Genomic DNA, 57,671 nt, shown 5'->3' with positions numbered 1-57,671 from the left:
AAAAGATATTATTCGCAATACCTTTGTTTGCAATGCTGCTGGTGGCTTGCGATCCGATAGTGGATGAAATCAGTCCGGATCCCAATGTCACACCGGAAAATCTTACTTTTGAACTTGTGGCCAAGAACCAGGGAAACAACAACATTCAGATTGTTCCTACTCCGTCACGTTATGTGAAGGTTTATGATGCTACGTCTGATATCAAGTTGGCAGAAGGTACGGCTCCGTCGGTTCAAGTAGCTCCTCCTAATAAAGAATTGCAAGTATATGTAACAACCATTAATTCGGACGGCTCCATAACAAAATCGGCTTCCAAATCAATAGCAGTAACGGAGTATACAGATCTTCCCGCTATTTATGCTGATGTATTCGGCACAACTCCGGACGGTGGTTATGGAACAACCACTTGGGTCTGGAATACAGAAGCTGCAGACGGTTGTTGGGGTAATGGAGGTTATCTCGGCAATACCGGCCCCGGTTGGTGGATTTGTGATGCTGTGGGAGATGTCGGAAACGGTAGAGGGCAAATTGATGAACAAGCTGTAGGAAAAGGATTGCCTGATGATGGATTAAATGGTTGGTTCTCACTTAGTTTGACTGGTGTTCAGACAAGTCGTGGTGAAAGTGGTTCTGTCAAGGTGTCAGAAGATGTGGTGCAATCCGGTTGGGATGTAGGTACTATGGAGTTCTCTGGTACTATTCCATTGTTAGGTATACAGCCGAATCAAGGAAATGCACGTCAGTATGAGTATCATATTTTGAAGATTACAGAAGATGAACTTCGTCTTTGTGCTCCTGAACCCGGTGCTGGCGCTTGGGGTACGGCATGGTTCTGGAACTTCAAGAAAAAATAGTTAATATTGAAAGGTACGGGTGGGTAACGACCACTCGTATACTTTTATTACTAATAAAAAAATGCAACAATGAAACGAACTTTCTTTTTGATATTACTGTTCTTCTGTGCTCTTTTTGTTAAAGCGGATGTTTTGGGACCGTATACAATGGATAGTAATGTACCTCCCACACCAACCGGATATGCTCGGGTTGTACTTCCGATAGGAGGTGCTGACGCTTCGGTAGCCGTAAGCATAACTGTTTGTGACGAAAGTGGTCAACAGTATGTTTTGAGAACTACTACCCCAAATGCTGCTCCATATTGTTATTTCTTGGCTTATGGCGTTTACCGCGTGGTCGCTTTAGAGGATTGTACAGCACAATCTAATTGGGGCGCACTTACGGTTGGTACAATTTTCGAAGTGACAGGAGGTGGCTATATTTCTTTAAATTATATAGGAACAATCTCTACTCCAAGTATTGTTCAAGCATCGGGTACTGATGATAATGTTCCTCCTTCCAAAGTAGGTTACAATATAATGAAAGTGTATGGAATAGAGACAAACGGCGGTGGGGTGTTGGTTGATTCTGACAAAAAAGAATATGGTATCTTTAATTATACCGGACATATAGGCGGTGCTCATTACTTTTACATTAAGCCAGGCACATACACTATAAAATCTTTGAGTGCTACCAATGGAAATTATATTTATTTGGAGTATGGAAATGTTAGACAACCGCTTTCTGCTGGTAGGACTTTCACAGTTCCTGCGTCATTCTTCTCCATTGTGTTTTCTAAAAAGGCACTTTAAGAATAATCTATAAATGAATTATTCAACTCAAAGCAGTTGTCGTTACCCCCCGACTTTATTAGTCGCCCGTAACATCGGATAATTGTAAATGCATTAACCGAATAGTACAATTGTTTAATGGTTAAATCAGGAAAAGGCGAGTCGTGAGATTCGCCTTTTCGCATTCATTCTCTATTGCCTTTCCGGATGCAATTCACATTCCTTTTTGTATTACCCCTGATTTCAGGGCGCAGAATGTTTCTTTTTATCCCTGCATCTCCTTCACCTCCTTCTCCCATCCTCCTGTTCATTGGCTTTCCCGGTGAAACCGCTTTCCACCCTCATCGCCCCGCCTTTGCATCGCGCGACACGCCGTAGTATCCCGGCATGGCCCGGTAGATGGGTTGCGTGGGCTTCCCCACATTCTTCAGCTTGCCCTCTTGCTGCAACCGTTTCAGGTGGACGTTCGCGGTGGTGCGCGCCATGCCGCAGAGCGCTTGGAAGTCACTGCGAATCAGCACGTCGTGGTCGGCAAAGTATTCTTTCAGCTTCATGTCTATCTCCACTTCCGAAAGCTTCAGGGAGTGGCGGGTGTATTTACTGCGGATGGCATTGACTCCCGTCATCGCTTGTTTCAGCCTGACGTCGGGACGGAAGCTGATGCTTTTCAGCCGGAGTTTCAGGTGCTTGTTCGGGGTGCTGCGGGTCACTTTCTGTGTGGCTTCCAGGGTGGGGGCGAAGTAGCCCAGCCCTTCGATGTGCACCTCGTGGCCGTCGCGCAGTTCTTCGCCGCAAATTTGCGCCAGGCAGTCTATCGCGTTCATCACGTCGCCCACCGTGAGCGAGCTGCGGGCATGCACGCGGTTGTAGAGCTGCCGCATGGTTACTTTCCCGTTGAGCAACGGGCGGGGATGGAGGCCTCTCTCTTCAGGGGCTTCCTCATTAGTGCCCGGATTCTCGTACCAGTCATATAGTATTGCCATATCAATAGGTTTTAGTGCGTTCAACATACTTGTTTCTTCCCTCGGAAGTGTCTTCCTGTAAGTGAACGACTCCGGTCGGCCGAACGAATAACCCGGGTCGTTCGATTGAACGACCTAAGTCAGTCGATTGGACGACCCGGGGCGTTCACTTATAAAGAACCGTGCAAAGGTACTGAAAATAAAGGGTTCCGAAGCATAAATAAGTATGTTTGTCGGCAGGAATGATTTTTGAAGAATAAGCGGAGAATGGTTTGCAAAACGCCCTCGGCAGGCAGTAACTTTGGCGAAGAGGCGAGAGGAAAGAAAGGATGATTCCCTTCCTCGAAACCTCCCAATAATCATTTTAATAAAAAATATTTATGAAGAAAAAACTGATGACTTTGCAGCAACACCGGCTCTTGAAGGAAGCGGGACAACTGATAGCCTTTTCCGAAAGGCTGAAACACGCACAAAAAGAAACGACCGACCGAAACTGGAAGGAGCGGGAAGAGCAGCGCCGCCGGAGCGCGAAAGCCGCAAGCACCGTGACTGCACTGAGCGGCGACATCGAGGAGTTCCTCACTTCGCGCTACGACTTTCGCTATAATCTGCTGACGGATGAAACCGAGTTCCGCCCCGCCGGACAACGCTCTGCCGCCTTCACCCCCGTGGGCAAGCGCGAGTTGAACACTTTCTGCATCGAAGCCCATGCCGAAGGTATTCCTTGCTGGGACAAGGACTTGAACCGATACGTCTATTCCACTTACATCCCTGCCTACCATCCCTTCCTGCTCTACATGGACGAACTGCCCGATTGGGACGGCAAGGACCGGCTGACTGCGCTTGCCTGCCGCGTCTCTTCTCGGCCTCACTGGGTGCGGGGATTCCATACCTGGATGCTGGGACTTGCCTCGCAATGGATGGGCGTGTCCGGACTGCATGCCAACAGCGTGGCTCCCGTTCTCGTCAGCCGCGAGCAGGGACGACGGAAATCCAGCTTTTGTCGCGCCTTGATGCCTGACGTGCTGACGCGTTACTACGCCGACAACCTGAAACTGACCTCGCAGGGACAAGCTGAGAGAATGCTGGCGGAAATGGGGCTGCTCAATATGGACGAGTTCGACAAGTATGCCGACAACAAAATGCCCTTACTGAAAAATCTGATGCAGATGTCGGTGCTCAACATCCGCAAGGCCTATCAGCAGAACTTCAGGCAACTGCCCCGTATCGCCTCGTTCATCGGCACCAGCAACCGGTTCGACCTGCTGACCGACCCCACCGGGAGCCGGCGCTTCCTCTGCATCGAGGTGAAGCACAATATTGACTGCATAGGCATAGAGCACGACCAGATTTTTGCCCAACTGAAAGCGGAACTCATTGCCGGGCGGCGCAACTGGTTCACCAAGCCGGAGGAGGAGGAACTGCAATGGCATAACGAGGCTTTCTATCGTGTCAGCCTTGTGGAGGAGGCAGTTCACAGCTTGTTTCGTGCCCCGCTTCCGGCAGAGAAGAGCTTCGATCTGACTGCCGCCGACATCTTTGATGAGTTACAAAAAACGCATCCCGCCCTGATGCGTGGCAGCAATCCCGTGCAGTTCGGCTCGGTGCTGTTGCGGGCGGGACTGAAACGCCGGCATACGAAGTACGGCAACGTATACGAGGTGGTGAGAAGGAAAAAAGAAGTTTCACCGGAAAGGGTTGAACGATAGGGAAATAATGCGAAAGGTGAAGGGGTGAAGGAAGAGAAAGCCGGTTTATAGTCTCATTACGGATTGACATAGATTCCTATTAATTCAGGTTGTAGATGCCGATGGGATAAATATTTTCGCTCATAATAACTGTATATTTTATAGATTTCTATAAAAGTAACTTTTTTATAAGAACAAAACAAGCGAAAGTTGCGATTTTCACTACTTCTTGTCGGATAAAAAACTTATCTTTGCGATTGAAACAATCTCTTGTTAATGATATGAAATACACATCATATTCTTATCCTTCAGGCAGGGCGGAAGTGGCTGCATTTGTTGTGACCGGCGGAGTGACGGAATACCATGTGATGATACATGCCACTGACCCGAAACAGACCTATCGTGAACAGATGAATGTCGTGTTGGATGCGTATGCCGCTTTACTGAAAAAAGAACTGTCCGGAGCCGTGGCGGTTTTTAAAAGATACTTCCTGAGTGATGCCGCCAACCAAGCGGAACTGTTGCTTGCCGCTACGGCAGAAAGCTCCGATTGCGCGCTGTCTGTGGTGGAACAGCCTCCGCTGGATGGTACCAAGATTGCTTTGTGGGCCTATCTGCAGACCGATGTGCAGACACGAGTGCTGCCGAACGGACTGTATGAAGTGAAACACGGTGTTTACCGCCAGCTCTGGATGGGAGGCAGCTTCAACCGTGCCGCCAATTCGGAATACCAGATGCGTCTTTTGCTCAACGACTATGCCATGCAACTGATGGAGGAAGGGTGTACTCTGGCCGACAATTGCCTGCGTACCTGGATATTTGTGCAGAATGTGGATTGCAATTATGCCGGTGTAGTCAAGGCACGTAATGAGATGTTCGTCACCCAGAACCTGACGGAGAACACGCACTATATTGCCAGTACCGGTATCGGTGGGCGTCATGCCGACCCGAAGGCATTGGTGATGCTTGACGCTTTTGCCGTAGCGGGATTAAAGCCCGGACAAATCAAATATCTCTATGCCCGCACACACTTGAATCCCACTTATGAGTATGGAGTCAGTTTCGAACGGGGAACGGCGGTGGATTACGACGACCGCCGACAAGTGCTCATTTCCGGTACGGCGAGTATCAACAACCGTGGGGAAGTGATGTATGCCGGAGATGTCCGTCGTCAGACGGAACGGATGTGGGAGAATGTGGAAGCTCTGCTGAAAGAGGCTGACTGCGGCTTTGGAGATGTGGGGCATATCATTGTCTATCTGCGTGATATTGCGGACTATGCTGTAGTGAAAGAGATGTTTGACAAGCGTTTTCCCGATATTCCGAGAGTTGTCACGTTGGCTCCCGTCTGTCGTCCGGGGTGGCTGGTGGAAATGGAGTGTATGGCGGTGAAGAAAATCTCTGATTAAAAATATTATCTTTGGTTAATTGAATATTAGGCTGACAGTTGGTAAACGCCTACCTTTGTTGAAATTCTAATGTATAAGGATGAAAACACGTATCTTGCTTTTCTGTATCAGTTGCCTTCTTTGGGCAAGTTGTGAAAATTCCAGACAGAATTATGTGATTGAAGGAACGTTGCCGTCGGTGAAATACGACGGGGAATGGATATACCTCGTGCCGATGGAGAATGCGCCGGGGCGGGTGGATTCTGTAAAGATAACCAATGCCTCTTTTTCTTTTTCCGGACAAGGGGAGGAGATGAGGGTGTTGCGTCTGCGCCATCTGCTGCGTATCTACATCCAGGAACTGCTGGTGGTGACGGAGCCGGGAACCATACATGTGAAGGCCGACTCTGTCGGCTCGGTAACGGGCACTTCGCAAAATGATGCCCTTCAGAAATGGAAAGAGGGGAGGGAAAAGATGCAAGAGGCTTACCATTTCATCCGGACGGGACTACGGAATGCCACCGGAAAAGATTCACTGCATCTGACACAGATACGTGACAGTCTGAGGATGCAGGAGCAGGAAACGAACTTTCTTTTCCTGAAAGAGCAGGGAAACAATACGTTGGGAACATTCATGCGGAAGATGGTGCGTGGCTCCTTGACGGAAGAACAACAAAAACTGTTGGATGAAAGCTTGCAGAAGGAAATACATTGAATGGGGAGCGGCAGGAATCGGCGCTTTGGCGTTGTTTCTTTTTTTCTTCCGGATATTGCCCTATCATCTGTTCCATCGGGAGCAGACACAGCTCTTTTTGCTTGCCACCGAACCATTGGCCGGGTATCTGCGGCATCCGGCGGCTCTGGCACGTCTGTCAGGAGATTTCCTCACTCAATTCTTTTATTACGAAGGGGGTGGTCCGGCCATAATGGCTGTCGTGCTGTTGCTTTGGGGAGTGGTGGTGTTTCGTTTGTTGGTTCCGTACATGGGACGTTGGGCGTGGGTTCCTACGGTGTTGGCGGTGGCTTGGGAGGCAGGAAGGCAATGCGGATTGAGTTATCCGCTTTCCGGCACAATCGCTTTAACCGGTATCGGAGGTGTTTTGTTGTTGTGTCGTAGCTGCATGCGACGTTCGTGGAAGTCGGGCTTACCGGTAAGCATATTGGCGGTATTGTCCGGCTATTGGCTGTTTGGCTGTGGCGATTGGTCGTCACGATGGTACAATATGCCCGATTTAGGGCGGGAATATCTTTTGGCGTTGGATTCGGAAATGTATTTCGGCCGTTCGGAAAAAGTACGGAAACTGTTGGTGGAGGGTGAATACCGCTCTCCGTTCACTGCCTATTATTATAATTTGCTGAATGCACAGCAGAACCGGCTTCCCGACCGGCTGATGGATGGTTATCAACCGGCTTCGCAAGGGCTGTTTCTGCCCGTGGCTCCCCATTCTACCTACCTCACTATTTATGCAGCCAATGAAGTCTGGTTTGCGTTGGGAGATATGACGATGGCTGAACATGCTGCCATTCTGGGAATGATTTTTTCTCCGCATCATACCGGAGCAAGAGCTGTCAAGCGTTTGGCGGAAATCAACCTGGTGAACGGTGATGAGGCGGCGGCTATGAAATATCTTCGTCTCCTGCAAAAGACAATGTGTTACCGTGATTGGGCAGAACGACGTATTCCCGGAAAACAGACGGCCGAAGTCTGCCAATGGCTGGAACGGAAGCGGTTGTTGTTGCCTGCAACGGATACTTTGCGTTCTTCTGCCGACATTCCGCTTTCACTTCGTCATCTGTTACGTAATAATCCTGATAATACGTTGGCATGCGATTACCTTCTCTGCTTTGATTTGCTGAATAAGGATATTGGGGCTTTCGCCGGAGATTATCGGGAGTTTGCTGCAAAGAAGTTTCCTTCCAGATTGTATGCCGAAGGTTTACTTATCTATCTTGCCGGGAAAAAGGCTTCGTTGGATGAAGTGGAAAAATGGAATATACCGCCTCAAGTATTGGATGAATTCAGTGAATATACCCGGCTGTACGAGGCGAATGGTGGTAATGGTGCCCCTTTGCAAGCCAAATACGGAAAAACATATTGGTTTTATTTCCACTATGCTACGATGAAAAAGGGGAAGTGATTTATGATGAACATAGATATGAAATATATACAAGTTGTTGTGGGGCTGTTACTGTGCTACTGCCTATATGCTTGCAGTCCCCGTCCGGAGTCTGTACAGCCTGCAGACCGGTTATTGGTGCTCTATCCGGAATATCAGGATGTAACCATTCCCTACAATGTGGCTCCTTTGAATTTCCTTGTGCGGAATGAAGGGGTGGATGCGGTATGCGTGAGTGTAAAGGGAGCATCGGACAGCTTGGAGATAAATGCGCGCGGGAACAAGGCGATATTCCCCTTGAAAGCTTGGCGTGCATTGCTTGAAGCGGAGAAGGAACATACTTTGGAAGTAACTGTTACTGCCCGTACCGACGGCCGCTGGCTGCGCTATCCTTCCTTTGCATGGCAGGTAGTGGCGGACAAGCTTGACGCCTATGTCAGTTACCGTCTGATAGAGCCCGGTTATGAGGTATGGAATACCTTGCAGATACGTGAACGTTGTATTGAGAATTTCGAAGAGCGTATTTTGGCGGATAACAGTCAGACAGACGGCAAGTGCATGAACTGTCATGTGCACGGAGGAAATAGTGGCAACCTTTCGATGTTCCATCTTCGGGGTGAGGGAGGGGGGACTGTCCTGAACCGTGACGGCAAGCTCCGTAAGCTTGCCTTGAAGAATGAACAGATGATATCTGCGGCTGTCTACGGGGATTTCCATCCTGACGGGCGGTATGGTGTGTTCTCGTCTAATGTGATTATTCCCATGTTCCATACGGAAAGTAACCGCCGTCTGGAAGTTTACGATACCGTCTCCGATTTGGCTGTCGCCGATTTTGACGGAAACCGGATGATTCTATCTCCGCTTACGGCGGATTCCACCGTATTGGAAACTTTTCCCACATTCTCTGCCGATGGGAAATGGATATATTACTGCTCAGCTCCGACTGTGCCATTGCCGGACAGCGTACAGCAATTACGCTATTCGCTTTGCCGCATTGCGTTCGATGCCAATCACGGCGCATGGGGTGACCGCGTGGATACCCTTTGGAATGCCCGGCTGGAGAAAGGCTCCGTGTGTCATCCGAAAGCCTCACCGGACGGACGCTACCTGCTTTATACCGTTGCTGATTATGGAACATTCCCCATTTGGCACCGGGAGACGGAATTGCAGCTGATGGATTTGCAGACGGGCGCCATCGACTCCCTGCCAATGGTCAACTCCAGCCGTTCGGACACTTATCACAGTTGGTCGTCAGGCAGCCGTTGGTTTGCCTTTGCCAGCAAGCGGGGTGACGGGCAGTACGGGCGGGTTTATTTTGCCTATCTGGATGCTGAAGGGAAGGCGCATAAGCCTTTTGTGCTACCCCAGTCGGACCCTGAAAAAGACGATTTGACATTGAAATCCTACAATATTCCCGATTTGTCGGCTACTCCCGTTCCTTTTGATGCTTCTTCCATCAAGCGGATAAACCGGCAACTGAAGGCTGAGGAATTCAAATGACAAGACATACAGAGAGTACCAAATTGTAAATAATAAATTGTAAATAGTAAATGTTCTTATTTCTGAAAAAGACTTGGAAGATAGGGTTGTCGATACTTTTTGGCGTAGCGGTGCTTCTCTTTTGGGGAAGCGTATATCCGGCCCATATTTCCTATCAGGAGCAGTTCCAGCTTTTCTTGTTCGATGCCGACTACTGGTGGGAACGGATAGTGGTTCCCGGTGGGTTGGCCGATTATATCGCTGAGTATCTGACGCAGTTCTATTATCACGTGTGGGCGGGAGCTTGTATTCTGGCTTTTTTGTACGTGTTGTTGCAACGGTTGGTTTGGAAACTGGCGAAGGAGCAGGGTGCGGCTGATGTGTATTATCCGCTGAGTTTTCTGCCCATCATTGTCTTGTGGCATTTCATGGGTGATGAAAATGCGATGCTGTCATTGGTGGTGGCTCTGCTGTTAGCATTGTCTGCATCCTGCTGGTATGCGGATTTGAAAGGGAAGTGGCAGCGTGTGGCATACATTCTGATAGTCCTTCCGCTGCTTTACTGGACAGCGGGTGCGGCACACTTCATCTTTATGGGCTGGGTGATTGTACGCGAGTTCCGGTTGAATCTTAAAGGTAAGAATTTCTGGGGTGGTGTCGGAGTGTTCTGGGGTGTAGGATTGTGGGGTATCGGTTGTCCGCTATTGGCAAGCATGTGGGTACAATTCCCCATTTACCGTCTGATGGGTGGTATAGGATATTACCGTTTCCCGGCAGTGATTCCCTGGATAGAGATAGGGCTTGCCGTATTACTGGTTGTTCTCCCCTTCCTGCTGTCCGCTTTGCCCGCTTTGAAGAAGAAGCCGGTATTTTATGGAGTTCTGCAAGTGGTGGCGGTAACATTGTTCGGCTATTACTACGTGGCGGCCGGTTGCGATATGGATAAAGAGGAAGCGATGGAGTATGACCAGCTGGTACGTAATAAACAATGGCAGGAGATTATAGAAAAGGCAGAAGAGAAGTCACCGGTTTCACCTTTCGGCGTGACCTGCCTGAATCTTGCTTTGGGAAAGACGGGACAGATGGGCGACCGTATGTTCGAGTTTTACCAGAACGGGACGGAAGGGCTGCTGCCGGAGTTTCAGCGTGATTTTACTTCTCCGTTGCCCACCAGTGAGGCATACTATCATTTGGGTATGGTCAATACGGCACAGCGTTTCACTTTTGAGGCGATGGAGGCCATACCTAACTTCAACAAGAGTGGCCGTTGCTTCAAGCGTCTGGCAGAGACGAACCTGATAAACGGGCAATACGAAGTGGCAGCCAAGTACCTGCGTTTGTTGAGGAAGACAATCTTCTACAGGGATTGGGCAGAGGATGCCATGACCTATCTGTATAATGAGGAAAAAATCAATGCCCACAAGGAGTGGGGTTGGTTAAGGCAGATACGCTATACGGAAGACTTCTTGTTCAGCAGCCAGGAAACGGACATCATGCTGGGGCTGCTTTACCAGCACAACCACCGGAACTGGATGGCATTTGAGTATATGCTGGCCTATGTCCTGCAGCAACGTGATTTGGAACGTTTCATGAAGTACTATCCGCTGGGTAAGCATGCCGGCTACGACCATATTCCCCGCAGCTATCAAGAGGCGTTGATATATGTATGGACACAGACGCACAAGAACTTCCAGGGTATGCCGTGGAGCATTTCGCCCCAAGTGGTGCGGGATGTAACGGAATTTGCGCGGATATATACCTCGCAGCAGAATGCCCGGCAGATGTTGGAGGCGCGTTTCGGCAGTACATACTGGAATTATTTGCTACTAAGAAAGTAAAATGAAAAAGATGAAGAATATAGCTGTTTGCATAATGGCTGCATGGTGGTTTGCCGCTTGCGGCAATCCGGTGACTTCCCCGGAAAGGGTGGATGAATGGCCGGATATCTATCCCGACTATATCGGTGTGACTATTCCTGCAACCATTGCTCCTATGAATTTCAATTGTATTGGTGGAGCGTACGAACGTGTGGATGTGACCGTGACCGGAGGAAAGTCCGGAGAGATGCACGTAAATGATAAAATAGTATCATTTCCGCAAGATGCATGGCAAGAGCTTTTGGAGGAGAACAAGGGTGATAGCCTTCTGTTTACGGTATGTATCCGGAAAGACGGCGAGTGGAAACAGTACCGCTCTTTTCCCATGTATGTCAGTCCGTATCCTATAGATTATGGGGTGGTATACCGCAAGCTGGCTCCCGGATATGAAGTTTATAGCAAGATGGGCATTTATGAGCGTGACCTTGCTTCGTTCGAGGAGCGTCCCTTGCTGGAGAATACCATGGTGCCGGGCATGTGCCTGAATTGTCATGCTTTCAACAAAACAAATCCGGACCATCTGAGCCTGCATATCCGTGGAAAGAACGGAGGGACCTTGATGCAGATAGACGGGAAGCGCGAAATGCTGGATACGAAAACGGATTCCACTCTCTCTGCGGGGGTGTACCCTTATTGGCATCCAAACGGCAAATATATTGCCTATTCTGTCAACAATACGCGCCAGTCTTTCCATGCGGTGAAGGATGAGCGTGTGGAAGTGCTCGACTTGGAATCGGATGTACTGGTCTATCATCCCGAGACACATGAATTACTGCTCTCTCCCTTGCTTCAGAAGAAGGAAGTCTTCGAAACCTTTCCAGTATTTTCACCGGACGGACGCAAACTGTATTTCTGTACTGCGGAGGCCAAGCCGATACCGGCGGAATATAAGGAAATACGTTATAGCTTGTGTAGTATAGATTTCAATCCGGAAGACGGGACATTTGGCGAAAAGATAGATACGCTGGTCAATGCGGCAGCTATGAAGAAAAGCATCTCCTTCCCGAGGCCCTCGTACGACGGCGAGTATATCATGTTTACTTTGTCGGATTACGGGAATTTCTCAATTTGGCATAAAGAAGCCGATTTATGGCTGTTGGATTTGAAGGATGGCGGTATGCGTCCCATAAAGGAGGTGAACAGCGATGATACGGAAAGTTTCCATAACTGGAGCAGTAACTCCCGATGGTTTGTGTTCAGTAGCCGCAGGGGAGATGGGCTTTATACCCGTCTGTATCTGGCAAGTATGGATGAGAATGGGGTGGTGGGCAAGCCTTTCCTGCTTCCTCAGGAAAATCCTTGGGAGTATTACGACCGTCTGGTCTACTCGTACAATGTTCCCGATTTTACAAGCGAACCGGTGAAGCTGGAACGCCGGAAAGTGGAACGGGGAATTGTCTCGCGGAAGCGCGTTCCGGTGAAAGTTAGATGATACGTTTTTTATATTCTGCTTTTTAATACAGTAAAGGGATAAAATTGTATCATTTTCTCTTGGTGCAATCCGCTATCTTTGTGCCAGGAATTAGTGTTACCAATAACAATACCAGATTGAAAAACATGGATATGAGAAAAGTAAAATTTGCTATGATGATTCTGGCGGCAAGTCTGTTGACCGCCTGCGGTTCTTCCAAGAAAGAACAGAGTGTGAATGAAGAGACGGCTGCTGCACGTACGCAGGAAACGGAGAACTTACTGGCTAACTTGAAAAAAATCCCTTCCAAAGGTATCATGCTCGGCCATCATGACGATACGGTATATGGTATCGGCTGGGAAGGTGAGGAAGGCCGTTCGGATGTGAAAAGCGTGTGTGGCGACTATCCGGCTGTTATCAGCTTTGATTTGGGAGAGCTGGAACTTGGGAATGCCGCCAATCTGGATAAGGTTCCCTTCGATAAAATCAGGAAAGAGATAATCAATCAGTATCAGCGGGGCGGCATGGTTTCGCTCAGTTGGCATGCGCGCAATCCCAAGACGGGCGGTGATGCCTGGGATGTATCAGATACGACGGTGGTGAAGTCCATCCTGCCCGGTGGCGAGAATCATCAGAAGTTTGCCGGCTGGTTGGGAGGAGTGGCCGATTTCCTTCATTCGTTGAAGACGGCGGACGGCGTGAAGATACCCGTACTTTTCCGTCCCTGGCACGAACACAGCGGCAGCTGGTTCTGGTGGGGCGAAAAACTGTGTACCCCTGAAGAGTATAAGGCATTGTGGCACATGACAGTGGATACTCTGCAGGCCAAAGGAGTGGACAATGCACTTTATGCTTACTCTCCGGGCACGGAACCCAAGGACACGACGGAATATTTGAAGAAGTATCCGGGCGATGAGTTGATAGACGTTATCGGTTTCGATACCTATCAGTTCGATCGGGATGCCTATCTTGCCGGGATGGATAGGGCACTTTCCATTATCGACAGTGTAGGGAAAGCACACAATAAGGTGATTGCTGTGACCGAAACCGGTTACGAAGGAATTCCCGATGCCAAATGGTGGACTGGTACTCTGCTGCCTGCGTTGGAGAAATATCCGCTTGCCTATGTGCTGGTGTGGCGCAATGCCCGTGAAAAGGTGACCCATTACTATGCCCCCTATCCGGGACAGACATCTGCGGAGGATTTTGTGGAGTTTTATAACAATCCCAAGACGCTGTTTGCAGCTGATGTAAATCTGTATCAATAAACAAACAATCAATATAACAGACATGGAAGCTTTTAAAGAAAAGGTAGAGAGGCTCTTTCAGAGACACGAAGAGTTGATTACGAGAAAGAATGTGGCCGTGGAAGACGGCAATGGCATATTCACCCGCTATAAATATCCGGTAGTGACGGCTGCTCATACACCTGTATTCTGGCGGTATGATTTGGATGAGAAGTCCAACCCGTACCTGATGGAACGTATCGGTATGAATGCGACCATGAATTCGGGGGCCATTAAGTGGAATGGCAAGTATCTGATGGTGGTACGTGTAGAGGGCGCTGACCGTAAGTCGTTCTTTGCCGTAGCCGAGAGTCCCAACGGCATTGATAATTTCCGGTTCTGGGATTACCCCATCAGCATGCCCGAAGACACGATTCCGGCAACGAATGTATACGACATGCGACTCACGGCTCATGAGGACGGCTGGATTTACGGTATCTTCTGCGCCGAACGCCACGACGACAATGCGCCTGCCGGTGATTTGTCCTCGGCTACGGCTACAGCTGCCATTGCCCGCACCAAGGATTTAAAGAACTGGGAACGCCTGCCCGACCTGAAGACCAAGAGCCAGCAACGCAACGTAGTGCTGCACCCGGAGTTTGTAGATGGCAAGTATGCCCTCTATACCCGTCCGCAGGATGGCTTTATTGATGCCGGCAGCGGTGGTGGTATCGGCTGGGCGCTGGTGGACGACATAACCCATGCCGAGGTGAAGGAAGAGAAGATTATCGACCAGCGCTACTATCACACCATCAAGGAGGTGAAGAATGGTGAAGGTCCGCATCCCATCAAGACTCCGAAAGGATGGTTGCATCTGGCTCATGGTGTCCGCGGTTGTGCCGCCGGATTGCGTTATGTGCTTTATATGTACATGACTTCCCTGGAAGACCCGACGAAACTGATTGCCACTCCCGGTGGGGCCTTTATGGTACCCGAGGGTGAGGAGCGTATAGGTGACGTAAGCAATGTACTTTTCACCAACGGCTGGATTGCCGACGAAGACGGAACAGTATTCATCTACTACGCTTCTTCCGACACGCGGATGCATGTGGCTACCTCTACCATTGATAAGCTGGTGGACTATTGCATGAATACGCCTGCTGACGGCTTGTCTTCATCAGCTTCGGTAGAAACGTTGAAGAAGCTGATAGACAAGAATTTGCAGATAATGAAATAATAAAAATACAACATACTATGGCAACACTAAAAGAGAAAATCGGTTATGGTTTCGGGGATATGTCTTCCTCTATGTTCTGGAAAATATTCTCCTATTACTTACCGTTCTTCTATTCGAATATTTTTGGCTTGAGCTTGGCTGATGCAGGATTGCTGATGCTGGTGACACGTATTTGGGATGCAGTGTCCGATCCGATGATGGGAGTCATTGCAGACCGTACTCATACGCGTTGGGGTAAATACCGTCCTTATTTGTTGTGGATTGCAGCTCCTTTTGCCATTGCCGGGATTTTACTTTTTACAACGCCCGACATGGGGACAACGGGTAAGCTGGTATGGGCTTATGTCACTTACATCTTGATGATGACGGTATATACGGCAATCAATGTACCATACGGGGCTATGTTGGGAGTAATGACTGATGATTCGAACACAAAAACGGTTTTCTCTTCTTACCGTATGTTTTTTGCATACGGAGGTAGTTTTATCGCTTTGGGAGCATGGGAGCCATTGTGTAATTGGTTTAAATCAATGGACTATAGCAATGCTTCCAGTTGGCAATATGCCATGGTATGCATTGCCACGCTCTGCTTTTTGGGTTTTCTGTTTTGCTTTAGCATGACGCGCGAGCATGTCAAGAGTGTGGCGTCCGAATCCATCGGTAAGGATGTGAAGTCACTGGTGCGCAATTCGCCTTGGTGGATATTGAATGGTGCGGCGTTGTTGTCGAATTTCTTCAATACGGTACGCGGAGCTACTGCCGCCTACTTCTTCAAGGACTATATCAGTGCCAATGCATTCCTCGATTTCGGGGTGTTCAATCTGGTATTGTATGCCGGCTTGTTCTTGATGGTGGGTGAAGTGTGTAATATGATTGGTGTGGCGCTGGCTGTGCCTCTGTCCATGAAGTTTGGAAAGAAGTCCACTTATATCATTTCGCTCGTGTGCCTGGTAGTGTTCAGTGTGCTCTTCTTCTTTGTGCCGAATGACGGGCTGGGATGGTGGCTGATGATGATTTTCCAGGTGCTTATCTCCATCTGCACCGGTATCGTATCTCCGTTGATTTGGAGCATGTATGCGGATGTGGCGGACTATGCCGAGCAAAAGGATGGCACATCCTCTACAGGGCTGATATTCTCTTCCGGTTCTATGGCGCAGAAGTTTGGCGGTGCATTTGCAGGCTGGGCAGTAATGGCACTGTTGGCATTCTTCGGTTACAATACCGCAGAGAATGCCGTGCAGACTCCCGAGGCGCTGGATGGCTTGAAGTATCTGATGAGCTTTATTCCTGCTGCGATAGCCGCACTTTCCATCGTTGTCGTATTCATCTATCCATTGAATAAGACGCGTATGGCAGCCATCAATGCAGACCTGAAAGAGCGCCGTGAGAACCTTCAGCAGAATAACTCATAACTTATAACTCATAACTCAAAAACTTGTGGATATCAAGAAGATGAAACAGGAGATGGAGGAGGAGTTGGTCTCCAATATCCTCCCCTTCTGGATAAACAGAATGACGGATGAAGTGAACGGCGGCTTCTACGGCCGTATCACGGGTCGAGAGGAGGTGAAGCCCGAAGCTGAAAAGGGGGCCATCCTGAACGCCCGCATCTTGTGGACCTTTTCGGCTGCATACCGCTTGCTGAGGAGGCCGGAGTATCTGGAAACGGCTACGCGTGCCAAACGCACTCTTATCGACCGTTTCTACGACAATGAATTTGGCGGAGTTTACTGGTCTCTCGACTATAAAGGCAATCCGCTCGATACCAAGAAGCAGATTTACGCTTTGGGTTTCGCCATCTACGGGCTGAGTGAATATGCTCGTGCCACGGGCGATGATGAAGCGCTGGCATATGCCATCCGTTTGTTCGAGACTATCGAAGAGCATAGCTTCGACCCCGTGAAGAACGGTTATTGTGAAGCCTTGACCCGCGAATGGGGAGAGATAGCCGACATGCGCCTCAGCGCCAAGGATGAGAACGAGCGCAAGACGATGAATACCCATCTGCATATTCTGGAACCTTATACCAATCTTTTCCGCATGTGGAAGGATACCCGTCTGGAGAGGCAACTGCGCAATTTGATAGGCCTTTTCACGGAACGGATTCTGAATATCAAGACCGGTCATCTGGAATTGTTCTTCAATGATGATTGGGTTAGTAAATACCGCATTGTCTCCTATGGGCACGACATCGAAGCCTCCTGGTTGATACACGAGGCTGCCCTTGTTCTGGGCGATAAGGACCTCCTGGAGAAAGTGGAACCACTTGTAGAATACATCGCTGCCGCTGCCGATGAAGGATTGACGCCCGACGGCAGCATGATATACGAGACTTTTCTGGATAAAGGAAAGACCGATACTGACCGCCACTGGTGGGTGCAGGCCGAGAACGTAGTGGGACATGCCAACCTCTACCAGCACTTTGATGACGAAGTGGCCATGCAGAAGGCTCTCCGATGTTGGGACTTCATCAAGCAGCATCTGGTAGACTACAAGTACGGAGAATGGCATTGGAGCGTGCGTGCCGACGGCACGGTGAACACCGATGATGACAAGGCGGGATTCTGGAAATGTCCGTATCACAACGGACGTATGTGCATGGAAATTATTGAACGTTTTTCATAGGTTTTCTATCATAAGAAGATGAATAGATTGATGGTTTTGGGGATTCTTGTCTGGATGGGGATTGCGCTGCATGCGCAATCTCTTTATCCGGACTTCAGCAAGCTGAGCTTCGGGTGCGACGGAAACAGCATTACCGCAGGCGAACAATGGTCTAAGACTGTAGTGGATAAACTCGGATTCGCTACACATCACAACGTGGCGGTCGGTTCTGCCACATGGGCATGCCATCCCGATACTCAGGATTATGGCAGCGAAGCTTTTGCCGGCATCTCCGGCGGTTGGCAGGTTACGGAGGATAAGCATGAGTTACAGATGCGGCACAACAACGTGTCAAAGGTGCATATCCAGAAGTTCATAGCCGAAGTGGAAAGTGGCGCTTACCCTGCGCCCGATGTCTTTGTGTTCTCTATGGGAACGAATGACCGTAACTTGGGTAGTGCCGAAGAGGCCCTTAAAGGGAAGACGCTCGATGAAGTAGATGTCAACACCATGGCGGGCGGTGCCCGTTGGTCCATTCAGACCATTCTGGAGCATTATCCCCAATGCCGCGTATTCGTGTGCACGCCGATTCAGACCGGCAACCCCGAACACAATGCACTGAATCTGCAGAAGATTGCCATCTTGCGTGAGTTGTGCCGGGCGCTTTCCGTGCAGCTGATAGACTGTTACTCCAACTGTGGTATCACCGAAAAGTTTGAGCAGCCTTCCGGTAGCGGGCGCTATCTGCGCGACGGGTTGCATCCCGACAAACCGGGGCAGGAGCTGATGGGCCGTTACATCGCGAAGGAGATACGGAACCATTTCTTTTAGTTCCGTTCTGCATATTCCGGTTGGAATAACTTATCATTTAGGGCTTGTAAAGCCCTTTTTTTGTCTGTATTCTTAATGACGAATGCCACGTCATTATTGCTGCTGCCATATGAAATCATCCGTAGGGGGATGTCCTTTAGCGCCTCCATAATCTTTGCCTCAAACCCGGCATATTCCCATTGCATGTTGCCCACCACGGAGACGATGGTCATGCGGTCTTCTACCAATACATGGGCATATTGGCGTAGTTCGGAGATGATGTTCGATAAACGAGTGCAGTCGTCTATAGCCACAGATACGTCCAGATTGGAAGATACCAGCAGGCAGAGGGGGGTACGGTACTTGGCAAAAATGTCGAAAATCTTGCTGATGAACAGATAGGGACACAGATTATGGTTCGATTCGAACTTTATGTATATGATGTGGTCCTTGGCGGCTATGGCCTTGATGATATTGTCGTCCTGCAGGTTGGAAATCAACGTGCCTTCTGCCGACGGTTCCATAGAGTTAAGCAGCCGGACGGGAATATTCCTTAGGCGTGCCGGGGCGATACAGAAGGGATGCAGTATCTTGGCACCATAGAAGGCCAGTTGTTCGGCTTCGTTGAAGCTGAGGCGTTTCACGGGGCGGGTACCTGACACCTCGCGCAGATCATTGTTGTGCATGCCATCTATGTCCGTCCATATTTGTATCTCGTCTGCTTGGAGGGCGGTGCCAATGAGGGAAGCAGTGTAATCACTGCCGCCGCGTTTCAGGTTATCTGTTTCGTTATAGGCATTCTTGCAGATGAAACCCTGAGTGATGAAGAGATTGATGCCGGGATGGCAGGCAAGCTGTTCTCGGAGTTTCTGTTCTATATATTCCAAGTCGGGTTCGTTGTCGGGGCCGATACGCATGAAGTCGAATGCACAAAGCAGTACATTGGGAACTTTCAGCTCGCGCAGGTAGAAGTGCATTAGGGCGGTACTGATAAGTTCGCCTTGTGCCAGCACTTCCTTCTCTTCGACAGAGGTGAAGGAATCTTTGGTAAATTTCCAAAGTTGCTGGAAGCGGTCGAGGATATAATCTATTGCTTCCCGTTTCTGTTTCTCGTCGGTCAGCAACCCATTGGCAAATTCGATGAATTGGAATTCCAGCCGGGTGATACGGTCGTGAGCTTGTTCTATTTCACGGTTGAACAAGTTGGCGGCAATCTCCTCCAGATGGTTGGTGGTGCCTGCAGTGGCAGACAGTACCACAATCTTGGGTGTTGCATCTTTAATGAGTGTTGCTACATGTTTCATTCTCTCTACGGTGCCGACGGAAGTTCCGCCGAATTTACAAACTTTCATTTCTTGTTTCTTTTTTAACAGTTTCATAATTGCATTCATCCGGATGTTCTTCCTTCCGGCTTTTCATTTCAGGTGGCCTCTTTCCAAAATGGAAGGGGGAGGCATGAGGGGCTTTCACTGGGACTAGGCCTGCATAATGCCGCTGTGGCATTGCTGTGGTGGGATATTCATATCCCGGTTGGTGGCAGGCTCTTGCCCCTTCACCTATAAAAGTTCAAAAGATATGCCGTTGGTATTTGGGAAAAGCTTATATTTGCACACCCTGTTTTTTACCGTTATCAGTTTAAAAACTTATCGAATAGATATGAGTAAGATTCTAATCATTGATGATGAGGTACAAATCCGTACCCTTCTGACACGGATGATGGAGTTGGAGGGATATGACGTCTGTCAGGCTGGTGATTGCAGGGCTGCCCTGAAGCAACTGGAACTCCAAAATCCCGATGTAGTTTTGTGTGATGTGTTTCTGCCCGATGGAAATGGGGTAGACCTGGTGTTGGCTATCAAGAAGGCGGCACCCAATGTGGAAGTTATTCTGCTGACAGCGCACGGCAATATTCCCGATGGGGTGCAGGCCATCAAGAACGGTGCTTTCGACTACATCACCAAGGGAGACGATAATAACAAGATTATTCCTCTGATAAGCCGTGCTGTAGAGAAAGCGCGTATGAATGTGCGGTTGGAAAAACTGGAGAAGAAGGTGGGACAGACGTACTCTTTTGATTCTATCCTGGGAGAATCCAAAGTCCTGAAGGATGCTGTTTCATTAGCTCAGAAGGTGTCAGGGACTGATGTTCCTGTTCTGTTGACTGGAGAAACGGGCACGGGTAAGGAGGTATTTGCCCAGGCCATCCATTACAGTAGTAAGCGTGCACGGCAGAATTTTGTAGCGGTTAACTGTTCTTCGTTCAGCAAGGAGTTGCTGGAAAGTGAAATGTTCGGTCATAAAGCCGGTTCGTTTACCGGCGCATTGAAGGATAAGAAGGGACTGTTCGAGGAAGCGAATAATGGGACTATTTTTTTGGATGAAATCGGTGAGATGGCGTTTGAACTGCAAGCCAAGTTGCTGCGTATTCTTGAAACCGGTGAGTATATTAAGATAGGTGATACGAAACCTACCCGTGTCAATGTCCGCATCATTGCCGCTACGAACCGCAACTTGTCCCAGGAGATTGTTGCCGGACGTTTCCGCGAGGATTTGTTTTATAGATTAAGCGTATTTCAGATACATCTGCCGCCATTGCGCGAACGTGCAGGTGATATCCGGCTGTTGGCGAAGGCTTTTATAAAGAGTTTTGCGGAACAGCTGGCGCGTCCGGTGGTTGAAATAGCTCCCGCATTTCTTGAAGCATTGGACTCCCAACCGTGGAAGGGAAATATTCGTGAATTACGTAACGTGATAGAACGCAGTATGATTGTTTGCGAGAGCGGATATCTGGACATTGCTGATTTGCCGTTTGATATTCAGAATGCCCATTATGAACACTCCAATGATTCAAGTCCCGGCAGTTTTGAACTTTCAGCTATGGAACGCCGGCACATTGCCCGTGTACTGGAGTATACAAAGGGGAATAAGACAGAAGCAGCCCGGTTATTGAAAATAGGTTTGACGACGTTGTATCGGAAGATTGAGGAATACAAGATCTCAGATCTATAATAGGGGGCTCAGTATACGACTGAGGTACCTTCGATATAGGACCGTGGCAAGATTATTCTTGAAACAGGCTTAGAAGCAGAAAGTGCCTATGGGCTAAAACATATCAAAACAGGTTGCACCTTTTCATTTTGAAAGGGTGCAACCTGTTTCTTTTTATACTTGTTTAGTATGTATTTTGTTGATAATTAATGGTGTATGGTATATGCGCTCTTTTTGGCACATATTTGGCACATTCCTGGCAGACAAAAATATGTAGTAACATTTTAAAAGGTAAAAACATGGGAATAACAGTATCATTTATTTTTTGCCTATTGAGCGGTTTGTTCGCCTTTTGGCTTTTCTGGAAATGCGTAGATTGGTTTGAGAAGATTTAAAAGAGAGAATTATGTACACAGCTTTATTTGTATTAGGTATTGTAATGTTCGGGTATCTGACTTATGTGCTGATAAGACCCGAAAAGTTTTAATGAATGGAGAGTGGAGAAATGAACACTGAAATTTTAGGTGTAGCCTTGCAGATTGTTCTGCTGATTGTGATATCCTATCCTCTGGGAAAGTATATTGCCAAGGTTTACAAAGGCGAAAAGACATGGTCGGATTTCATGAAGCCGGTCGAGAGATTGATTTATAAAGTGGCCGGAGTCAATCCGGAGGAAGAGATGAACTGGAAACAGTTCTTGAAAGCCCTGCTGATTCTGAATGCCTTTTGGTTTGTATGGGGCATGGTGCTACTCTGTACACAGCAGTGGTTGCCGTTAAATCCGGATGGAAACGCTAACCAGACACCGGACCTGGCATTCAATACATGTATCAGTTTTATGGTGAACTGTAATTTGCAGCATTATTCCGGTGAAAGCGGACTGACATATTTTACACAGTTGTTCGTCATTATGTTGTTCCAATTCATTACCGCCGCTACCGGTATGGCAGCTATGGCAGGTATCATGAAGGGTATGGCTGCTAAATCGACGAAGACTATCGGTAACTTCTGGAAGTTCTTGGTTTTGAGCTGTACCCGTGTATTATTACCGCTTTCGTTGATTGTGGGCTTCATCCTCATTCTACAAGGTACTCCGATGGGATTTGATGGTAAGCTGGAAGTTCAGACGATGGAAGGACAAACCCAGTTGGTTTCACAAGGTCCTACGGCAGCGATTGTTCCTATCAAGCAATTGGGTACGAACGGTGGCGGTTACTTTGGATGTAACTCTTCACATCCGTTGGAAAATCCTACTTACTTGACAGATATTGCAGAATGTTGGTCTATCCTAATTATACCAATGTCTATGGTGATTGCACTCGGCTTTTACATCAAACGTAAGAAGATGGCTTACTCTATCTATAGCGTAATGCTTTTTGCTTTTCTTGTCGGTGTTTGCATCAATGTTTCGCAGGAGATGGGAGGTAATCCGCGCATTGATGAGATGGGAATTGCTCAAGACAATGGAGCAATGGAAGGTAAAGAAGTCCGTTTAGGGTCTGCTGCTACTGCTCTTTGGAGTATTGTGACTACAGTTACTTCCAATGGCTCTGTGAATGGTATGCATGATTCAACGATGCCTCTTTCCGGTATGATGGAAATGCTGAACATGCAGATTAATACGTGGTTTGGAGGTGTGGGTGTAGGTTTCATGAACTATTATACATTCATCATTATCGCCGTATTCATCAGTGGACTGATGGTGGGACGTACTCCGGAATTTCTCGGTAAGAAGGTAGAGGCGCGTGAAATGAAGATTGCTACCATTGTGGCACTGCTTCATCCGCTTATCATCTTGGGCGGTGTGGCACTTTCTTGCTTTTTGTTCGCTCATTATCCTGAATTTGTGGCAGGTGAAGGCGGCTGGTTGAATAATCCCAGTTTCCACGGACTGAGTGAGCAGCTTTATGAATATACTTCGGCTGCGGCCAATAATGGTTCTGGCTTCGAAGGATTGGGCGACAATACTTACTTCTGGAACTATACTACCGGCTGGACGCTGATTTTAGGACGTTTCCTGCCTATCGTAGGTCAGGTAGCCATTGCTGGTCTGTTGGCCGGAAAGAAATATGTTCCGGAGAGTGCCGGTACGCTGAAGACAGATACAGTAACTTTCGGTGTGATGACTTTTGCCGTTATCTTTATTGTGGCTGCCTTGTCATTCTTCCCGGCACATGCATTGAGTACGATTGCTGAACATTTCAGTTTGTAATAGTAGTTTGTAAAAAGTAATTTCATAGGTATGAAAGATAATAAATCAGCTTCTCTGTTTCAGAAGGAGCAAGTAATGGAAAGTTTGAAGCAATCATTCGTGAAGCTAAATCCACGGGTGATGATAAAGAATCCAATTATGTTTACGGTGGAAGTCGTAACGGTTGTCATGCTGATTGTCTGTTTCCTTTCATTGGGTACTTCGGAATATGGAGCATTCGGATATAATTTATTGGTATTCATCATCTTGTTTGTGACGTTACTGTTTGCTAATTTTGCTGAAGCCATCGCTGAAGCTCGTGGTAAGGCCCAAGCTGACAGTTTGCGTAAAACCCGTGAAGAGACTCCTGCTAAAGTGTTGGTTGACGGTAAAATCCATACCGTTAGCAGTTCACGTTTGAAGAAAGGTGACTATTTTATTTGTGAAGCAGGAGATACGATTCCTGCCGACGGTGAGATTGTGGAAGGTTTGGCCTCCATTGACGAAAGTGCCATTACCGGTGAATCTGCTCCGGTTATCCGTGAGGCCGGTGGTGACAAGAGTTCCGTAACTGGTGGTACAAAAGTTCTTTCTGATAAAATCAAGGTATTGGTGACGCAGCAACCGGGTGAGAGCTTTCTTGACAAGATGATTGCTTTGGTAGAAGGCGCTACTCGCCAGAAGACTCCGAACGAAATAGCATTGACTATTCTTCTGGCTGGTTTCACTTTGGTATTCGTTATTGTATGTGTAACGTTGATTCCTATGGCTGATTATACGAATATTGACCATCCGGGAACTTATATCTCCATTGCAGCCATCATATCTTTGTTTGTCTGCTTGATACCGACTACTATCGGCGGACTGCTTTCTGCCATCGGCATTGCTGGGATGGACCGTGCTTTGCGCGCTAATGTAATTACAAAATCCGGTAAGGCGGTAGAAACAGCCGGTGACATTGATACCTTGTTGCTAGACAAGACTGGCACCATTACAATCGGTAACCGTAAAGCTACTAAGTTTCATTCGGCTTCGGGTGTTGACGAGAATTTGTTCGTAGAGGCTTGCTTGTTGTCCTCACTTTCTGACGAGACTCCGGAGGGTAAGTCTATCATTGAACTGGGACGTGAAAACGGTCATCGTATGCGTGATTTGAATACTACCGGTGCTCATATGATTAAGTTTACAGCCGAAACAAAATGTTCGGGTGTGGATTTGCAGGATGGTACTCAGATACGTAAAGGCGCATTCGACGCTATTCGCAAGATTGTGGAAAATGCCGGAAACAAGTTCCCGAAAGAGATTGAAGAGGTGATTGCTGTAATTACCAGCAACGGTGGAACTCCGCTGGTGGTATGTGTCAATCAGAAAGTTACTGGGGTAATTGAGTTGCAGGATATTATCAAACCGGGCATTCAGGAACGTTTTGAGCGTCTTCGCAGGATGGGTGTGAAAACTGTGATGGTGACCGGTGACAACCCTTTGACAGCCAAATATATTGCAGAGAAAGCTGGAGTAGATGATTTCATTGCTGAAGCCAAGCCGGAAGACAAGATGGAATATATCAAAAAAGAACAGCAGGCCGGTAAGCTGGTGGCTATGATGGGTGACGGTACAAACGACGCTCCCGCCCTTGCACAAGCTAATGTGGGGGTGGCAATGAACAGCGGTACGCAGGCAGCCAAAGAAGCTGGTAACATGGTGGACCTTGACAACGATCCGACGAAGCTGATTGAAATTGTGGAGATTGGCAAACAGTTGTTAATGACACGCGGTACGTTGACTACCTTCTCCATTGCGAACGACGTTGCCAAGTACTTTGCTATTATCCCTGCTTTGTTTATGGTAGCCATCCCTCAGTTGGCTCCTCTGAACATTATGGGACTGCATAGCCCTGAAACGGCCATTCTCTCGGCTGTCATATTCAACGCTATCATTATTCCTATCTTGATTCCGTTGGCTTTGAAAGGTGTTCAGTATAAGCCGATCGGTGCCAGTGCGCTACTTCGTCGCAATCTGTTGATTTATGGTGTGGGTGGCGTCATTGCTCCGTTTGTCGGCATCAAACTGATAGATATGATAGTTAGTCTGTTTTTTTAAAACTTGGATAAAATGAAAACTCTTTGGAAATCATTTAAAATAACAATTGCATTTTGCATATTTTTCTCTCTGTTCTATATCCTTGTCTTGTGGATATTTGCACAGTTCGCCGGTCCCAACAAGGGAAATGCAGAGGTGGCAACACTCAATGGTAAAGTGGTAGGTGCAGCCAATGTAGGCCAGATGTTTACGCAAGATATTTATTTCTGGGGACGCCCATCTGCGGGTAATTATACAGCCGATGCTTCGGGTGGTAGTAACAAGGGACCTACGAACGATGAATACCTGGCAGAAGTGGAAGCCCGTATCGATACTTTTCTGGTACATCATCCTTATCTGAGCCGCAAGGATGTGCCTGCTGAAATGGTAACCGCCAGTGGTTCCGGTCTAGACCCACATATCACACCTGCTTGTGCTTATGTACAAGTGAAGCGTGTGGCTCAGGCACGTGGCATGAACGAGGCTGAAGTGAAAGCCATTGTAGACAAGAACATCAGCAAACCCTTTTTAGGACTGTTTGGTACGGAAACTGTAAACGTGCTGAAACTGAACATTGCATTAGAAGGAGTCGATCAGAATAAATAATTTTTTTAGTTGTGTTTGTCATGTGTTATGGGCAGGAACGGAAGTATTTCTGTTCAGGCAGTGAAAGGCTGTCATTTTACAGGGGGAGCCGAAACTTCCTTCCTGCCTTTCAACGATTGATTAGTAATGGTAAATAAATAGTTGGATATGAAAAGTTTAAAAATATCAATTCTAGTTCTTGCGAGTATGGTGGTTGCTTGTTTTATGGGAACCGGCAAAGTGCAAGCTCAGGAATTTACAATACAAGGTGATTTAGTCAGTTCTTATGTTTGGCGCGGCTTTTACCAGACGGGAGTCAGTTTTCAGCCCACTTTGGGTTTTGGGGTCGGTGATTTTTCTTTGACGGCATGGGGCTCTACCGATTTTGACGGAGTTTCTTCAGGAGAAGGGGCTGCGGCTAAGGAGATTGATTTGACGGCTGCCTATGCTTTGGGAGAATCAGGTCTAACTTTTTCTGTTGCCAGCTTGTGGTGGGGCGGACAAGGAGCAAGAAAGTATTTTAATTTTAAGAGTCACGAAACAGCTCATCACTTTGAAGCGGGATTAGCCTATACATTGCCGGTTGAAAAGTTCCCTTTGTCAATCGCTTGGTACACAATGTTTGCCGGAGCTGACAAAGATGACAAAGGCAGGCAGAACTATTCTTCGTATGTTGAATTCAACTATCCGTTCAGTGTTAAGTCTGTAGATTTGAACCTGACTTGCGGATTTCTGCCTTATGAAGCTGGGGTAGGAGTATATGGTGTTCCTAACAGTGGATTTGCCGTAACCAATGTGGCACTGAAAGGTATTACGGAAATCAAGATTACTGACAGTTTCTCAATACCTGTATTTGCACAAGCCATTTGGAACCCTCGTATGGAAGATGCACATCTGGTATTCGGCTTTACTTTAAGGCCATGATTTATTTAGATATAACTTTAGAACTCATGAATTAGTGTTGGATGCCCGTGGCGGTCGTGATGATCGTTACGGGTTATATGGCATATATAAGACAAGTAAAAAAACAGAAGAAATGAGTAGGGAAGAAAGCGTACAGCATTTTCTTGATTTGATTAAAAAGTCGCGGCGTGGCAAGTTCAAAGTCTACATCGGCATGATTGCTGGTGTAGGTAAATCTTATCGTATGCTTCAGGAAGCACACGAGTTACTTGACAACGGAGTAGATGTGAAGATAGGCTATATAGAGACACACGGGCGTGCCGGTACGGATGCTATGTTGGAAGGATTGCCCGTTGTTCCTCGTCGTAAGATATTCTATAAAGGAAAAGAGCTGGAAGAAATGGATTTGGATGCCATTATCCAGATACACCCTGAGATAGTAGTGGTGGATGAACTGGCACATACCAATGTGGAAGGTAGCCGGAATGAGAAACGCTGGCAGGATGTGATGGATTTGCTTGATGAGGGTATCAATGTGATTTCTGCCGTTAACATCCAGCACATTGAGAGTGTCAATGAAGAAGTACAAGGCATCTCGGGTATTGAGGTGAAGGAACGTATTCCCGATAGCGTTTTGCAAGAGGCAGATGAGGTGGTGAATATTGACTTGACTGCGGAAGAATTGATAGCCCGTCTGAAAGCTGGAAAAATTTACAAGCCGGAAAAGGTCTCTACTGCCTTGAACAATTTCTTTAAAACGGAAAATATTCTCCAATTACGTGAACTGGCTTTAAAAGAGGTGGCTTTACGGGTGGAAAAGAAAGTGGAGAATGAAGTGGTTACCAGTGTGGGAGTCCGTCATGAGAGATTTCTGGCATGTATCAGCAGCAACGAGAAAACACCACGACGCATCATTCGTAAAGCTGCACGTCTGGCAACCCGCTACAATACTTCGTTTGTTGCCCTTTATGTGCAGACTCCCAGAGAAAGTACTGACCGCATCGGTCTGGCAAATCAAAGGTATTTATTGAACCACTTCAAATTGGTGACCGAACTGGGAGGGGAGGTCGTTCAGGTGCAATCGCCGGATGTGCTGGGAAGCATTGTTGATACTTGTAGGGAGAAACAGATAACAACTGTCTGCATGGGAAGTCCGTCACTTTCTTTTCCGAAATCATTGTTCATGATATTGAAATACCGAAAATTTGTGCGTGATTTGGCACAAGTAAACATAGATTTGATTATACTTGCATAATATTAATTCTTAGGAACATTATGAATATTCGTACAAAATTGATACTCAGCGTAGGGGTATTGGCTGGAATGATTATTTTGTTGGTTGCTCTTTCTGTGGTGAATCTACAGATACTGACGGCTACAGAGCCGGATAGTCCTGCTGCTGTACCGGGATTGCAACGTGCATTGCTCTGGATTTCTGTGATAGGTGGGGTATGTATTTTTGCCAGTATCATATTGTTGGTATGGCTTCCCCGTTCCATCAGCAAACCTATTCAAGAACTGACGCGTGGGATTCTTGAAATAGCGAACCATAATTATGAGAAACGTCTGGATATGAGTGGACACGAGGAATTTCGTGAAGTGGCTGATAGTTTTAATCGGATGGCGGAACGACTGACGGAGTATCGCGCCAGTACGCTGAACGACATACTTTCTGCTAAGAAATTTCTTGAGGCTATTGTGAATAGTATTGATGAACCTATTATTGGTTTGAACCGTAATAGGGAAATTCTCTTTATCAATAATGAGGCTTTAACTGTGCTGAATTTAAAACGGGAAGAGGTAATTCGCCGTTCGGCTGAGGAGCTTTCTTTGAAGAATGATTTGCTCCGCCGTTTAGTTCGTGAATTGGTAAATCCGGGTGAAAAGAAAGAACCGTTGAAGATTTATGCAGACAATAAGGAGAGTTACTTTAAAGCTTCTTACATTACCATTATAAATGCAGAGGCTGATGATGACGAACCTCATAATCTTGGTGATGTGATTTTACTGAAAAATATTACAGAATTCAAAGAATTGGATAGTGCCAAGACTACTTTTATCTCGACTATTTCTCATGAACTGAAAACGCCTATATCCGCTATTCTGATGAGTCTGCAGTTGTTGGAGGACAAACGGGTAGGGGTGTTGAACGACGAGCAGGAGCAATTATCGAACAGCATTAAGGAAAATGCTGATCGCCTTCTTGGGATTACCGGAGAACTACTGAACATGACGCAGGTAGAAGCCGGTAAACTGCAGATGATGCCTAAAATAACAAAGCCCATTGAACTGATAGAGTATGCCATCAAGGCTAATCAGGTACAGGCTGATAAATTCGGCATTCAGATAGAAGTGGAGTATCCGGAAGAAAAAATGCCTAAATTGTTTGTCGATAGCGAAAAGATTGCTTGGGTACTCACCAATTTGTTGAGTAATGCTATCCGCTATTCCAAAGAGAACGGGAGGGTGGTTATCGGCGCCAAGCATGACGAGGATTTTGTGGAAATGTATGTGCAGGATTTTGGAAAAGGTATCGACCCGCGTTATCACCAGAGCATTTTTGACCGTTATTTCCGAGTGCCGGGCACTAAAGTGCAAGGTAGTGGCTTAGGACTTTCCATTTCGAAAGACTTTGTGGAAGCGCATGGCGGTACACTGACTGTTCAGAGTGAGCTGGGTAAGGGGAGCCGCTTCGTTATCCGGTTGAAAGCGTAACGTTTTCTATTTTTTGCGGTACTGTTGCGGAGACATGCCTGTTTGTTTCTTGAAAAATGTACCAAAATAAGAAGCATTGGGAAAATTGAAGAAATCGGCGATTTCCTGGATATTTTTCTGGGTGTTCTTGAGTAGTGAGATGCTTTTGCGGATGATGGATTTGAATATCAGTTCCTGCACGGTGAATCCGCAGACGGACTTGGATAGTGCAGAGAGGTATTTGGGTGATAAGCAGAGTTTGTCTGCATAAAACTCTACACCGCGTTCTTCCGTGTAGTGCGCATCTATCAACTGAATCAGCCGGATAAAAATTTCATGTTTGTGGCCAACCGTTGTTTTAAGGTTCATCAGTTTACGGTTGTAAATGGAACAGATGCGGTATGTGAGTCCCAGCAGAAGCAGCCTTTGTTCGTTGTCGTTGAAGGTGTTGTTGTCTAAGTGCAGGGTATTGTCCAGTAAGGACATGTATTTCAGAACTTCTTCTTCGTCTCCGGTGTTCCATACGTAGCATGGTTCGGTCCGGAGCTGCATGTATAGGTACATGGTTGCCACTGAATTGCCTATGATGTCCCTTATCGGTTCTATCTGGTAAATGAATATGAATAGTTGCAGGTCTTCCGATTCGCTCAGCACTTGGAAGAGGGAATCTTCCGGAATGAAAACTGTTTCGCCAGCCTGGGCCGAGAATACTTTCATATTGAGCGAAAAGGTGAAGTTACCCTGGCGGCAAACTATCAGTCCTGCTCCATTAATCATAAAAGGTTTCTTCAGGGAGGTGGGAAAGGAGCAGAGCATACCTTCTGAACTACAAATGTTTTCTCCGTTTGACAATGCGTGGTCCAAGTGGGATAAACGTTCTTGTTGGGTATCCATAACAGACAAAATTACAGGTTGTACTGAAAATTGTCCGCTAAGTTAGTAATTTTCGTTTAGGATATCGCACGACAAGCACAAATATCATGCAAATCAGGCAGGCATAGAGTGTCCATCCTGCCATTTCCTTTATAGCAGAGAGAGTGGCTTGTACTTGGATGCGTCCTTTGGTGGATATGGCAGCCATGTTGATTGCTTCTTGTTTGCTCTTTCCCTGATATTGCATACCTTGTACAGTTTGGGTAAACGAGGCGGACGCTTCGGGGTGCAGCATGTCTACATTCTGTGCATAGCGGGTGACGTAGTGCTGCTGGCGTTCTTGCAGTACATTCGTATAGAGTGCGGCTCCGATGCTGGGAGCCAATACCATGCGTACGGTAAGCATGGTGCATATCCAGGAAGAAAGATATTTGTAAGGCATGCGTTGGGTGGCGTAGGTTGGAATCAGCGAATAGAGGAACATCATACCAGTGGAACGGATGATGACCGGATACTTCATCCGTTCGTACAGTCCTGCACCTTGTACCTCGAAATACATGAACATGGTGGAAAGCCCCAATAGAAGGAAACCGGCGGCAAAGAGATATTTGAAGTGTACGCCTTTCACACTGAGCCAGATGGTGGCTATACCGCCGATGAGGTAGCCCAGCATGGACCAGTTGCCTAGGGTGGCGTTCTGAAAGTTGTCCAGTTTCATGCCTATGCCTGTGAATACGTTGACAAACATGGCGCTGGAATTCAGTACCATTAACAGAAAATAGAATAGGAAACCCATACGGATGGTGCGCAGTTTGAATACATCGAGTTGATAGTAAGGATTGCGTTGGGTAGACTCGATGTAGAGGAATATACCACCAGCAATGATGGCGCAGACTGTGGCCCATCGTATGGTTGGGTCGTCGTACCAGTCGAGCACTTTGCCATAAGTAAGCACGTAGGTAATGCAGGCCAGTGTGATGCAGAAGATGGAGGCATTGCCAAACTGCTTGAGGTTGATGGGGAAGCGGCGGGTGGTATATTTATGATAAGGCATAGTGATGAATGTGATGAGGATGCAAAGTAATAGTAGCCCCATCATAAAGTAGTGTATGTACTGCCATTCGTACTCAAAGGCGAGCCAGGCGGTGAGCGAGGTTCCCAATTGTCCCAGTACCATGAAGAATAGGTAGATGGCAGGTTGTGCCGCACTCCGTTCGATGTCCAGCTTGTCCCAGCCTTCGCCGGTTACAGGCTCGTTGCCGGGTGTAATCTTATCGTACGCTTCGATATGCCCTGCATACTTTATGAGGGTGAAGAGGTTGACCATCATCAGTACCATTCGTAGGAATCCCATAAAGATGCTGCATAGTGCCAGCAGGAAAACACTGTCTGTCTTGGCACAGATATAACTGAAGATGTACATCAGGGAGAATCCTGCCAGACACATCATTTTCTGCCGGCGTATGACTACCAGCCTATATAGAAAGGGGCAGAATGCCGCCATACCGATGGAAGTGGCGAAGTTGGCAAACTGGATATGCTCGGAAATGATGCCGAGCCCGCTCATCATTTCGGTGCTTGCCACCGAGTAGGTACCGCCTACAGTCAGTATCGGCAAAAAGAATACGAATAGGATGATGATACCTACCGGCTTAGGTACCCAGTTGTAGAAGGGATAGTTCTTGGGGGATGAGGGCATGGATAATTAAAAATTAATCATTAAACACTAATCATTATTCCATCTTCGCTTTGACTATTACCATCATACCGGCGGCAAGGCTGCTGTTGTCTTCTTTGGACAAATCGGTAAAGTCGATGCGGACTGGGATGCGTTGCTGTATCTTCACGAAGTTGCCGGCAGAATTATCCGTGGGCACTAGGGAATATTTGGAGCCGGTGGCTCCGGAGATGGCAGTGATTTTTCCTTTGAATTCTTTGTCGCTGATGGCATCGACGGTAATGACTACTTCTTGTCCCAAGTGCAGATTCTCAATCTGGGTTTCCTTGTAGTTGGCTATAATCCACTTTTGTGTGTCAGGCAGAATGTAGGTGATGGTTTGTCCGGCAGTGATGAATTGTCCTTCTTCAAGAGTACGCCGCCCCAATTTCCCATCACAAGGAGCTACTACTACGGTGTAGGAGAGATTCAGTCGTGCCATTTCGAGTGCGGCTGTTGCCCGTTGTATGGCAGCTTCGGTATTTTCACGGCGATGTGACACTTCGTTCACACCCGACAAGGCAGCTTTCTGTTGTCGTTTCACGGCTTCCAACTTCTTGTGGGTAGCTGCATATTCGGTTTCTATCTGTTCCAATTGAATGGGGGTGGCAGCGTTTCTCTTCACCAGATTCTGGTATCGTTGGCGGTCTTTCTCCAGCTTGGTAAGGCGGATTTCTATCTCTGCTATGGAGGCGTCGTAGACAGAGGCTGTAGTTTGCGTGGTTTGTAGTGTGGCACCAATGACTGTGGCACCGGCTTGTGCATCCTTGAGTGCAGCTTCAGCTTCCATGACTCTGATTTTATATTCCCGGTCGTCCAATATAAGTAAGGTATCTCCTTTGTGTACTTCTTGGTGTTCTGTGAAACAAATTTTCTTGATATATCCTGATGCGCGCAGATTGACGGGAGATATGTATTGTTCAATCTGTGCATCATTACTGGTTTCCGTCCGTTTGTAGTTCAAAAAGAGGCAGACCACTTGAATAATTCCCCAGATAAGGATAGCTATTCCTAATAGGCTGACAACGATTTGCCAACGGCGAAGCTTCTTCAATTTCCGTGCTTTTTCTTGGTGGGTACTTGCGGTGTTATTGTTCTCTTTTGTTTCCATATTTTCTATATTATATTGTTTACTTATTATTATATATACATCCGTCCTTGAATACGGGCTCTATTCATCTTCCTCTTTAATGAATTGAGGGGCTCAACGTCTCCAGCTGTCCCGTCAGCTTCAGCAAAGTCAGATTGGTTATCCGGTAATTGTAGTGGGCACTGATATAGTTGTTTTGGGCTTCGCTCATCCGCATTTCGTCCTGCAACACTTCGGTCATTGAGGCGATTCCTTCCCGATAACGGTCCATGGTAACGGTATATACATCTTCAGCAAGCAGATAATTGTCCTTCTGCTTCTTAAAGTTACGCTGGCTGTTCATCAGGTCATTGGTAGCATTCAGATATTGTGTCTGAAGATTTTTTCGGGTATTCTCTTGAGCGAGTTTGATGTTCTCTATGTCAATGGTTGCCTTACGCATCTTGTAGCGTTTGTCCAGTCCGTCGAAAATGGGAATGCGCAAGGAGAGTCCCACTCCATAGGAGCGATACCAATGGTTGGAAGGGCCGGAATGGAACCAATGGTAAGCTTTGTCCGTATAGGCAGAGAACATCCAGCTTCCCGTCAAGCTCAAGGAGGGGATGTAACCGTTGCTGACTATTGTTTTTTGTTGCTCTGCGAGTTGTTTCTGTGATTGCAGCAGCTGTAGTTCATATAGTGTTTCAGATAGCCCGGTGAGTGCTGCGGGCGTAATCATTTCTGTATTCACCGGTACCAGTGCTATATTTTCTTCTGCCGGATAGTCGATGATGTATTTCAGTAGGTTCAGTTGCTGTTCCATCATGGCTTGTGCGTTGTCGTGTTGCACCTTGAGGTTCTCCAGGTTGATGTTGACGCGTTTCACATCTACTTCCATAGCCATACCGTTGTCATAGAAGGCCTGAGTGATATCTCTCAACTCTTCTAGGCGAGTGATGTTGGCTTTTATCAAAATAATCTGTTCAGCTGTAACCTGTCCTAGGTAGTACATTTGACTAATTTGAAGGATGAGGTCTTCTCTTGCCTTTTCATAAGAAAGGCGATTCATCTCATCCATGGTTTTAGCTATGGACAGAGTGGTGTAGAGTGTTTGGTTATAAAGTGGTATCTGCAGCTGTAATCCGAAGTTGGCGTTGTATTGCAAAGTTTGGGTTACATTATAGGGATTGCCATACGCTGAACCATCGGTAACGGATACGGGTGGATCGATATTGTCGTTATAGTTGGCAAAACCATTGATTTGGGGCAGTAGTTTGGCTCGATTCTCAGAGATGCCGTATTTCCCTTTTTGTATTTCCTTCCGTTTGCTTTGTAAGGACAAATTGTTTTCGATACCTATTTTGAGGCAGTCCTCCAAGGTTAGGGTATCTTGTGCTCTTGTACCTAGTGCAAGCAGACACAGAAAGGAAAATGTGAACAGTTGTCTTTTCATAATAGTCACTTGATATTTGCACACAAAGTTAGTGGCTTAAAATGCAAGAGGACTATCCATATATCAACTGTTTGTATTCATATTTTCCTTTTTACTATAATTTGAAAACAAACCATAGTAAAAAACGAGTATTAAAAACAAAAAAGACCGCCAAGAGTGGAAGCCTCCTAACAGTCTAAATCTTCTTTGTAGCGGGACCCGGGATTGAACCGGGGACCTCATGATTATGAATCATGCGCTCTAACCAGCTGAGCTATCCCGCCATCATTTCTCGATTGCGGGTGCAAAGATATAGCTTTTATTTAAATTGCCAAAACTTTTATGGATATTTTCTGCTTTTTCTTTTGCTGATAGGGTGCTGAAGTGGTTTGCAGTACTTTTTATTAAAAGTCTTTGTATAACATTATCAATGAATTAGGGGTGTATGGAAAGGGAGGTATAAATAAATTTGATGATTTATTTTCTGTAATTAGAAAAAAGTATTTATCTTGGCTGGCGCAATAAAAAGCAGAATAGACTATGGAAAGAAAGAAAATACATTTGGAATATCTCTTGAATGCGACTTCTAAAAGTATTCTTTGGGCAGCGATAAGTACCCCTACTGGTTTGGAGGGCTGGTTTGCTGATAGGGTTCAGTCAGACGATAAAACAGTAACCTTTTTTTGGGGAAAAACAGAAAAACGTGATGCCGAGATTATTGCCGTGCGGGCGTATTCATTCATCCGCTTCCGCTGGCTGGACGATGAGAACGAGCGAGAATACTTCGAACTGAAGATGACAAACAATGAGTTGACCAATGATTTCGTATTGGAGATAACAGACTTTGCCGATATAGACGAGGTGGGTGATTCGCGTGAATTATGGGAATCGCAAGTGGATACTTTGCGAAGAACTTGTGGTTTTTAGTTAACTTTAGATTAAAAATTTCCCGTACTCCCTTTTTTGTACTACTTTTGTGCTCTCATTGCATGAAACGAGTAAAATGCTGCGCATAAAAAAGTTAGATATATTTGTTTTGAAGAGCTTTTGCATGCTCTTTATGGGTACTTTCTTCATCTGCCTCTTCATCTTTATGATGCAGTTTTTATGGAGGTATGTGGACGAAATGGTAGGAAAAGGATTGGAGATGACTGTCCTTGCACAGTTTTTCTTTTATTCTGCGCTTTCGTTGGTACCTGCGTCGTTGCCGCTGGCTATTCTGCTGGCTGCCCTTATCACCTTTGGAAATTTCGGAGAACGTTTTGAATTACTTGCCATGAAGGCAGCCGGTATTTCTTTATTGAAAATCATGCGGCCCCTGATTATCTTTATTTGTTTCATCTGTTGTGTCTCTTTCTATTTCCAAAATGTCATAGGACCAAAAGCCCAAACAAAATTATGGACTTTGCTTATTTCCATGAAGCAGAAATCTCCCGAAGTGGATATTCCTGAAGGTGTGTTCTACGATGAAATAGATGGTTATAATCTGTATGTGAAGCATAAGAACCGCAAAACTGGTATGCTGTATGACGTACTGATATATAATTTTGAGAAAGGTTTTGAGAATGCTCAAATTATCAAGTCTGATTCGGGACGTCTGGAGATGACGGCTGACAAACAGCATTTATATTTGCATTTATACAGTGGTGAGCAGTTTGAGAATTTGAAATCGCAGAACATGAACCAAAGGAATGTGCCTTACCGGCGTGAGACATTCCGCGAAAAGCATGCAATCATTGAGTTCAATTCGGATTTTAATATGGTGGATGCAGGTATCATGAGTAATCAGTCCAACAGTAAGGATATGAGAATGCTGCAGGCGGATATTGATTCCATGAAATTGCAGAATGACAGTGTGGGACGTGGTTATTATAAAGAAGCTATGGCAGGAACTTATAAGGTGACAGCCAGCTTGTCTAAAGAGGATACATTGAAGATTGAAAAGGCCTATTTAGGTGAGTACAATGTAGACAGCCTCTACAATGTGGCTACACTGATGCAGAAACAGAAGGTTATATCCACGGCCGTCAGCCGTGCAGAGAGTGCGGGGAGTGACTGGAGTTTTAAGAGCTTTAATATATCGCAGACTGAAAGCAGCCTTCGACGGCACATGACTTCCTGGCATGAGAAACTGACTCTTTCTCTGGCATGTCTCATCTTCTTCTTTATTGGTGCGCCACTCGGAGGAATTATCCGTAAAGGAGGCTTGGGAATGCCGGTGGTGGTTTCTGTATTGATTTTTATTATCTATTACATCATCAACAATACGGGGTATAAGATGGCCCGTGACGGACAGTGGGTTGTCTGGATGGGTATGTGGACCAGTACTGCTGTCTTGGCTCCATTGGGTGCGTTCTTGACATATAAATCCAACAATGATTCAGTGGTATTGAATGCTGATGCTTATATAAATTGGTTCAAGAAGGTTGTGGGTATTCGCAGTGTACGCCATCTGTTCCGTAAGGAAGTAATCATCCATGATCCTGATTATACACGTATTCCGGAAGAGCTGAAGGCTTTGTCCGTAGACTGTCGTGAATATGCTGATAGAAAGGGGTTGAAACGTGCTCCCAATTACTTTAAATTGTGGATGACTGATAGCCAGGATGAGGCAGTGGAAGATATTAACGAACGTTTGGAGAGTCTGATAGATGAGATGTCGAATACAAGATCCGTTACTTTGTTGACAGCGCTGAACACCTATCCGGTCATCCCCATCCATGCGCATGTCCGTCCGTTCCGCAATTATTGGTTAAACTTGCTCTGCGGTATTGTTTTCCCGATAGGCTTGTTCTTTTATTTCCGTATCTGGGCATTCCGTATCCGTCTGAATAAGGATATGGAGCGGATTATCAAGACAAATGAAGATGTGATTGGAATCATAGAAAGAGATCAGAATAAATAAAAACAAAATAGATTATGGAAAATGTAAAGTTGAATACGATAGAAGAGGCCATTGAAGACTTCAAAGCCGGTAACTTTGTGATTGTTGTGGATGATGAGGACCGTGAGAATGAGGGTGATTTGATAATTGCAGCTGAAAAGATTACACCGGAGAAAGTAAACTTTATGTTGAAGCATGCCCGTGGTGTACTTTGTGCTCCAATTACAGTTTCGCGTTGCAAGGAACTGGATTTGCCGCATCAGGTATCGGATAATACTTCTGTATTGGGTACTCCCTTTACGGTGACTATTGACAAGTTGGAAGGTTGCAGTACCGGGGTTTCTGCGGCAGACCGCGCTGCTACTATCCAGGCGTTGGCCGATCCGGCTTCTACTCCGGCCACTTTCGGGCGTCCTGGCCACATTAATCCATTGTATGCCCAGGAGAAAGGTGTGTTGCGCCGTGCCGGACATACGGAGGCTACTATTGATATGGCACGTTTGGCTGGACTTTATCCGGCGGGAGCCCTTATGGAAATAATGAATGAGGATGGTACAATGGCCCGTTTGCCCGAATTGCGCAGAATGGCAGATGAATTTGGCTTGAAATTGATTTCTATCCGTGACTTGATTGCCTACCGTTTGAAGCAGGAGTCTATTGTAGAAAAAGGAGTGGAAGTGGATATGCCTACAGACCACGGTCATTTCCGTTTGATTCCTTTCCGCCAGAAGTCGAACGGTTTGGAACATGTAGCTTTGTTCAAGGGTACTTGGGAATTGGATGAACCGATTCTGGTGCGTGTACATTCTTCTTGTGCCACTGGTGATATATTCAATTCCAAACGCTGTGATTGTGGCGAGCAGCTGCATAAGGCAATGGAGATGATAGAGAAAGCCGGTAAGGGGGTAGTTGTATATCTGAATCAGGAAGGTCGCGGCATTGGCCTGATGGAAAAAATGAAAGCATATAAATTGCAGGAAGAAGGCATGGATACTGTGGATGCTAATATTTGCCTGGGACATCTGGCAGACGAGCGTGATTATGGTGTGGGTGCCCAGATGCTTCGTGAGATAGGAGTGCACAAAATGCGGCTGATGACCAATAATCCCGTGAAACGTGTGGGCTTGGAGGCTTACGGTTTGGAAATAACGGAGAACGTAGCTATTGAGACTACTCCGAATCCATACAACGAGCGTTATCTCCGTACCAAGAAAGAACGTATGGGACATACACTTCATTTCAATAAGTAACTGTCTTTTTGTTTTCTTATATCAAAGAAAATCGCTTATTTTGCAACCGGATTTGCGTAACAATCATTAAATAGTAACAAAATGAACCAATTATCAGATCGTTTAAACAGTTTGTCGCCTTCTGCGACACTGGCTATGTCTCAAAAGAGCGCAGAGCTGAAGGCTCAAGGCGTAGACGTAATTAACCTGAGTGTGGGAGAACCGGACTTCAATACTCCCGACCACATTAAAGAGGCTGCGAAAAAGGCGATAGACGATAACTTTTCTCGCTATTCTCCAGTGCCGGGTTATCCTGCCTTACGTAATGCAATTGTAGAGAAGTTGAAGAAGGAAAACGGTCTGGAATATACCGCCGCACAAATTTCTTGCGCCAATGGTGCCAAGCAGTCGGTTTGCAATGCAATCCTGGTATTGGTAAATCCGGGTGACGAAGTAATTGTACCTGCTCCCTATTGGGTCAGTTATCCGGAAATGGTAAAGTTGGCTGAGGGTACGCCGGTTATCGTACCTGCCGGTATCGACCAGGACTTTAAGATAACACCTGCACAGCTGGAGGCTGCCATCACCCCGAAGACAAAGGCGCTGATTCTTTGCTCTCCCTCTAACCCTACGGGTTCGGTGTACAGCAAGGAGGAGTTGGCAGGCCTGGCCGCAGTATTGGCAAAGTATCCGCAGGTTGTTGTGATTGCCGATGAGATTTACGAACATATCAACTATATCGGCAAGCATCAGAGCATAGCACAATTCCCCGAAATGAAAGAGCGTACGGTCATTGTGAATGGTGTTTCCAAAGCATATGCAATGACTGGTTGGCGTATCGGTTTCATTGCAGGTCCGGAATGGCTTGTGAAGGCTTGCAATAAATTGCAGGGACAGTATACTTCCGGTCCTTGTTCTGTATCTCAGAAGGCTGCTGAGGCTGCTTATACGGGTACACAAGTTCCGGTGGAGGAAATGCGCAAGGCTTTCGAGCGTCGTCGTGATTTGATTGTAAAGTTGGCCAAGGAAGTTCCGGGTTTCGAGGTGAATGTACCGGAAGGTGCTTTCTATCTGTTCCCTAAATGCGATTCATTCTTCGGTAAATCTGCCGGAGAACGTAAAATCAATGATTCAGATGATTTGGCCATGTATCTGTTGGAAGTGGCTCATGTGGCTTGCGTAGGTGGTGCTTCTTTCGGAGCTCCCGAATGCATTCGTATGAGTTATGCAACCAGCGATGAAAATATAGTTGAAGCTATCCGTCGTATAAAAGAAGCACTGGCTAATCTGAAGTGATTCTAACTTCTTCTACAAACTTATTTTAGCAAGACATCTGTCATGCTGTCACGAACAGTTCGTTTCATCAAAGCGGACTGTTCGTTTTGTTATGACGAACACTTTGTTTTGTTATGACGAACACTTTGTTTCATTATAGCGAACACTCTGTTCCATACAGTATAAACACTTTGTTTTATATTATACGAACATTTTGTTTTCTACTATATGAACACTTTGTTTTATACTTATGGAACAAAGTGTTCATGTCTGTGAACTAACGTATTATCCGTATATAGAAAATAACAATGAGGGGGGTGAAGGTACTGAATTTCACGTGGGGGATATAAAAAAGCGCAGGCAGTTTATCTACCCACGCTTTTGTTTTTGATACTGGGATTGTATTATTCTCCCGGATGAATTGCTTCAGAAGGACAAACATCTGCACAAGTACCACACTCTGTGCAAGTCTCAGGGTCGATATGATAGATATCACCTTCAGAGATAGCGCCAACCGGACACTCGTCGATACAAGTTCCGCAAGCAATACAATCGTCACTAATTACGTAAGCCATTTTCTTTTAGATTTAAATTATTATTAGTACTAATTCGTTTGGCAAAAATAGTGGTTTTCTTTATTACTTGCTATCAATCTTGATTAAAAACGTATAATTTGTATGTCGTCTAAATAAGGAGTCGAGAAAGCGACACAGCATACCGCAGAGACTGAAAAATGTTCGTTTTTGAATTTCGTAAACGAATTGCTCTGATACTATTGGCTTTAGCTGGAGCTTAAGCCGATTTTCAACTTTTAAGAAAGAGTCGGATAGGTAAAAGTAATCACTGCGATTTCTCCTTCTTCGACATTCTCGGTTTGATAGGTACCTTTGAAATGTTCAAAGAACAACTGGTTGATTTTCTGTTGCACTGATACTTTTTGAGAGGCAAACCTGGAATCGGCTATAGGACTGTTCTCTATCCGGCATGCGATGATGTGTTTGTCCGGATGGTTGACCAAGAACATGCTGACTTTGCGCGTTTCTTTGCAGTCGTTCGGATAAAGCAGCATACTTGTCACTATTTGTGTAAGGCGGTTGACGTCGGTATGGATACGCACATCTCCCACCTCCACTTGTAGTTCCAGGAGGATACGGCCTTCACTACGCATTTGTATTAGACAACCTAGTTCGTTGCACCATTCTTTTACATTACAATCCTGCAATTGAAATTTCATCATATTCGCTTCCAGGCGTGAGAGGTCCAATACGTCGTTTACCAGTTGGATAAGCTCACCCGAATTGGTCTGGATAATACCGGAATACTCTTTTCGCTCTTCTTCATCCAGTTCGTTGTCGGTGGAAAGCAGTTGGGAGAAACCGACTACATTGTTCAGTGGAATACGGATATTATAACTCATATTGGCAAGGAAACGGCTTTTTACTTCGTTGGCTTCTTCGGCAATAATTGCCAATTTACGCATTTCCTTCTCATCTTGTTGCAGCCGCTTCCTGCTTCTATACATATGTAGGTTGAAAAGTAACAAGGCTATAATGATGATAATGGAAGTGACCAGACAGATACGGTGAAAAGTGGCTTGCCGCTGTTCTTTCTGGAAAAGCAGTTGGTCCATATTATATAGGCTTTGTATCTGTTCTATCTGTGAGGTGGAGAATACTGTATATAACGAATCTCTTGCCTTGGTTATTTGTTTATAGATAGGAAGTGCGTCGTCCGGAAACCCCATCTTTACTAGTATATCCGCTTTCTGAAGTCCATAAATCATGGCATTATCCAGTGAAATAGGGGTTACAAGTTCAATGGCGTCTTCTAAATAAACCAAAGCTTTGTCGTATTCTTTTGTCAGTTGGTAATATTCGGCATATGCTGCCAAACGTATCAACCGATAAGGAAGAAATGAAGATGTACTGAGATGCCGCTCTGCTTTCTGCAAATATTCCCATGCTTCCGCAGGACGTTGAAGGCGGGTATAGTAAAGGGCGTATTGTAAATCTATGAGCAGATACAAATTGGTATAGCCGTTTGTCAGTACGGTGGTGCCTTCTTCCTGCAATCTGTTTTTTGCATTGTTGAGTTCCTCCAGATACCGGAACATGTTGTCGTTGTCATGGAGATATGAGTAAGCCAGTACCGCTTTTGTCAATAAATCAATCTGAGTGGCAAGGGAGGAATCCGGACTTGTCAGTTCAAAAGCCTTGTTCAGGTAGATGATTCCTTCTTTGTAACGTAAGGTATTGAAATATCCAGTCATCAGGCATAGGCATGCTTCGCGCATACCGTCATGGTTGCCAAGACTTTGAGCCTTGTCGTACATGTCTTGTGCTTGTTTGAGGGCTAATTCAATCTTCTGGCTGATGACATAGAATTCTATCATCATCTTTTTGCCTCTGAAGTAATGACGGTAGTAGTTGTGCTCTTCAGACAACTGTTCGAGCCTCCTCAGCCATTGTTCTGCATGTTTTTGGTCCAGTAGGTTGTAATAATAAATAATGTGTGCATATATGGCCGCACTCTGGTAAAGTATATTTTTCTGGGCGATGGCCTCTTCCAGTAATTTGTTCTCGTAATAGATGAATGTCGGTGACAGTTGGTCAAGCAGTGCTATCTGATATAGGGTTTCCAATCTGGTGGTATCGGCTGGGGAGGCAAGATATATACGTAGCAGGCTATCCTTGGCTTCTGTCCGTCGCACATCTGCGTGTGCGGACGGTAACAGCCAGCATAAGGCAATGAGCAATGTAAATATCTGTTTCATTTCTTATTCTCCTTTCTGCCTGTCTGGCTTATGGGGTGGGTGAAGCAGAAGCGTGAGCCTTCGGCATACTCTGAATCAATCCATATTTGTCCGCCGATATGCTCTATGATAAGTTGGCATATGGAGAGCCCCAACCCACTGCCTTGAGCATTCTCGTTCAGCTTTTCAAAACGTTGGAAAATGTTGGCTTGCTTGTCTTTGGGAATGCCGCAACCGGTATCTGTTACGGTGAATAGTACGGTGTCGTCCGTTTCTTTTTCCAGCTTTAGGACAATGCTGCCTTGTGGGGTAAATTTGGTAGCATTTATCAGTAGGTTAATCAGGACTTGCTGCAGGCGTGAGTCGTCAGTCTCGATGGGCATTTCTTCCAGCTCGGTGGTGAATGTAAGTTCAGCTTGTGTCTGTTTCACTTTGTTCACGGTATCTATCACGTTTCTGCAGATGCTTACGGCATCATGTTGTGCAATACAGAATTGCAGTTTGCCGAATTCAAGACTCGATAGATCTATCACGTCGTTAATAAGCTTCAGCAATAGTTCTGAGTTCTGTTGGATAACTTCATTGCACTGACGGCGTGTCTCATCGTCCAGTCCCTCTTCCGTCAATAGGGATGAAAAGCCCGATAATGCATTGAGCGGGGTACGGATTTCGTGGCTCATGTTCGAGAGGAACACGCTTTTTGCACGCATGGCATTTTCGGCATTTATCCGTGATGTTGCCAGTTTTTGGGTGGAGAGCTTCACCTTTTCCCGCTGCCTTTTGAGTAGGATGGCAAGTAGAACAAATAACGTTACTAATGCCATCGTTCCTACCAATATGCTGGTTATGATTTTATTGTATTCGTTATTGCTGGCCGTCTCTGCCTTATCTACCTGGTATTTTGCCTTTATCGTATTGATTTGCCGGATATAGCTTTGTGAAGCGAGTGTATCTATAGGAGGATACAATTCCTGGTAGATTCGGCAGGCTTCCATGGCCATGCCTTGTATTTTACAGAGATAGATTTTTTCCAGCGAAGTCCAGCGGTAATACGTGGAGCGCTTATTACCGGAGTATTCTGCTTGCAATTTGGAGTAGATGTCCAGAGCTTGTTTCCAGTATTGTTTGTCCCAATTTCCCATGGCTCTATAGTAGGCGGCAGTGGTATAATCCAAGTGAAACCGGTAGAACTTCTCTGGGTGCAGTTGGTAAATGGAGTCCATTTTGTGGAGCCAGATGTTTGCTTCATCAAGATAGTCTTGTGAGAGGTGTCCATGGGAAATGGCAAAATTCGTCTTTTCGATGCAGAAAAAGAAGTCTGTCGGGTAGTCAGGCTCCTGATATAATATTTTCTCCAGCTCTTCCAGGATTTTTTCCGCTTCTTCCAGACGTCCTTTCCGTTGCAGAACGTTGGACATTTTTAAAAGAAGCTGTGCCCTATATGGATGCTGGTCTGAAATGTTGGATAGTTCAGTCAAAGCATCCTGGTATGATTCCAGGGCTTTATCCCCCATGTTGGCTATTGTATTATAGGCGTCTCCGATGGCTTGGTTGGCCACTACCATACCAAATTGGTAGTCTGTTGCTTTAGCTTCTTCGTACATAAGTTGTGCCCGGTTCGTTGCTAAGCTGATATCGCCGCGCAATGTATAGGCATTGGCCAATTGAAGTTGTAATAGAAAATATGTTGTTCTATCTTCATTTGATTGTAGGATGGGAAGAAGTTGCTCACTCCACGCAATGACACTGTCTATGGATATAGAGTCATCATAGAGAACTTGTCTTTTGACCAATGATTGCAGAATACTCTGCTTTTCTTGATTGGCTATTGTATGTGCCGATAAGACAGAAGTATACAGTATCTGCCCCAATAGCATCCATATAATTGTTTTTGTTCTCAAATGTTTGTTTGCCTCTTTTGTTTATTATTGGCAAAAATAAATATAAATGAATAAATAAAAAATTAAATAGATGTTTTTTTATCCTTTATACTCAATTTGTTAGCAACTTTATGCAGGCGATTGGAAGGGATTAATACAGTTCCAAACCAAACTCTTCTTTTAGTTGTAATAGGGCACTGTTCTTTTGTGCCATCATCTGGAATTTTTCAACGCGTCCGTAGGCACGTACCTTTTCAGTAGGAGCACTAATCCGGACAGTCATGGTGACTTTGCGGTTCTTTAGCCGGGTACGTAGGTAATTTTGCAGAGTGGGTATCATGCCGGTAAATTCCTTGGCAACGATTTCATTGTCTACCACAGCCTCAAAAGTTGTGTCATTTATTAAAGTGATGCGCATGTTCTGCATGCGCTTGGCAATGGCTACTTGCTCCTTGGGCATACGTCCGGCATACTCCTGCCAGTAATAGTTCAAATCCCTTTCATTGAAGATGTAGTCTTCTTTCGGTTGTGCTGCTTGGTGGGCGGCAGTAGGGTTAGATGAAGGGTTTCTTTGTTCCTCTTCTATATGGGGGCGTTTGATGGAGACCCCTAATCCGGACATTTTCATGACCGGAATTTTTTTCTCTTCTCTCCCTTGCGCCATTAATACGGCAGCAGGTGTGGCATGTGGAGTTGTTGCATTACTATGCTGCGTGGCAGCAGGTTGGGGAGTGCTGTTTGTCTGTACTGCCGGTTGTACGGTTTGTTGGGGCGTGGCAGCAGTGGCCTGTGGCTGCTGAGCGGCGGCAGGCTGCGTGAATATGGGTTTTATAGCTTGTTTAGGGCTGCGCCCATTGGCACCGTCGTCCTCCTCGGCGGTCAGTTGTGCCACTTGTATCAGAGTGAGCTCTACCAGTAGCCGTTTGTTTTTACTGGCACGGTAGTTCAGGTCACAATCGTTGCAGAGCTTCATGGCACGGTAAAGAAAAGGGAGGGGGCATTGCTGTGCTTGTGCTTGGTAACGTTCGCGGATGCTTGCGCCCACTTCAAGCAACGGCAGTGTTGCCGGGTCTTTGCTGACAAGCAAGTCGCGCAGGTGGGATGAAAGTCCGGTGATGAAGTGGCTGCCGTCGAAGCCTTTGTTGAGCACATCATTCAGTAATAGCAACGCGTCACTGATTTTGTTCTCAAGAAAGAATCCGGTTAGTTTGAAGTAGTATTCATAGTCCAGCACATTGAGGTTTTCAATCACGCTCTTATAGGTGATGTGTCCTCCGGTGAAGCTTACCACCTGGTCGAAGATGGATAGTGCGTCGCGCATACCACCGTCTGCTTTGAGGGCAATGACATTCAACGCTTCCGGTTCAGCAGTGATACCTTCTTTGGAGGCGACATATGCGAGGTGTGCTACGGTATCTTCCACACCAATCCGGCTGAAATCATATATTTGGCAGCGTGAAAGGATGGTGGGCAATATCTTGTGCTTCTCGGTAGTGGCAAGGATGAATATGGCATGGCGTGGCGGCTCTTCCAGTGTTTTCAGGAAAGCATTGAAAGCCGAGGCGGACAGCATATGTACCTCATCAATGATATATACTTTGTATTTGCCTATCTGAGGTGGAATGCGTACCTGCTCCACCAATTGGCGGATGTCATCCACAGAGTTGTTTGAGGCGGCATCCAGCTCATGGATATTGTAGGAGCGCTGCTCATTGAAGGCAGTACAGGATTCACACTGGTTACATGCTTCACCGTCTGCTGTGGGGCTCATGCAGTTGATTGTTTTAGCAAAGATACGGGCACAAGTTGTTTTTCCCACGCCTCTTGGACCGCAAAAAAGATAGGCATGCGCCAGTTTTCCGGTGGCAATGGCATTCTTCAAGGTAGTGGTCAGTGCACGTTGGCCTACTACGGACTCAAAGGTCGAGGGACGATATTTCCGTGCAGATACGATATAGTTTTCCATATTTGGGATATTCTTTGCTTTTTGTGCAAATGTACACAAAAAAAAGAAATCTTTCGGTTATTCCTCTTATCTTTGTGACGTGAAGTTATATGATGGACAAGCTCCATCATGAATGATAAATTGCTAAATAGTAGATAACGAGATGGATAAACTTGCTTCTCTTTGGTCTTTTGTCCGCAAGCATAAATATCTGATTACGCTTGCGTTGTTTGCTGTAATTATCGGGTTCCTGGATGAGAACAGTGTTGTACGCCGTTTGGGTTACGCCCGGGAAGAAAGCCGTCTGCGCGATGAAATAGAAAAGTACCGCAAGGAATACGAGGAGAATACCGAACGGCTCAATGAGCTTGCCGTCGACTCCGGTGCCATCGAACGGATTGCCCGTGAGAAGTATCTGATGAAAAAGCCCAATGAGGATATTTATGTATTTGAAGAAGATATAGAAGAATGAAACAACTGATACCTGCCCTTTTCGCAGTAGGGGCCGTGATGCTCTTGGCAGGAGCTGCCGTTTATATCACGGGCTGGCCTCTTTCACCTTATATATATACTATCGGCGCTACGATGGTTGCTTTGGCCCAAATTAATTCTCCGTCCAAATGTAAAAGTCCCACTGTCAAACGCCTGCGCCGACAGCAAATATTCGGTGCGCTTTTGCTGGTGCTTACGGGGGCATTCATGCTCTTTACAAGGGGCAATGAATGGATTGTGTCTCTGACGATAGCCGCCATTCTTGAGCTTTACACTTCGGTACGTATTCCACAAGAGGAGGCGAAAGAAGGTTTAAGCTAAATCCGGAACATATATTCTGCATAAACAAGAGGGGCTGAACTCTTTTATAGAGCCAGCCCCTTTCTCATTTAGTTAATCTTCTGCGTTATCCGTCTATCTTTCTACCTTTTCTACTGTCAGAACTGCCGAAGAGACACCTGCCGTTACGTCAACTGTGAACCGGTAAGCGACACCGTTTTCCAGGCTTTTGCCTTCTACGAGGCCCAAGTTGCCGGCATCACGTCCGTTGGTACCGTCACCTATAAATACTAAGTCACTGGTGGTAGACAAGGCATCGTTTTTATATTCACCTCCCCAACCTTGCTGGTGGAAGAACTTGAAGTTGATGTCATCAGATTTGATTTGCTCTCCCGCTACTACTGTTACCTGATACTTCTTCGCTTCAATCTGTGACATGCAGAGACCTTTTTCTGTAGTCCAACCTACGGCATTGGTCGCTACGGAAGGTTTACCGATACCGTCACCGATAATCCAAAGGGCGCCGGTTCCGTCATCGTTCAGAGTGGCGGTGCTTGTTCCGTTCATTTTCAATACTTCCAGATAATTCAGGGCCAGGTTGGCAATGACGCGATAAGTTCCATCGATGGGCAGGAACTTCAGCGAACCGTCTTCATTCTTTTCGAAGAAGTCGGGGTCTATCCAATATTGGTCGAAGTTGGGAATGTCTGCAGTGATGTTGTCCCCTTGCTTCAGATTGAGGTCGATGCTGTAATGGTCATCATCCACCATCTCCATTTCAGAACCGTTCAGCAGTAGTTTCACGAAAGGAGCGGCTGCATAAGTCAACGTATTGAAGGAGATGGAATATTCTCCAGCTGACAGATTGGAGAAGGTAATTTCACTGGAGGTACCTTGTGTAATGGCACCGTTGCTCCATCCGAAGTTGATTTCATTCCCGTTGGCGCCTACTTTAGGAGCTTTGATGTAACCTTTCACTTTTTGTGCAAATTCACCGGTCACGCTATACTGATTGGCTGCGACTTTTTCCATGCGGTATTCTTGGTCTCCGGAAATCAGAGTTAGGTAGGGGAAGTCCGGACGACTCAGCGCCACGTCATAGCTTTTTTCTGTAATTGTGAAATTGATGTTCTGCAGAATGAACTTCAATGTAGCTGTTCCGTTGGGAATATTTGCCAGATAGGGAACATATATTTTCCCGGTATAGTCTTGACCGTTTACTTTTGTACGGATTATAGTCTCTGACACCATTTCGTCGCTGAAGTATAACCGCGCTTTTAACGTGGAAAGGGGTACATCTGCGTCCGATGCCTTGATTGTAAAAGGCAGACTGTCTCCGAACAAGGCTGAAGAAGGTTCTGCCTGAAAGTCCATTGTCGGGTTGCCGGGAACCGGATCGTCATCGCTGCAAGCATTCAGCATGGCTATGCCTGCCAATGCCATTAGATAGTATTTTAAGCTTTTCATTATAATCTTCTGTTTAAATTATTAGTTTTATTTTTTCCAACGGTAAGAAACGACTGCTTTGGCCGGAACTTCGTAGGAAAAGTAGTGTGTGCCGTCGCTTACGGTGATTCGCTTGGCATCTGCATTGTTGTTTGCCAATACGAATGCATAGGTACCGTCCGTATTCTCGAAGGCGGAGTAGGTGATTCCGTTGGCTGTGTAACCGGTCGTTCCGATACGTACAGCTCCCGGTTTCACGACTGAAGACATGTGCCCGATAAGGTAATAATGGGAATTACGGACAATTTTAGAATAGTTTGTATTGTCAATATCCACTGCACCGTAGCAGGTCTTGCAAGAACCATCTGAGGGGCTTACCGGTCCCAGGTCACTGTCTAACATCAGATTCCACACAATGGTGCCGCGGCACCAGTTGTTGGCTGTTCCCAATGCTATTTCTTCCATATCGTTAAGCAGGCGTGCTTCCAAATCGCGACCGGAGTTCCAAGTACCGATGGAGGTTTCCGTAAAAAGCAGTTCCTTGTTGGGATAGAGTTTGTGGATATTCAGCAACTCAGAACGGTTACCGCCATAATTATGGTAGGCAGCGCCCGCAATGTATTGTGAGGCTTCCGCATCATCATAAATCTTGGTAGGGTAACTTTTTTGGTCGGCCAGATTGTCGTAGTTGTAGTTATGGTCGAAAACATAAATCTTTGTAGTAACTCCGGCTTCTTTGAAGGCAGGGCCCAGGCCGGTCTTGATGAAGTCACGGGCTTCTTCCCATCCCATGAACAAGGATGCTGAGTTACCGTGGTTCAGCGGTTCGTTCTGCGGAGTCACAGCGTGGATTTTGATGCCTTCCTTTTCGAAAGCTTGTATCCATTTTACGAAATAGTCGCCATACGTTCTGTAATATTCGGGGTTCAAGTGTCCGCTGGTCCATGAGTCAAAGGGTACACGTTTCTCCAGGCTTTTCACTTTCATCCACTTCGGACATGTCCAGGGAGCGGCAATTATTTTGACGGCAGGATTGATTGCCAGAATTTCCTTCAATATAGGAATCACATATTTGGTGTCTTCCATCGGAAGGGCAAAGTGCTCAAGCCCCTTTTCGTCACAGCAAGTGAATTCACTGAATGAGAAGTCGGAACAACCGATGGCAATACGTACATAGCTGAAGCCGTAGCCTTCTTTGTCCGAGAATGTTTCAGTCAGAAACTTCGTGCGGTTCTCTTGTGTCATCTGCATCAGGTTGTAACCGGTAGAGCCGGTGATGGCTGCACCGAAACCGTCCATTTCCTGATAGCGGGTGGCAGGGTCGAGTGTCACGGTAGAAGGTGACATGTTGCTTCCGGTGCCGAAGGCCAGCCCGGACTTTGTCAAATCATAAGTACGACTGGTGTTCGTTACATAGAGGGTAACATCCTTTGCCTCTTCCGTGGGTTGGTCTGGCTTGGGTTCCGGTGTAGGGGTGATGTTACTGTCATTGTCATTGCCGCAGGCTGCCAGTATGGTGAAGCAGCCTAATGCGGTAGTGAATATATTTCTTAAATTCATATTCAATTGATTTTTATATTACTCATTAGTATTAATAGCCCGGGTTCTGTATCAGATTTTCGTTCTGGTCGATGGCTCCTTGGGGAATAGCCAGCAGATAGGAGTTCTCATTGAACAGATTTTCTTGTGCATGGCGGCCGCTGTCTTTGGCGTAAACGGCGTTCATCACTTCTTCTACCTTATTGAGGCGGCAAAGGTCGTACCAGCGCTGTCCTTCAAAGGCAAGCTCCATGCGGCGTTCGTCCATATAAGCTTGGAGCAATGCTTCTTTATTGCTGCGGGTGCTTTGTGGAAGTTTGCCCAGTCCGGCGCGGTTGCGGATGCGGTCGATGATGTCGGCTGCACCGTTTAGGTCGGGAGTCTCTCCCATAATTTTTGCTTCGGCTTTGAGGAGCAGGATGTCGGCATATCGCAGATAGATAATGCTGTTGAACGCAGAGCGGCATTTGTACATGAAGGCATAATGGTCTGCCGGATAATAGTTGCTCCATCCGCAGTCATACCATACAACAGATTCATTGTAACGTTTCGTGTCTCCTTGCTCTTCATAGAGGCGGATAAGGTCACGGGAAGGGGTAATCCATTTGGCCCAGGTGAAACTTTCATCCCAGTTGCTCAAGTTACGGCCGAACATCCAAGTACACCAGTTGCCGGAGCCGGGAGGAAAGTGGGCTTCGAGAATTGCCTCCTTGGTATTGCGTACCCGGCAGTCTTTTTTTTCCGTATCATACGCCCAAAGGTCGCTGAAGTCTTCCACGAGGTCGAAGCCGTCGGCAGCAAGTTCATCGGCATATTTGATAACCTTTGCATAATCGCGCAGAGGTTTTTCTGCATAGACCTTGGCAAGCATGGCACGTGCCACCGATTTGGTAAGTATGCTCTTGTCTGATGTGTCGTTTGTCGGTGTGTTGGGGTTTTCCACTGCTTCAGTCAGGTCTTTCTCTATTTGGGCGTAAGCCTCTTCAGCCGTATTCTGTGGAGGAAAATAGGTCGGGTACATTTCTTCTACGTTGTCTTCGGTAATGTCACCGCCCACGGTAGTGATGACCGGGAAGTTACCCCATAAGCGTACCATATCGAACATGACCATGGCACGGAATATCTTGGCTTGTGACTGATACTTGCCGCGTTCACTTTCACTGAGTGCCTTGAGCTGGTCACAGCCCACGATGATGCGGTTGGCAACGGCAATGTCGCCTAAGAAACGGTCCCAGTCACGTTTTAGTACAGAATTAGAGCCTTCAATGGAGTTGGTTTCGTAAGGCACCACTTCGGCCCCCGTTGTTCCGGCGTAGGCATTATCGGAATGAGCGTCACCGATAAGCAGTTTGTCGACATACCAGTGCTCCTGCTGGTCACGAAATTTTTTGTGAAGGGTTACCATTGAAGTTTCCACGTCTTGCACACTGTTGAAGATAGGCTTTTCATCAGTTTTGTTCACTCCTTCCGTTACATCCGAGTAGGTGTCTACCGGATTATAGTCCAAGTCACATGAGGTTGCGGTCATTGCCAACAATACACCGCAAGCTATACTTTTATATATATGGTTTAGTTTCATAAGTTATTTCTTCCTTTTTTAGAATTCAACATTGATACCGAAAACGAATGATTTGCTCTGCGGGTAAGTTCCATAGTCGATGCCCTGTACAGAACCGCTGTTGCCATATTGGTTCACTTCAGGATCCATACCTGAATAGCTGGTCCAGGTCAGCAAATTGCTGGCGGTAAAATAAGGCTGTACGCGGCTGATACCCCATTTCTTGAACTGGCGGCAACGGATGTTGTAAGAGAGTGAAATGTCTTTGACACGCAGGTAGCTGCCGTCTTCTACAAAGTAAGTGGAGTTCTTGATGTTGAAGTTGGCTTTCGGGACATTCGTAATCTGTCCGGGAATTCTCCAGCGTTTCAATACTTCCGTTGACTGGTTTTTACCGTCATACATACCTTCGGTTTCCATACGGGACACATTGAAGATGTCGTTTCCGTAGCTTCCTTGGATGAAGATGCTCAGGCTGAGGTCTTTCCATGTAAAGGTGTTTGTCAATCCGTAGATGAAGTCGGGATTCGGGTCGCCGATATAGGTACGGTCAGAAGTGGAAATCTTGCCGTCTTCGTTAAGGTCGCGATAAACCAGGTTACCGGTTTCGGGATCTACACCGTCGCTGATGTAGCCGTAGAAACCACCCAAAGGACGTCCGGGCTCATTGCGTACGATATTTTCTTTCACCACCTCGGCGCTGCTTGCTGCTGTATAGATTTTCTGCAATGACAGCTTGGTCAGCTTGTTCTTATTGAAAGAAATGTTGAAGTCTGTATCCCAAGAAAACTCGCCGGTCAGGTTATGGGAGTTGATGGCGAACTCGAATCCCTTGTTGGTCATCTCGCCTTCGTTACGGGTGATGCTGGTGGTTGCTGCCGCACCAGCAGGCAGACTTACATTCATCAACATGTCTGTAGTTTTCTTGTAATAGTAGTCCATGCTGAAGGTTAGTCTGTTGTTCAGTACAGTCAAGTCAAGACCGATGTTCGTCTGGTTGGTAGTTTCCCATTTCAGGTCACTTGTTCTCAGGTTGGCCTGGCTGATACCGGGAACTGCATGGTCGTTACCTTCTTCAAACCAGGGTATGCGGTTGATGTTGTAACGTTGCAGATACGAGTAATCGCCTATACCGCTTTGGTTACCGGTCTGTCCCCAGCCACCGCGGAGCTTCAAGTCATCAATCCAAGCGATGTCTTTCATGAACTTTTCCGACGAAATGCGCCATGCAGCCGAGAAGGAGGGGAAAATACCCCAGCGATGGTCGGGATGCAGCTTGGATGAACCGTCGGCACGCATGTTCATGGTAAGCATGTACTTGCTGTCATAGTTGTAGGACACACGGGCGAAATAGGAAGAGATGGCCCACTGTGAAGCTCCTGTTCCGGTACCGTCCCATGAAATTTTATTGGCAGCGTTCAGGGTCTGTATTTTATCGTCCCGGAAATGTGAGCCGTTTATCCAGCTGTTGGTATAGTCCGATTTGGTATAGGAAGAACCTGCCATTACGTCGATGCCGTGCTTCTTGATATTGGTATTGTAAGTCAATATATTATCGAAAACCAACACGGTATTCATATTCCGGTTGTCAGAGGCTGTACCGAAGCTGTTGCGTCCGTCGGTGGTCGATATTGGATCGAGGAATGTGGTGCTTACACCGTTACGGCGGTCCAGGGCTACAGATGATTTCAACTTTAGGTTGGGCAGGAAGCTGATGGTAGCGGCTCCGGATGCGATGAGGCGGTTTTCCTTGTTCTTGTTGTTTTTCTGGCGGGCCAGGTTTTCCATCGGGTTCATGATGTTCACTCCATAGAAGTTCTTATTGTATTGATTCGGTTTTTCAGGATCCCAAATAGGAGCATAGGTCGGAGTGTTGATGACCGAGAGGACTACACCACCACGGTTGGCACCCGTACCGGAGATGATGCCGGTGTTTCCGATGTTGTCGGAGTAGGAGATATTGGCACTTACATTCAGCCAGCTGCGTATTTGGTTGTCGATATTGGCGCGGAAGCTATACCGCTTGAAGTATGTTCCTTCCAAAATACCTTTTTCATCCAGATAACCGGCAGAGAGGAAGTATTTCATCTTTTCATTTCCGTTTGATACGGACACTTGGTAATTCTGGGTTTGTCCGGTCTTGTAAACCTCGTCAAACCAGTCTGTCTGGTCGGTCAGCCCTTCAAGAGCAGTTGGATTTACAGCCCCGATTTCTTCTTGCAATTCGCGGTACTGTTCTGTATTCAGTGCTTCCATGCTCTTGCCTACTTTTGTCATGCCATATTGTACGTTCAATGCTACTTTGGCGTTGCCTGCCGAGCCGCTCTTGGTAGTAATCAATACCACACCGTTGGCTGCGCGCGAACCGTAGATGGCTGCTGATGAGGCATCCTTCAGAATAGAGAGGTTTTCAATGTCGTTGGGAGAGAGAAAGTTGATATTGTCTACAGGTACACCATCCACTACGTAGAGCGGGTCGTTGCTACCATTGAATGAGGTGGTACCACGTACGCGGATACTCATACCACCGCCCGGTTCGCCGCTGGGCTGCATAACCGACACACCGGCTGCTTTACCTTGTAGGGCTTGGGCTGCCGATACAATGGGGCGTTGGTCCAAATCCTTTGTAGAAACCGTAGATACGGCAGTGGTTACGTCTTTACGCTTCACACTTCCATAACCGATAACTACCACTTCGTCCAGCAGTTCGTTGTCTTCCTGCAATGTGATATTCATGTTGGTGGCTGCTTTTACCTCTATCGTTTTGTAGCCGATGAAGGATATTACCAGTGTGGCATTCTGTCCTACACTCAGGGAAAACTCCCCATCCAGATTGGTAACAACACCGTTGGTTGTTCCCTTTTCCAATACAGATGCACCAATGACCTCCAGGCCTGCGGCATCTACTACTTTACCCGTAGCTGTCAATCGTTGGGCAAATGCATTTGTTGACATTAGCAGTACGAGTAATGTCAGAAGGAGCTTGTAACTCCGCGTAAGAAGATTTCTTGTAATCATTCTCATAGTACTTTAATTAAAAGATTTAATTTATTTTAGAAAAGTATGTTCTAATAGAGATTGGATGTTTTCCATAGTACACTTTTCTTTCTCTGTTGCAAAGATAGTGGACAACCTTATTCGTCCGATAGGCGGGTAATGTATAGAAGTAAGTCGGAGTAAAATGTAAATGCCACATATATAGCGAGTTATATTCTTGCTGATTGCTGTATAAAGTAAAGGTCAGCTACTATGGAAGGAGGTCTGTATATGTTGTTTTATCGCTGTAAATGGTCGAAATACCTCTTAACTTTCATGTACTTTTTAGGGTAGAAGTAGCTTATGTTTAGATAGATTAATTTATCTTTGTGCTCTCAGCCTTATATAAATAATAGAAATGAAAAGAAAAATCATAGCTTTACTATTTTTACTGATGGGGTGTACCTTTCTGAATGCGGCACCTTACAGTGAAAAGATAAAAGAACTGCTGGTGCGCCTTGACTCTCTGATTGCGCAAAAAAACACGTTTGCTATGCTTAAAGAGGCGAAGATTGCCCAGTTGCACAAGCTGCAAAAGGATGTGCGTACTTTGGAAGAGAGATATTGGCTGAATAAAAATCTTTATGATGAGTATTGCGTCTATAACGCCGATTCTGCAATGAATTATGTGGTAGACAATTTGGATATAGTTTATAAGCAGAATGATAAATACCGGCAGATGGAGTGGAAGATAAAAAAGTCTTTTCTGTTGGCTGCTACCGGTTTGTTGAAAGAAGCTCAGGATGAATTGCGCGGAGTTTCAGGCGGTTCGCTCCCCAAAGAATTGTTAGTGGATTATTACGGGCAAATGCTGTATCTGTATTCGCATTTCAATCAGTATACCGGTAGTGAAATGGGTACTTTGCATGAACATTATGCACAGTTGGAGCGTGTTTACAAGGACTCTTTGAATATGGTTCTTACCCCTGAAGACCCCTTGTTCTTGTGGTATAAAGGGCAGGTAGTACAAGGTACGGACAGTATGTATGTTTTTAAAGAACGTTTGCAGAAGGGAATTCTTAATTCTGCATTCGACACTCGGCGCGATGCCATGAATGCTTACGTGCTGGCCTGTTTTTATCGCGAGTCCGATGAGCAGGAAAATTATCTGACTTACCTGATATATTCTGCTATGGCCGATGTACGTATCTCCAATAAAGATATTGCTTCGTTGGAAGAGCTGGCGGGGGTACTTTTTAGTTTGGGTGATATTGACCATGCCTATGTCTACATGAGTTACTGCTTACAGAATGCCTTGGCATATCGGAACCGGGTGAGGGTAGTGGGCATCTCTGCGGTGCAGGACACCATTCATCAGATCTATCAGGAACGTAATCAGAAGCAAGAAGCGCGGTTGCGCATGTACTTGGTACTGGTCAGTGTCTTGTCCTTGATATCCTTGTTTGCCTTCCTATATATATACAAGCAGATGAAGCGGTTGAAGCAGTCGCGCCAACAGCTGAATGAGGCAAACAACCGCTTGAATAAGCATGTGGAAGAGCTTTCGAAAATGCACGGACAAGTGGCAGAAACGAATGTACAGCTTACTTCTTTGAATGAACAGTTGAGGGATACCAATAATCAGCTTCGTGAATCCAACTATGTGAAGGAGGAATACATAGGTTATGTCTTTTCCATTTGTTCCAATTATATCAGTAAGCTGGATGAGTATCGGAAAAATATCAATCGTAAGCTTAAGGCAAACCAGTTGGAGGATGTGAAAGCATTAACCGATACTCATTCTATGGCACAGAATGAGTTGAAAGAGTTCTATCATAACTTTGATGCTATCTTCTTGCACATTTATCCGGATTTTGTAAGTGACTTCAATGCCTTGCTCCATCCTGACGAGCAGATTGTGCTAAAAGATGGTGAGTTACTGAATACGGAATTGCGCATTTATGCTTTGGTGCGTTTAGGTATCACTGATAGTGTGAAGATTGCCGAATTCTTGCATTATTCACCTCAGACCGTTTATAATAATCGTTTGAAAACACGTAATAAGGCTATCATTCCTCGGGAAGAGTTTGCTGCCGTTGTGCGTTCTTTGGGTAGGGCACAGAAGTGGATTTGATAAAGGCTTCTACTGATTGTCGCTGTATGATGCGTAGATGACACCTAAGAGTTAGGAAAAAAACTGCGATGTACTACCTTGTTTTTCCCTAAAAAACTAATCTTTCCACAGCAATGTTCTTTTCTTACCACAGCTGTGGAAAGAAAGAAACACGGGTGTGGTAAGAAAGAAACATATCTGTGGTGAGAAAAGTTGTTCAGTAGTTCTCGTTTAGTATCCGGGCTTTCCGGATGTAGCCTTTCGCAGGTTTATTGTCAGTTCTCTTTGGGCTCCTCAAGCGTGGTGCCGGCCGTTCAGTGGTCTATTTCAAGGGGTGAACTTAGTATA

43 protein-coding genes and 1 tRNA gene (1 of these 44 running past the window's edge) are annotated in these 57,671 nt (G+C 46.2%); 29 read left to right on the top strand and 15 right to left on the bottom strand.

The window, feature by feature from the left end:
• Both DW039_RS16870 and DW039_RS16865 read left to right on the top strand, forming a co-directional pair.
• Positions 1 to 854, top strand: partial view of a hypothetical protein gene (locus DW039_RS16870; protein ID WP_005834823.1) — the 3' portion only. Its footprint begins 4 nt before the window's first position; only the last 854 of its 858 coding nucleotides appear in the window; its start codon lies beyond the left edge, outside the window; its stop codon occupies positions 852 to 854.
• 69 nt (positions 855 to 923) lie between these two features.
• The gene (locus DW039_RS16865) at positions 924 to 1,646 is read left to right on the top strand and encodes a hypothetical protein (protein WP_005825006.1); all 723 of its coding nucleotides are present in this window, start codon (positions 924 to 926) and stop codon (positions 1,644 to 1,646) included.
• Between the two features lie 320 nt (positions 1,647 to 1,966).
• Here DW039_RS16865 and DW039_RS16860 read toward each other — a convergent pair whose 3' ends face one another.
• A complete protein-coding gene (locus DW039_RS16860) occupies positions 1,967 to 2,608 on the bottom strand; it encodes an HU family DNA-binding protein (RefSeq protein ID WP_005834825.1) in 642 nt (213 codons plus the stop codon).
• Positions 2,609 to 2,967: 359 nt separating this feature from the next.
• On the opposite strand from DW039_RS16860, the gene DW039_RS16855 reads away from it, so the two are divergent.
• The 12 genes from DW039_RS16855 (at position 2,968) to DW039_RS16800 (ending at position 18,445) form a co-directional block, all read left to right on the top strand.
• Positions 2,968 to 4,296 (top strand): VapE domain-containing protein, encoded by a 1,329-nt coding sequence (locus tag DW039_RS16855; RefSeq protein ID WP_120046637.1) that lies wholly within the window; start codon positions 2,968 to 2,970, stop codon positions 4,294 to 4,296.
• Between the two features lie 260 nt (positions 4,297 to 4,556).
• Positions 4,557 to 5,684: a Rid family hydrolase gene (locus DW039_RS16850; protein ID WP_120046638.1), complete on the top strand. Its 1,128-nt coding sequence runs from the start codon at positions 4,557 to 4,559 to the stop codon at positions 5,682 to 5,684.
• 79 nt (positions 5,685 to 5,763) lie between these two features.
• Entirely contained in the window at positions 5,764 to 6,378 is a 615-nt protein-coding gene (locus DW039_RS16845; protein WP_120046639.1) for a DUF4369 domain-containing protein, read from the top strand.
• Positions 6,350 to 7,801: a DUF6057 family protein gene (locus tag DW039_RS16840; protein ID WP_120046640.1), complete on the top strand. Its 1,452-nt coding sequence runs from the start codon at positions 6,350 to 6,352 to the stop codon at positions 7,799 to 7,801. The genes DW039_RS16845 and DW039_RS16840 overlap by 29 nt, the downstream gene beginning before the upstream one ends.
• Positions 7,802 to 7,804: 3 nt before the next feature.
• Positions 7,805 to 9,280, top strand: coding sequence for a PD40 domain-containing protein (locus tag DW039_RS16835; protein WP_057254008.1), 1,476 nt, complete (start codon positions 7,805 to 7,807; stop codon positions 9,278 to 9,280).
• A gap of 50 nt (positions 9,281 to 9,330) precedes the next feature.
• Positions 9,331 to 11,097 (top strand): DUF6057 family protein, encoded by a 1,767-nt coding sequence (locus tag DW039_RS16830; protein ID WP_120382161.1) that lies wholly within the window; start codon positions 9,331 to 9,333, stop codon positions 11,095 to 11,097.
• A 10-nt stretch (positions 11,098 to 11,107) separates the two neighbouring features.
• The gene (locus DW039_RS16825; RefSeq protein ID WP_005834841.1) at positions 11,108 to 12,568 is read left to right on the top strand and encodes a PD40 domain-containing protein; all 1,461 of its coding nucleotides are present in this window, start codon (positions 11,108 to 11,110) and stop codon (positions 12,566 to 12,568) included.
• A 131-nt stretch (positions 12,569 to 12,699) separates the two neighbouring features.
• Positions 12,700 to 13,815 carry a glycoside hydrolase family 26 protein gene (locus DW039_RS16820; protein ID WP_005834842.1) on the top strand — a complete coding sequence of 372 codons (1,116 nt, stop codon included), beginning with the start codon at positions 12,700 to 12,702 and terminating at the stop codon, positions 13,813 to 13,815.
• Between the two features lie 22 nt (positions 13,816 to 13,837).
• Positions 13,838 to 15,010: a glycosidase gene (locus tag DW039_RS16815; protein WP_005834844.1), complete on the top strand. Its 1,173-nt coding sequence runs from the start codon at positions 13,838 to 13,840 to the stop codon at positions 15,008 to 15,010.
• 17 nt (positions 15,011 to 15,027) lie between these two features.
• A complete protein-coding gene (locus tag DW039_RS16810; protein WP_044467347.1) occupies positions 15,028 to 16,422 on the top strand; it encodes an MFS transporter in 1,395 nt (464 codons plus the stop codon).
• A 25-nt stretch (positions 16,423 to 16,447) separates the two neighbouring features.
• On the top strand, positions 16,448 to 17,635 hold the full coding sequence (locus DW039_RS16805) for an AGE family epimerase/isomerase (protein WP_005834850.1): 1,188 nt from the start codon (positions 16,448 to 16,450) through the stop codon (positions 17,633 to 17,635).
• Between the two features lie 18 nt (positions 17,636 to 17,653).
• A complete protein-coding gene (locus DW039_RS16800) occupies positions 17,654 to 18,445 on the top strand; it encodes an SGNH/GDSL hydrolase family protein (protein WP_120382160.1) in 792 nt (263 codons plus the stop codon).
• Here DW039_RS16800 and DW039_RS16795 read toward each other — a convergent pair.
• Positions 18,442 to 19,776: an aspartate kinase gene (locus tag DW039_RS16795; RefSeq protein ID WP_022400873.1), complete on the bottom strand. Its 1,335-nt coding sequence runs from the start codon at positions 19,774 to 19,776 to the stop codon at positions 18,442 to 18,444. The genes DW039_RS16800 and DW039_RS16795 overlap by 4 nt on opposite strands.
• 304 nt (positions 19,777 to 20,080) lie before the next feature.
• On the opposite strand from DW039_RS16795, the gene DW039_RS16790 reads away from it, so the two are divergent.
• The 8 genes from DW039_RS16790 (at position 20,081) to DW039_RS16750 (ending at position 29,885) form a co-directional block, all read left to right on the top strand.
• Complete coding sequence (locus DW039_RS16790) at positions 20,081 to 21,433, top strand: sigma-54 dependent transcriptional regulator (protein WP_008662930.1); 1,353 nt, start codon at positions 20,081 to 20,083, stop codon at positions 21,431 to 21,433.
• A 385-nt stretch (positions 21,434 to 21,818) separates the two neighbouring features.
• On the top strand, positions 21,819 to 21,899 hold the full coding sequence (kdpF, locus tag DW039_RS21515; protein ID WP_055305132.1) for a K(+)-transporting ATPase subunit F: 81 nt from the start codon (positions 21,819 to 21,821) through the stop codon (positions 21,897 to 21,899).
• Between the two features lie 18 nt (positions 21,900 to 21,917).
• Positions 21,918 to 23,624 (top strand): potassium-transporting ATPase subunit KdpA, encoded by a 1,707-nt coding sequence (kdpA, locus tag DW039_RS16775; protein ID WP_009037805.1) that lies wholly within the window; start codon positions 21,918 to 21,920, stop codon positions 23,622 to 23,624.
• A gap of 30 nt (positions 23,625 to 23,654) precedes the next feature.
• Positions 23,655 to 25,703, top strand: coding sequence for a potassium-transporting ATPase subunit KdpB (gene kdpB, locus DW039_RS16770; RefSeq protein ID WP_005834857.1), 2,049 nt, complete (start codon positions 23,655 to 23,657; stop codon positions 25,701 to 25,703).
• Positions 25,704 to 25,715: 12 nt separating this feature from the next.
• Positions 25,716 to 26,288: a K(+)-transporting ATPase subunit C gene (locus tag DW039_RS16765; RefSeq protein ID WP_120382159.1), complete on the top strand. Its 573-nt coding sequence runs from the start codon at positions 25,716 to 25,718 to the stop codon at positions 26,286 to 26,288.
• A 147-nt stretch (positions 26,289 to 26,435) separates the two neighbouring features.
• Positions 26,436 to 27,191, top strand: coding sequence for a hypothetical protein (locus DW039_RS16760; protein WP_120382158.1), 756 nt, complete (start codon positions 26,436 to 26,438; stop codon positions 27,189 to 27,191).
• A 112-nt stretch (positions 27,192 to 27,303) separates the two neighbouring features.
• Positions 27,304 to 28,425, top strand: coding sequence for a sensor protein KdpD (locus tag DW039_RS16755; RefSeq protein ID WP_005834862.1), 1,122 nt, complete (start codon positions 27,304 to 27,306; stop codon positions 28,423 to 28,425).
• Positions 28,426 to 28,445: 20 nt separating this feature from the next.
• Positions 28,446 to 29,885, top strand: a complete 1,440-nt coding sequence (locus DW039_RS16750; protein WP_044468372.1) for a PAS domain-containing sensor histidine kinase — start codon at positions 28,446 to 28,448, stop codon at positions 29,883 to 29,885.
• 6 nt (positions 29,886 to 29,891) lie between these two features.
• On the opposite strand, the gene DW039_RS16745 is transcribed toward DW039_RS16750, so the two are convergent.
• From DW039_RS16745 to DW039_RS16725, 5 genes are all read right to left on the bottom strand, one after another.
• A complete protein-coding gene (locus DW039_RS16745) occupies positions 29,892 to 30,758 on the bottom strand; it encodes an AraC family transcriptional regulator (RefSeq protein WP_005834864.1) in 867 nt (288 codons plus the stop codon).
• Between the two features lie 37 nt (positions 30,759 to 30,795).
• Positions 30,796 to 32,436 carry a hypothetical protein gene (locus DW039_RS16740; RefSeq protein ID WP_005834866.1) on the bottom strand — a complete coding sequence of 547 codons (1,641 nt, stop codon included), beginning with the start codon at positions 32,434 to 32,436 and terminating at the stop codon, positions 30,796 to 30,798.
• A gap of 34 nt (positions 32,437 to 32,470) precedes the next feature.
• On the bottom strand, positions 32,471 to 33,565 hold the full coding sequence (locus DW039_RS16735) for an HlyD family secretion protein (protein WP_005834867.1): 1,095 nt from the start codon (positions 33,563 to 33,565) through the stop codon (positions 32,471 to 32,473).
• A 76-nt stretch (positions 33,566 to 33,641) separates the two neighbouring features.
• On the bottom strand, positions 33,642 to 34,976 hold the full coding sequence (locus tag DW039_RS16730; RefSeq protein WP_005824723.1) for a TolC family protein: 1,335 nt from the start codon (positions 34,974 to 34,976) through the stop codon (positions 33,642 to 33,644).
• 189 nt (positions 34,977 to 35,165) lie between these two features.
• A tRNA-Met gene (locus DW039_RS16725) sits at positions 35,166 to 35,239 on the bottom strand.
• Positions 35,240 to 35,495: 256 nt separating this feature from the next.
• Between DW039_RS16725 and DW039_RS16720 the strand changes: the two genes are divergently transcribed.
• The 4 genes from DW039_RS16720 to DW039_RS16705 all read left to right on the top strand — a co-directional run bounded on the left by DW039_RS16720 (position 35,496) and on the right by DW039_RS16705 (position 40,364).
• Positions 35,496 to 35,882 carry an START-like domain-containing protein gene (locus DW039_RS16720; RefSeq protein WP_005824726.1) on the top strand — a complete coding sequence of 129 codons (387 nt, stop codon included), beginning with the start codon at positions 35,496 to 35,498 and terminating at the stop codon, positions 35,880 to 35,882.
• 76 nt (positions 35,883 to 35,958) lie between these two features.
• Positions 35,959 to 37,860 carry an LptF/LptG family permease gene (locus DW039_RS16715; RefSeq protein ID WP_005824727.1) on the top strand — a complete coding sequence of 634 codons (1,902 nt, stop codon included), beginning with the start codon at positions 35,959 to 35,961 and terminating at the stop codon, positions 37,858 to 37,860.
• A 14-nt stretch (positions 37,861 to 37,874) separates the two neighbouring features.
• Positions 37,875 to 39,089, top strand: coding sequence for a bifunctional 3,4-dihydroxy-2-butanone-4-phosphate synthase/GTP cyclohydrolase II (locus tag DW039_RS16710; protein WP_008662946.1), 1,215 nt, complete (start codon positions 37,875 to 37,877; stop codon positions 39,087 to 39,089).
• Between the two features lie 81 nt (positions 39,090 to 39,170).
• Positions 39,171 to 40,364 carry a pyridoxal phosphate-dependent aminotransferase gene (locus DW039_RS16705; protein ID WP_005834870.1) on the top strand — a complete coding sequence of 398 codons (1,194 nt, stop codon included), beginning with the start codon at positions 39,171 to 39,173 and terminating at the stop codon, positions 40,362 to 40,364.
• 383 nt (positions 40,365 to 40,747) lie between these two features.
• Here the strand turns inward: DW039_RS16705 and DW039_RS16700 are convergent, their stop codons facing one another.
• The 4 genes from DW039_RS16700 to DW039_RS16685 form a co-directional block, all read right to left on the bottom strand.
• Positions 40,748 to 40,918 carry a DUF362 domain-containing protein gene (locus DW039_RS16700; protein ID WP_005834872.1) on the bottom strand — a complete coding sequence of 57 codons (171 nt, stop codon included), beginning with the start codon at positions 40,916 to 40,918 and terminating at the stop codon, positions 40,748 to 40,750.
• A gap of 236 nt (positions 40,919 to 41,154) precedes the next feature.
• Entirely contained in the window at positions 41,155 to 43,116 is a 1,962-nt protein-coding gene (locus DW039_RS16695) for a HAMP domain-containing sensor histidine kinase (protein ID WP_120139299.1), read from the bottom strand.
• Positions 43,113 to 44,972, bottom strand: coding sequence for a sensor histidine kinase (locus tag DW039_RS16690; protein ID WP_120382157.1), 1,860 nt, complete (start codon positions 44,970 to 44,972; stop codon positions 43,113 to 43,115). The genes DW039_RS16695 and DW039_RS16690 overlap by 4 nt, the downstream gene beginning before the upstream one ends.
• Positions 44,973 to 45,126: 154 nt before the next feature.
• Complete coding sequence (locus DW039_RS16685; protein ID WP_120382156.1) at positions 45,127 to 46,941, bottom strand: DNA polymerase III subunit gamma/tau; 1,815 nt, start codon at positions 46,939 to 46,941, stop codon at positions 45,127 to 45,129.
• 142 nt (positions 46,942 to 47,083) lie between these two features.
• Between DW039_RS16685 and DW039_RS16680 the strand changes: the two genes are divergently transcribed.
• Together DW039_RS16680 and DW039_RS16675 are read left to right on the top strand one after the other, a co-directional pair.
• A complete protein-coding gene (locus DW039_RS16680; RefSeq protein ID WP_005824736.1) occupies positions 47,084 to 47,392 on the top strand; it encodes a septum formation initiator family protein in 309 nt (102 codons plus the stop codon).
• Entirely contained in the window at positions 47,389 to 47,733 is a 345-nt protein-coding gene (locus DW039_RS16675; RefSeq protein ID WP_005824737.1) for a hypothetical protein, read from the top strand. The genes DW039_RS16680 and DW039_RS16675 overlap by 4 nt, the downstream gene beginning before the upstream one ends.
• Positions 47,734 to 47,826: 93 nt before the next feature.
• On the opposite strand, the gene DW039_RS16670 is transcribed toward DW039_RS16675, so the two are convergent.
• From DW039_RS16670 to DW039_RS16655, 4 genes are read right to left on the bottom strand one after another with little or no spacing between them, the layout of a single operon-like run.
• Positions 47,827 to 49,158: a DUF5125 domain-containing protein gene (locus DW039_RS16670; protein ID WP_005834880.1), complete on the bottom strand. Its 1,332-nt coding sequence runs from the start codon at positions 49,156 to 49,158 to the stop codon at positions 47,827 to 47,829.
• Between the two features lie 27 nt (positions 49,159 to 49,185).
• Positions 49,186 to 50,697, bottom strand: a complete 1,512-nt coding sequence (locus tag DW039_RS16665; RefSeq protein WP_117704125.1) for a glycoside hydrolase family 30 beta sandwich domain-containing protein — start codon at positions 50,695 to 50,697, stop codon at positions 49,186 to 49,188.
• Positions 50,698 to 50,728: 31 nt separating this feature from the next.
• The gene (locus DW039_RS16660; RefSeq protein WP_117704126.1) at positions 50,729 to 52,255 is read right to left on the bottom strand and encodes a RagB/SusD family nutrient uptake outer membrane protein; all 1,527 of its coding nucleotides are present in this window, start codon (positions 52,253 to 52,255) and stop codon (positions 50,729 to 50,731) included.
• 18 nt (positions 52,256 to 52,273) lie between these two features.
• The gene (locus DW039_RS16655) at positions 52,274 to 55,189 is read right to left on the bottom strand and encodes a SusC/RagA family TonB-linked outer membrane protein (RefSeq protein WP_371682773.1); all 2,916 of its coding nucleotides are present in this window, start codon (positions 55,187 to 55,189) and stop codon (positions 52,274 to 52,276) included.
• A gap of 439 nt (positions 55,190 to 55,628) precedes the next feature.
• Between DW039_RS16655 and DW039_RS16650 the strand changes: the two genes are divergently transcribed.
• On the top strand, positions 55,629 to 57,344 hold the full coding sequence (locus DW039_RS16650) for a DUF6377 domain-containing protein (RefSeq protein WP_057258903.1): 1,716 nt from the start codon (positions 55,629 to 55,631) through the stop codon (positions 57,342 to 57,344).
• Positions 57,345 to 57,671: the final 327 nt, after the last annotated feature.

The organism is Bacteroides sp. AF39-16AC (genome assembly GCF_003602735.1).
Classification (GTDB): Bacteria; Bacteroidota; Bacteroidia; order Bacteroidales; family Bacteroidaceae; genus Bacteroides; species Bacteroides uniformis.
This window is presented reverse-complemented; position numbering and strand designations above follow the sequence as displayed.

What these genes read in the sequence shown, in the direction of transcription:
- DW039_RS16865 (WP_005825006.1), top strand. Translation starts at nt 924, where the DNA reads ATGAAACGAACTTTCTTTTTGATATTACTGTTCTTCTGTGCTCTTTTT.
- DW039_RS16860 (WP_005834825.1), bottom strand. Translation starts at nt 2,608, where the DNA reads ATGGCAATACTATATGACTGGTACGAGAATCCGGGCACTAATGAGGAA.
- DW039_RS16855 (WP_120046637.1), top strand. Translation starts at nt 2,968, where the DNA reads ATGAAGAAAAAACTGATGACTTTGCAGCAACACCGGCTCTTGAAGGAA.
- DW039_RS16850 (WP_120046638.1), top strand. Translation starts at nt 4,557, where the DNA reads ATGAAATACACATCATATTCTTATCCTTCAGGCAGGGCGGAAGTGGCT.
- DW039_RS16845 (WP_120046639.1), top strand. Translation starts at nt 5,764, where the DNA reads ATGAAAACACGTATCTTGCTTTTCTGTATCAGTTGCCTTCTTTGGGCA.
- DW039_RS16840 (WP_120046640.1), top strand. Translation starts at nt 6,350, where the DNA reads ATGAAAGCTTGCAGAAGGAAATACATTGAATGGGGAGCGGCAGGAATC.
- DW039_RS16835 (WP_057254008.1), top strand. Translation starts at nt 7,805, where the DNA reads ATGATGAACATAGATATGAAATATATACAAGTTGTTGTGGGGCTGTTA.
- DW039_RS16830 (WP_120382161.1), top strand. Translation starts at nt 9,331, where the DNA reads ATGTTCTTATTTCTGAAAAAGACTTGGAAGATAGGGTTGTCGATACTT.
- DW039_RS16825 (WP_005834841.1), top strand. Translation starts at nt 11,108, where the DNA reads ATGAAGAATATAGCTGTTTGCATAATGGCTGCATGGTGGTTTGCCGCT.
- DW039_RS16820 (WP_005834842.1), top strand. Translation starts at nt 12,700, where the DNA reads ATGAGAAAAGTAAAATTTGCTATGATGATTCTGGCGGCAAGTCTGTTG.
- DW039_RS16815 (WP_005834844.1), top strand. Translation starts at nt 13,838, where the DNA reads ATGGAAGCTTTTAAAGAAAAGGTAGAGAGGCTCTTTCAGAGACACGAA.
- DW039_RS16810 (WP_044467347.1), top strand. Translation starts at nt 15,028, where the DNA reads ATGGCAACACTAAAAGAGAAAATCGGTTATGGTTTCGGGGATATGTCT.
- DW039_RS16800 (WP_120382160.1), top strand. Translation starts at nt 17,654, where the DNA reads ATGAATAGATTGATGGTTTTGGGGATTCTTGTCTGGATGGGGATTGCG.
- DW039_RS16795 (WP_022400873.1), bottom strand. Translation starts at nt 19,776, where the DNA reads ATGAAAGTTTGTAAATTCGGCGGAACTTCCGTCGGCACCGTAGAGAGA.
- DW039_RS16790 (WP_008662930.1), top strand. Translation starts at nt 20,081, where the DNA reads ATGAGTAAGATTCTAATCATTGATGATGAGGTACAAATCCGTACCCTT.
- kdpF (WP_055305132.1), top strand. Translation starts at nt 21,819, where the DNA reads ATGTACACAGCTTTATTTGTATTAGGTATTGTAATGTTCGGGTATCTG.
- kdpA (WP_009037805.1), top strand. Translation starts at nt 21,918, where the DNA reads ATGAACACTGAAATTTTAGGTGTAGCCTTGCAGATTGTTCTGCTGATT.
- kdpB (WP_005834857.1), top strand. Translation starts at nt 23,655, where the DNA reads ATGAAAGATAATAAATCAGCTTCTCTGTTTCAGAAGGAGCAAGTAATG.
- DW039_RS16765 (WP_120382159.1), top strand. Translation starts at nt 25,716, where the DNA reads ATGAAAACTCTTTGGAAATCATTTAAAATAACAATTGCATTTTGCATA.
- DW039_RS16760 (WP_120382158.1), top strand. Translation starts at nt 26,436, where the DNA reads ATGAAAAGTTTAAAAATATCAATTCTAGTTCTTGCGAGTATGGTGGTT.
- DW039_RS16755 (WP_005834862.1), top strand. Translation starts at nt 27,304, where the DNA reads ATGAGTAGGGAAGAAAGCGTACAGCATTTTCTTGATTTGATTAAAAAG.
- DW039_RS16750 (WP_044468372.1), top strand. Translation starts at nt 28,446, where the DNA reads ATGAATATTCGTACAAAATTGATACTCAGCGTAGGGGTATTGGCTGGA.
- DW039_RS16745 (WP_005834864.1), bottom strand. Translation starts at nt 30,758, where the DNA reads ATGGATACCCAACAAGAACGTTTATCCCACTTGGACCACGCATTGTCA.
- DW039_RS16740 (WP_005834866.1), bottom strand. Translation starts at nt 32,436, where the DNA reads ATGCCCTCATCCCCCAAGAACTATCCCTTCTACAACTGGGTACCTAAG.
- DW039_RS16735 (WP_005834867.1), bottom strand. Translation starts at nt 33,565, where the DNA reads ATGGAAACAAAAGAGAACAATAACACCGCAAGTACCCACCAAGAAAAA.
- DW039_RS16730 (WP_005824723.1), bottom strand. Translation starts at nt 34,976, where the DNA reads ATGAAAAGACAACTGTTCACATTTTCCTTTCTGTGTCTGCTTGCACTA.
- DW039_RS16720 (WP_005824726.1), top strand. Translation starts at nt 35,496, where the DNA reads ATGGAAAGAAAGAAAATACATTTGGAATATCTCTTGAATGCGACTTCT.
- DW039_RS16715 (WP_005824727.1), top strand. Translation starts at nt 35,959, where the DNA reads ATGCTGCGCATAAAAAAGTTAGATATATTTGTTTTGAAGAGCTTTTGC.
- DW039_RS16710 (WP_008662946.1), top strand. Translation starts at nt 37,875, where the DNA reads ATGGAAAATGTAAAGTTGAATACGATAGAAGAGGCCATTGAAGACTTC.
- DW039_RS16705 (WP_005834870.1), top strand. Translation starts at nt 39,171, where the DNA reads ATGAACCAATTATCAGATCGTTTAAACAGTTTGTCGCCTTCTGCGACA.
- DW039_RS16700 (WP_005834872.1), bottom strand. Translation starts at nt 40,918, where the DNA reads ATGGCTTACGTAATTAGTGACGATTGTATTGCTTGCGGAACTTGTATC.
- DW039_RS16695 (WP_120139299.1), bottom strand. Translation starts at nt 43,116, where the DNA reads ATGAAACAGATATTTACATTGCTCATTGCCTTATGCTGGCTGTTACCG.
- DW039_RS16690 (WP_120382157.1), bottom strand. Translation starts at nt 44,972, where the DNA reads ATGCTATTGGGGCAGATACTGTATACTTCTGTCTTATCGGCACATACA.
- DW039_RS16685 (WP_120382156.1), bottom strand. Translation starts at nt 46,941, where the DNA reads ATGGAAAACTATATCGTATCTGCACGGAAATATCGTCCCTCGACCTTT.
- DW039_RS16680 (WP_005824736.1), top strand. Translation starts at nt 47,084, where the DNA reads ATGGATAAACTTGCTTCTCTTTGGTCTTTTGTCCGCAAGCATAAATAT.
- DW039_RS16675 (WP_005824737.1), top strand. Translation starts at nt 47,389, where the DNA reads ATGAAACAACTGATACCTGCCCTTTTCGCAGTAGGGGCCGTGATGCTC.
- DW039_RS16670 (WP_005834880.1), bottom strand. Translation starts at nt 49,158, where the DNA reads ATGAAAAGCTTAAAATACTATCTAATGGCATTGGCAGGCATAGCCATG.
- DW039_RS16665 (WP_117704125.1), bottom strand. Translation starts at nt 50,697, where the DNA reads ATGAATTTAAGAAATATATTCACTACCGCATTAGGCTGCTTCACCATA.
- DW039_RS16660 (WP_117704126.1), bottom strand. Translation starts at nt 52,255, where the DNA reads ATGAAACTAAACCATATATATAAAAGTATAGCTTGCGGTGTATTGTTG.
- DW039_RS16655 (WP_371682773.1), bottom strand. Translation starts at nt 55,189, where the DNA reads ATGTCAACAAATGCATTTGCCCAACGATTGACAGCTACGGGTAAAGTA.
- DW039_RS16650 (WP_057258903.1), top strand. Translation starts at nt 55,629, where the DNA reads ATGAAAAGAAAAATCATAGCTTTACTATTTTTACTGATGGGGTGTACC.